Source organism: Jutongia hominis (genome assembly GCF_014384965.1).
In the GTDB taxonomy this organism is placed as follows: Bacteria; Bacillota; Clostridia; order Lachnospirales; family Lachnospiraceae; genus Butyribacter; species Butyribacter hominis.
Map to the genome: position 1 here is coordinate 1 of NZ_JACRSW010000011.1, position 57,671 is coordinate 57,671.

At 38.7% G+C, this 57,671-nt stretch carries 62 protein-coding genes and 4 pseudogenes (1 of these 66 running past the window's edge); 5 read left to right on the forward strand and 61 right to left on the reverse strand.

Annotation, left to right across the window (positions count from 1 at the left end; translation table 11 throughout):
- Positions 1 to 198 precede the first annotated feature (198 nt).
- The 15 genes and pseudogenes from H8700_RS03370 to xerA form a co-directional block, all read right to left on the reverse strand.
- Positions 199 to 339 carry a hypothetical protein gene (locus H8700_RS03370; protein ID WP_249303121.1) on the reverse strand — a complete coding sequence of 47 codons (141 nt, stop codon included), beginning with the start codon at positions 337 to 339 and terminating at the stop codon, positions 199 to 201.
- Between the two features lie 206 nt (positions 340 to 545).
- Positions 546 to 1,451, reverse strand: coding sequence for a DUF2971 domain-containing protein (locus H8700_RS03375; RefSeq protein WP_249303123.1), 906 nt, complete (start codon positions 1,449 to 1,451; stop codon positions 546 to 548).
- Between the two features lie 98 nt (positions 1,452 to 1,549).
- Positions 1,550 to 3,139 (reverse strand): hypothetical protein, encoded by a 1,590-nt coding sequence (locus tag H8700_RS03380; protein ID WP_249303125.1) that lies wholly within the window; start codon positions 3,137 to 3,139, stop codon positions 1,550 to 1,552.
- Positions 3,140 to 3,381: 242 nt separating this feature from the next.
- Positions 3,382 to 3,666: a helix-turn-helix domain-containing protein gene (locus tag H8700_RS03385; RefSeq protein ID WP_249303127.1), complete on the reverse strand. Its 285-nt coding sequence runs from the start codon at positions 3,664 to 3,666 to the stop codon at positions 3,382 to 3,384.
- 222 nt (positions 3,667 to 3,888) lie between these two features.
- Positions 3,889 to 4,095: a hypothetical protein gene (locus tag H8700_RS03390; RefSeq protein ID WP_118508065.1), complete on the reverse strand. Its 207-nt coding sequence runs from the start codon at positions 4,093 to 4,095 to the stop codon at positions 3,889 to 3,891.
- Positions 4,096 to 4,132: 37 nt separating this feature from the next.
- Positions 4,133 to 4,267 carry a hypothetical protein gene (locus tag H8700_RS12165; protein ID WP_283242182.1) on the reverse strand — a complete coding sequence of 45 codons (135 nt, stop codon included), beginning with the start codon at positions 4,265 to 4,267 and terminating at the stop codon, positions 4,133 to 4,135.
- Positions 4,268 to 4,279: 12 nt separating this feature from the next.
- The gene (locus tag H8700_RS03395) at positions 4,280 to 4,525 is read right to left on the reverse strand and encodes a hypothetical protein (RefSeq protein ID WP_330606282.1); all 246 of its coding nucleotides are present in this window, start codon (positions 4,523 to 4,525) and stop codon (positions 4,280 to 4,282) included.
- A 17-nt stretch (positions 4,526 to 4,542) separates the two neighbouring features.
- Positions 4,543 to 5,166, reverse strand: a complete 624-nt coding sequence (locus tag H8700_RS03400) for a DinB/UmuC family translesion DNA polymerase (protein WP_330606283.1) — start codon at positions 5,164 to 5,166, stop codon at positions 4,543 to 4,545.
- The gene (locus H8700_RS03405; protein ID WP_249303129.1) at positions 5,132 to 5,368 is read right to left on the reverse strand and encodes a hypothetical protein; all 237 of its coding nucleotides are present in this window, start codon (positions 5,366 to 5,368) and stop codon (positions 5,132 to 5,134) included. The genes H8700_RS03400 and H8700_RS03405 overlap by 35 nt, the downstream gene beginning before the upstream one ends.
- A 25-nt stretch (positions 5,369 to 5,393) precedes the next feature.
- A pseudogene (locus H8700_RS12390) lies at positions 5,394 to 5,679 on the reverse strand (septation protein SpoVG family protein); the annotation flags it as partial.
- A gap of 476 nt (positions 5,680 to 6,155) precedes the next feature.
- A complete protein-coding gene (locus tag H8700_RS03415) occupies positions 6,156 to 7,445 on the reverse strand; it encodes an ATP-binding protein (RefSeq protein WP_249303132.1) in 1,290 nt (429 codons plus the stop codon).
- A 381-nt stretch (positions 7,446 to 7,826) separates the two neighbouring features.
- Positions 7,827 to 8,102, reverse strand: a complete 276-nt coding sequence (locus tag H8700_RS03420; RefSeq protein WP_249303133.1) for a hypothetical protein — start codon at positions 8,100 to 8,102, stop codon at positions 7,827 to 7,829.
- Between the two features lie 174 nt (positions 8,103 to 8,276).
- Positions 8,277 to 9,395 carry a DUF3800 domain-containing protein gene (locus H8700_RS03425; RefSeq protein ID WP_249303134.1) on the reverse strand — a complete coding sequence of 373 codons (1,119 nt, stop codon included), beginning with the start codon at positions 9,393 to 9,395 and terminating at the stop codon, positions 8,277 to 8,279.
- Between the two features lie 41 nt (positions 9,396 to 9,436).
- On the reverse strand, positions 9,437 to 10,732 hold the full coding sequence (locus tag H8700_RS03430) for a restriction endonuclease subunit S (RefSeq protein WP_249303135.1): 1,296 nt from the start codon (positions 10,730 to 10,732) through the stop codon (positions 9,437 to 9,439).
- A gap of 9 nt (positions 10,733 to 10,741) precedes the next feature.
- Entirely contained in the window at positions 10,742 to 11,725 is a 984-nt protein-coding gene (gene xerA / locus H8700_RS03435; protein WP_249303140.1) for a site-specific tyrosine recombinase/integron integrase, read from the reverse strand.
- A gap of 113 nt (positions 11,726 to 11,838) precedes the next feature.
- Between xerA and H8700_RS03440 the strand changes: the two genes are divergently transcribed.
- Complete coding sequence (locus tag H8700_RS03440) at positions 11,839 to 12,402, forward strand: restriction endonuclease subunit S (protein ID WP_249303142.1); 564 nt, start codon at positions 11,839 to 11,841, stop codon at positions 12,400 to 12,402.
- Here the strand turns inward: H8700_RS03440 and H8700_RS03445 are convergent.
- The 23 genes and pseudogenes from H8700_RS03445 to dinB form a co-directional block, all read right to left on the reverse strand.
- Positions 12,381 to 12,953: a restriction endonuclease subunit S gene (locus H8700_RS03445; protein WP_249303144.1), complete on the reverse strand. Its 573-nt coding sequence runs from the start codon at positions 12,951 to 12,953 to the stop codon at positions 12,381 to 12,383. The two genes, H8700_RS03440 and H8700_RS03445, sit on opposite strands and share 22 nt — an antisense overlap.
- Positions 12,946 to 14,580 carry an HsdM family class I SAM-dependent methyltransferase gene (locus tag H8700_RS03450; protein WP_249303146.1) on the reverse strand — a complete coding sequence of 545 codons (1,635 nt, stop codon included), beginning with the start codon at positions 14,578 to 14,580 and terminating at the stop codon, positions 12,946 to 12,948. Before H8700_RS03450 ends, H8700_RS03445 begins: the two co-directional genes overlap by 8 nt.
- Positions 14,581 to 14,591: 11 nt before the next feature.
- Entirely contained in the window at positions 14,592 to 17,777 is a 3,186-nt protein-coding gene (locus tag H8700_RS03455) for a type I restriction endonuclease subunit R (RefSeq protein WP_249303148.1), read from the reverse strand.
- A gap of 323 nt (positions 17,778 to 18,100) precedes the next feature.
- Positions 18,101 to 18,574 (reverse strand): annotated as a pseudogene (locus tag H8700_RS03460) (transposase); the annotation flags it as partial.
- Positions 18,575 to 18,786: 212 nt separating this feature from the next.
- The gene (locus H8700_RS03465) at positions 18,787 to 19,974 is read right to left on the reverse strand and encodes an MBL fold metallo-hydrolase (RefSeq protein WP_249303152.1); all 1,188 of its coding nucleotides are present in this window, start codon (positions 19,972 to 19,974) and stop codon (positions 18,787 to 18,789) included.
- 20 nt (positions 19,975 to 19,994) lie between these two features.
- A complete protein-coding gene (locus H8700_RS12530; RefSeq protein ID WP_408610844.1) occupies positions 19,995 to 20,351 on the reverse strand; it encodes a transposase in 357 nt (118 codons plus the stop codon).
- A gap of 86 nt (positions 20,352 to 20,437) precedes the next feature.
- Positions 20,438 to 20,620 (reverse strand): hypothetical protein, encoded by a 183-nt coding sequence (locus tag H8700_RS03475; RefSeq protein WP_177306685.1) that lies wholly within the window; start codon positions 20,618 to 20,620, stop codon positions 20,438 to 20,440.
- 72 nt (positions 20,621 to 20,692) lie between these two features.
- A complete protein-coding gene (locus tag H8700_RS03480) occupies positions 20,693 to 21,001 on the reverse strand; it encodes a hypothetical protein (RefSeq protein ID WP_249303153.1) in 309 nt (102 codons plus the stop codon).
- A 97-nt stretch (positions 21,002 to 21,098) separates the two neighbouring features.
- Positions 21,099 to 21,380, reverse strand: coding sequence for a helix-turn-helix domain-containing protein (locus tag H8700_RS03485; protein WP_249303154.1), 282 nt, complete (start codon positions 21,378 to 21,380; stop codon positions 21,099 to 21,101).
- Positions 21,381 to 21,490: 110 nt separating this feature from the next.
- Entirely contained in the window at positions 21,491 to 21,970 is a 480-nt protein-coding gene (gene cptIN, locus H8700_RS03490; protein WP_249303156.1) for a type III toxin-antitoxin system CptIN family toxin, read from the reverse strand.
- 284 nt (positions 21,971 to 22,254) lie between these two features.
- Positions 22,255 to 22,731, reverse strand: coding sequence for a hypothetical protein (locus H8700_RS03495; protein WP_249303158.1), 477 nt, complete (start codon positions 22,729 to 22,731; stop codon positions 22,255 to 22,257).
- Positions 22,732 to 22,936: 205 nt separating this feature from the next.
- Positions 22,937 to 24,172: a site-specific integrase gene (locus H8700_RS03500; RefSeq protein WP_118257480.1), complete on the reverse strand. Its 1,236-nt coding sequence runs from the start codon at positions 24,170 to 24,172 to the stop codon at positions 22,937 to 22,939.
- 34 nt (positions 24,173 to 24,206) lie between these two features.
- Entirely contained in the window at positions 24,207 to 24,371 is a 165-nt protein-coding gene (locus H8700_RS03505) for a DUF6290 family protein (RefSeq protein WP_227081569.1), read from the reverse strand.
- 96 nt (positions 24,372 to 24,467) lie between these two features.
- Entirely contained in the window at positions 24,468 to 24,680 is a 213-nt protein-coding gene (locus tag H8700_RS03510) for a DUF6462 family protein (protein ID WP_249303160.1), read from the reverse strand.
- Positions 24,673 to 25,104: a type II toxin-antitoxin system PemK/MazF family toxin gene (locus H8700_RS03515; protein WP_055273001.1), complete on the reverse strand. Its 432-nt coding sequence runs from the start codon at positions 25,102 to 25,104 to the stop codon at positions 24,673 to 24,675. Before H8700_RS03515 ends, H8700_RS03510 begins: the two co-directional genes overlap by 8 nt.
- A 3-nt stretch (positions 25,105 to 25,107) precedes the next feature.
- Positions 25,108 to 25,476 (reverse strand): recombinase family protein, encoded by a 369-nt coding sequence (locus tag H8700_RS03520; RefSeq protein WP_117874805.1) that lies wholly within the window; start codon positions 25,474 to 25,476, stop codon positions 25,108 to 25,110.
- A gap of 11 nt (positions 25,477 to 25,487) precedes the next feature.
- On the reverse strand, positions 25,488 to 25,817 hold the full coding sequence (locus tag H8700_RS03525) for a helix-turn-helix domain-containing protein (protein ID WP_173860727.1): 330 nt from the start codon (positions 25,815 to 25,817) through the stop codon (positions 25,488 to 25,490).
- Entirely contained in the window at positions 25,807 to 26,028 is a 222-nt protein-coding gene (locus tag H8700_RS03530; RefSeq protein ID WP_249303162.1) for a terpene synthase, read from the reverse strand. Before H8700_RS03530 ends, H8700_RS03525 begins: the two co-directional genes overlap by 11 nt.
- Positions 26,022 to 26,429, reverse strand: coding sequence for a recombinase family protein (locus H8700_RS03535; protein ID WP_249303164.1), 408 nt, complete (start codon positions 26,427 to 26,429; stop codon positions 26,022 to 26,024). Before H8700_RS03535 ends, H8700_RS03530 begins: the two co-directional genes overlap by 7 nt.
- A gap of 150 nt (positions 26,430 to 26,579) precedes the next feature.
- Positions 26,580 to 26,927 (reverse strand): helix-turn-helix domain-containing protein, encoded by a 348-nt coding sequence (locus H8700_RS03540; protein ID WP_008395283.1) that lies wholly within the window; start codon positions 26,925 to 26,927, stop codon positions 26,580 to 26,582.
- A gap of 551 nt (positions 26,928 to 27,478) precedes the next feature.
- Positions 27,479 to 27,724, reverse strand: a complete 246-nt coding sequence (locus H8700_RS03545; RefSeq protein WP_154266625.1) for a hypothetical protein — start codon at positions 27,722 to 27,724, stop codon at positions 27,479 to 27,481.
- 14 nt (positions 27,725 to 27,738) lie between these two features.
- Positions 27,739 to 27,981 carry a LexA family protein gene (locus H8700_RS03550; protein WP_004611567.1) on the reverse strand — a complete coding sequence of 81 codons (243 nt, stop codon included), beginning with the start codon at positions 27,979 to 27,981 and terminating at the stop codon, positions 27,739 to 27,741.
- Positions 27,982 to 27,996: 15 nt separating this feature from the next.
- Complete coding sequence (dinB, locus tag H8700_RS03555; RefSeq protein ID WP_249303170.1) at positions 27,997 to 29,244, reverse strand: DNA polymerase IV; 1,248 nt, start codon at positions 29,242 to 29,244, stop codon at positions 27,997 to 27,999.
- Positions 29,245 to 29,479: 235 nt separating this feature from the next.
- Here dinB and H8700_RS03560 point away from each other — a divergent pair, with 235 nt between their 5' ends.
- The 3 genes from H8700_RS03560 to H8700_RS03570 all read left to right on the forward strand — a co-directional run bounded on the left by H8700_RS03560 (position 29,480) and on the right by H8700_RS03570 (position 31,503).
- Positions 29,480 to 30,214 carry a helix-turn-helix domain-containing protein gene (locus tag H8700_RS03560; protein ID WP_249303171.1) on the forward strand — a complete coding sequence of 245 codons (735 nt, stop codon included), beginning with the start codon at positions 29,480 to 29,482 and terminating at the stop codon, positions 30,212 to 30,214.
- Between the two features lie 92 nt (positions 30,215 to 30,306).
- Positions 30,307 to 30,507, forward strand: a complete 201-nt coding sequence (locus H8700_RS03565) for a helix-turn-helix transcriptional regulator (RefSeq protein WP_004611564.1) — start codon at positions 30,307 to 30,309, stop codon at positions 30,505 to 30,507.
- A 150-nt stretch (positions 30,508 to 30,657) separates the two neighbouring features.
- Complete coding sequence (locus tag H8700_RS03570; protein ID WP_249303173.1) at positions 30,658 to 31,503, forward strand: MerR family transcriptional regulator; 846 nt, start codon at positions 30,658 to 30,660, stop codon at positions 31,501 to 31,503.
- Positions 31,504 to 31,752: 249 nt separating this feature from the next.
- Here the strand turns inward: H8700_RS03570 and H8700_RS03575 are convergent.
- The 6 genes and pseudogenes from H8700_RS03575 to H8700_RS03600 all read right to left on the reverse strand — a co-directional run.
- Positions 31,753 to 32,013 (reverse strand): annotated as a pseudogene (locus H8700_RS03575) (methionyl-tRNA formyltransferase); the annotation flags it as partial.
- A 64-nt stretch (positions 32,014 to 32,077) separates the two neighbouring features.
- On the reverse strand, positions 32,078 to 32,785 hold the full coding sequence (locus tag H8700_RS03580; RefSeq protein ID WP_249303176.1) for an ABC transporter permease: 708 nt from the start codon (positions 32,783 to 32,785) through the stop codon (positions 32,078 to 32,080).
- Entirely contained in the window at positions 32,779 to 33,702 is a 924-nt protein-coding gene (locus tag H8700_RS03585) for an ABC transporter ATP-binding protein (RefSeq protein ID WP_249303178.1), read from the reverse strand. Before H8700_RS03585 ends, H8700_RS03580 begins: the two co-directional genes overlap by 7 nt.
- 86 nt (positions 33,703 to 33,788) lie before the next feature.
- Positions 33,789 to 34,730: a sensor histidine kinase gene (locus H8700_RS03590; RefSeq protein WP_249303180.1), complete on the reverse strand. Its 942-nt coding sequence runs from the start codon at positions 34,728 to 34,730 to the stop codon at positions 33,789 to 33,791.
- Positions 34,727 to 35,428: a response regulator transcription factor gene (locus H8700_RS03595; RefSeq protein ID WP_249303182.1), complete on the reverse strand. Its 702-nt coding sequence runs from the start codon at positions 35,426 to 35,428 to the stop codon at positions 34,727 to 34,729. Before H8700_RS03595 ends, H8700_RS03590 begins: the two co-directional genes overlap by 4 nt.
- A complete protein-coding gene (locus H8700_RS03600; protein WP_249303184.1) occupies positions 35,421 to 35,606 on the reverse strand; it encodes a helix-turn-helix domain-containing protein in 186 nt (61 codons plus the stop codon). Before H8700_RS03600 ends, H8700_RS03595 begins: the two co-directional genes overlap by 8 nt.
- Positions 35,607 to 35,764: 158 nt before the next feature.
- Here H8700_RS03600 and H8700_RS03605 point away from each other — a divergent pair, with 158 nt between their 5' ends.
- A complete protein-coding gene (locus tag H8700_RS03605) occupies positions 35,765 to 36,073 on the forward strand; it encodes a helix-turn-helix domain-containing protein (RefSeq protein WP_330606284.1) in 309 nt (102 codons plus the stop codon).
- Here the strand turns inward: H8700_RS03605 and H8700_RS03610 are convergent.
- From H8700_RS03610 to pnuC, 17 genes and pseudogenes are all read right to left on the reverse strand, one after another.
- Positions 36,005 to 36,682 (reverse strand): annotated as a pseudogene (locus tag H8700_RS03610) (VirD4-like conjugal transfer protein, CD1115 family); the annotation flags it as partial. The gene H8700_RS03605 and the pseudogene H8700_RS03610 overlap by 69 nt on opposite strands.
- A 128-nt stretch (positions 36,683 to 36,810) precedes the next feature.
- On the reverse strand, positions 36,811 to 39,225 hold the full coding sequence (locus H8700_RS03615; protein WP_249303187.1) for an ABC transporter permease: 2,415 nt from the start codon (positions 39,223 to 39,225) through the stop codon (positions 36,811 to 36,813).
- A gap of 14 nt (positions 39,226 to 39,239) precedes the next feature.
- Complete coding sequence (locus tag H8700_RS03620) at positions 39,240 to 39,905, reverse strand: ABC transporter ATP-binding protein (RefSeq protein ID WP_071431016.1); 666 nt, start codon at positions 39,903 to 39,905, stop codon at positions 39,240 to 39,242.
- A gap of 177 nt (positions 39,906 to 40,082) precedes the next feature.
- Positions 40,083 to 41,114, reverse strand: a complete 1,032-nt coding sequence (locus H8700_RS03625) for a sensor histidine kinase (RefSeq protein ID WP_249303188.1) — start codon at positions 41,112 to 41,114, stop codon at positions 40,083 to 40,085.
- Positions 41,111 to 41,803 carry a response regulator transcription factor gene (locus H8700_RS03630; RefSeq protein ID WP_249303189.1) on the reverse strand — a complete coding sequence of 231 codons (693 nt, stop codon included), beginning with the start codon at positions 41,801 to 41,803 and terminating at the stop codon, positions 41,111 to 41,113. Before H8700_RS03630 ends, H8700_RS03625 begins: the two co-directional genes overlap by 4 nt.
- A gap of 208 nt (positions 41,804 to 42,011) precedes the next feature.
- A complete protein-coding gene (locus H8700_RS03635; protein ID WP_249303190.1) occupies positions 42,012 to 42,149 on the reverse strand; it encodes a helix-turn-helix domain-containing protein in 138 nt (45 codons plus the stop codon).
- A gap of 146 nt (positions 42,150 to 42,295) precedes the next feature.
- On the reverse strand, positions 42,296 to 42,982 hold the full coding sequence (locus H8700_RS03640; protein ID WP_249303191.1) for a PAS domain-containing protein: 687 nt from the start codon (positions 42,980 to 42,982) through the stop codon (positions 42,296 to 42,298).
- A gap of 135 nt (positions 42,983 to 43,117) precedes the next feature.
- Entirely contained in the window at positions 43,118 to 44,038 is a 921-nt protein-coding gene (locus tag H8700_RS03645) for a DUF6674 family protein (protein ID WP_249303193.1), read from the reverse strand.
- A 59-nt stretch (positions 44,039 to 44,097) separates the two neighbouring features.
- The gene (locus H8700_RS03650) at positions 44,098 to 44,787 is read right to left on the reverse strand and encodes a SpoVG family protein (RefSeq protein ID WP_015516986.1); all 690 of its coding nucleotides are present in this window, start codon (positions 44,785 to 44,787) and stop codon (positions 44,098 to 44,100) included.
- Between the two features lie 3 nt (positions 44,788 to 44,790).
- Positions 44,791 to 45,189 carry a hypothetical protein gene (locus H8700_RS03655; RefSeq protein WP_249303195.1) on the reverse strand — a complete coding sequence of 133 codons (399 nt, stop codon included), beginning with the start codon at positions 45,187 to 45,189 and terminating at the stop codon, positions 44,791 to 44,793.
- Positions 45,182 to 45,799, reverse strand: coding sequence for a class D sortase (locus H8700_RS03660; RefSeq protein WP_249303198.1), 618 nt, complete (start codon positions 45,797 to 45,799; stop codon positions 45,182 to 45,184). Before H8700_RS03660 ends, H8700_RS03655 begins: the two co-directional genes overlap by 8 nt.
- Before the next feature lie 13 nt (positions 45,800 to 45,812).
- Positions 45,813 to 53,465, reverse strand: a complete 7,653-nt coding sequence (locus H8700_RS12280; RefSeq protein WP_330606285.1) for a helicase-like domain-containing protein — start codon at positions 53,463 to 53,465, stop codon at positions 45,813 to 45,815.
- Positions 53,466 to 53,479: 14 nt separating this feature from the next.
- On the reverse strand, positions 53,480 to 53,848 hold the full coding sequence (locus tag H8700_RS03675; RefSeq protein ID WP_055062784.1) for a hypothetical protein: 369 nt from the start codon (positions 53,846 to 53,848) through the stop codon (positions 53,480 to 53,482).
- Positions 53,845 to 54,063, reverse strand: a complete 219-nt coding sequence (locus H8700_RS03680; RefSeq protein WP_117477949.1) for a DpnD/PcfM family protein — start codon at positions 54,061 to 54,063, stop codon at positions 53,845 to 53,847. Before H8700_RS03680 ends, H8700_RS03675 begins: the two co-directional genes overlap by 4 nt.
- Positions 54,064 to 54,090: 27 nt before the next feature.
- Complete coding sequence (locus H8700_RS03685) at positions 54,091 to 54,987, reverse strand: hypothetical protein (protein WP_249303201.1); 897 nt, start codon at positions 54,985 to 54,987, stop codon at positions 54,091 to 54,093.
- Positions 54,988 to 55,037: 50 nt separating this feature from the next.
- Positions 55,038 to 56,933, reverse strand: coding sequence for a C40 family peptidase (locus H8700_RS03690; RefSeq protein WP_249303207.1), 1,896 nt, complete (start codon positions 56,931 to 56,933; stop codon positions 55,038 to 55,040).
- A 147-nt stretch (positions 56,934 to 57,080) separates the two neighbouring features.
- On the reverse strand, positions 57,081 to 57,671 hold the 3' portion of the coding sequence (gene pnuC, locus H8700_RS03695; RefSeq protein WP_199484358.1) for a nicotinamide riboside transporter PnuC. 117 nt of this gene lie beyond the right edge of the window; 591 of the gene's 708 nt are visible here — the last part of the coding sequence; its start codon lies off the right edge, out of view; the stop codon is at positions 57,081 to 57,083.

Here is a 57,671-nt window from a genome sequence, read left to right on the forward strand (position 1 = left end):
AATCTGACTTTTATTTACTTTCAATGTACCGTCCTCCAGAAAAGGTTTTAGTTTTGCTAAATCTTCAAGGGTATTAATCTGAAGATCTGTATGTATTTTCTGTGTATATATCATAATGCAATCCCTCCAACGGGATCCATTATATCTGGAACTTGTACATTTTTATATGAGCATTTATGTACATTTATATCTTAGCATTTATAGCAGGCAATCACCACTGATCTCGCCAAAGTCCACAAATACAATATCCATCCATTGATATGTTCTTTCCTGCATCGCCGCTGTAACAGCATCGTCATAGCCATAGGTAAATCCAAATCTTCTACTATCATTCGTCATTGTCTGTTTCCTCCTGATTCTATCTGCCGTCATGTAATATGGTTCCTGTATCACACGACTAAATCTTCTTGTATCACTTGCAAGTTGTTGTCCCTTACGGACAATTCAAGTATATCAATGCAGATGTTTAATAAAGAGAACCCAGAAGGTAAGTTACTGGTACTGATAGAAAAATTTGCGCAAAAAAATTGGTAGCCCGGTTCGGACTACCTACCCCTATAGACCAGATCTATCCCCTTTTCTTGACATATTGTAGTAACCTTATCAAGTAATGCTTGATACTCCTTATTTCTATTAAAATTCTCTCCTAAGTGTACAGCGCTTACCGATTTTGATAAATCAATATTATAACTACTGTCTAAATAATCTTCGGCTTTAATAATCCCATCTCTTGTGGTTCGATTTTTCAATAAAAACATCCTATATTCACGTTCGAACTGCCATACCTGCTTTTGTTTTATGAAGACTGGTATATAAGCGGTTTTCATTATTTTCTCATATATTGAGTGAAAACGTTCTAAAATCTCTTGCTCTGAATATTGTTTTGCATTTCTATAGCACTCAATAATAATAGAATTTGCCAAAGTTAATGATGAATCATACGGCTCATCACTATACAAAACTGGTAATGTAGACAAACTAAACAATTGATTTTTTTGCGTATCGTACTCGATACAATAGCCACTCTTTTGAAAAGCATATTTATTCCACATCTCATTATTGTCTGGATCATCAGTAAAACATCCAACTCGAATAAAATTTTGATAATTACTAATTATTTCAGTAAAATACTTTTCTGTAATCACATTATTAGTTTCGTTTAAATATAGGGTTATTTCTCTAGATTCTATACCCAAAGATTCAAAAAAATTATTTATATGTTCCATAATAGAGACTTTATCGAAAAAAGGCTTACAGTCATTTACATCTTCAAATTCACAGCCTAAACTCATGTGAAATTGACCTTTCATATTTGCATCCCAATACTGTTTTTCATTTCCATCTTTATCAAAGAAAGCTTGATACTTATATAATTTTGATGGAATGGATGTTGCCTGTGTCATTGAATCCCATGAAATATATGGTGATAATAATGCATCCTCATACGTCATACATACCCTCCTCATCTATTCCTATACTAGATGATCTATTAATCAACTTGTTACTTTTCGTTCAGCATTGATAGCTCTTAAATATATAAATACCATTATCATACTTGGTCAAATGTCTCTTTAAAACAAATCGCAGGAATTCTAAATTCAAAACCTGCATAAAACACACGCTGATATGTAATTGAAGCCCCCTCAGGAAGTGGAATTTCATATTGATGATTTCGGATCATGTGGAACACAGTGCTCAATGAATATTTAGACAGCAACTCCTCCATCCGTTTTAAATCAATAACTGGTACATATTTATTATGTGTTCTTATATTATGTTTAGCAACAACACAGACAAATATATCCACTGTTTCTCCATCTTCAACATTGAATACTTGCTTTACAAAATGCTTTCTATCCTGCATTGCATAAGCCATTATCTCCTCAATCTGTTTACAGCCATGAGTTATTTCATCTTCTTTTGCATACACCTCTTTTGTAGAATCCGCAGCTGCAAACCATTTAGTTTCACAAATAATAGCAGAATTTGTCATTCTATCAAATATAGCAAAATCAATATCAGGAAGATCTTCTCTGAGATGTTTATGTTTTATAATATCAGGAGACGAAACATAGGTCTCAAGTTCTGAGACCATTAACTTCTCCAAATCATTTACTTCTTTGAAATAATTACTATCACGCCTTGAGCTAACCACTGCAAGTAGATTTCGTTCAGGTCGCGATCCCATAAACAAAATCGGGGTAATAATCAATGTTCCATTTGAAAGTTTAACAATAGGTTGATACATTATATCCACATTTTTCTTTTTAGGTTCAAATGTAATATATTGAATAATTGTCTCTACTTTCTCTTTTTCCAAACCACTTGCAGAAATAATATAAGCAACAATATACTCACTATTCTGAATTATATTGCTGTTTTTTAGACGCACTAATGGATCGCCCACAGCAAAACAGCTACAAAAATGAACATAACAAAGTGTAGTAAGTGCCACCCAAAAAGCTTTATATTCTTCCATAGTAAAACTATCAAACACCCAATTTTCTGGAAGTGTCTTTGATAATTCCCACTGTTGCAATGCTACTTTTTTAAATGAATTAAGCATATCAGATGAAAGTTCATAGCATATCATTCCATTTTCAACTTTCACTTTATCTCGTAGTTCTCTTACACTGGTAATTAGGCGATACGGATCAATAATACTTGCCATATCATTCAAATCTACCTGAGAACTTTCTCGAAGAACATCACTCCACATAGATTTATTTTGCTCTTTACCCGGGGTAAATATAACCTTATTATCTTCTATATCCACAGCATATCGATTGCGAGAATAAGAAATATAGCCTGAGCAAATAACCGAATACGGGTAAGCATAGTCATTCAGCAATTCACAACATTGTTTATATCTTGTCTCTGTTAGGGCGACATCTAATGGTTGCATATCTTCTACACATATTTCATCCACCCATAGTAATGATATATTGAGCGCATCCATTTGATCTGTAATTTTTTTTAAGGCTAATGGGTTAAACATGCTACCCATTAATATTAGTCCACAAACATCTTCAAATGCTGCAAGCAAATCATAAAATGTCTGTTCTTTTCCAGCATCAAATACTGGACTTTTTTTATGTTCTATGTCAATAATTGTTTCAATTTCACGTATGTTAAGCAATAGTTTATATCCTCATTTTTTTGTGAAATGGTAAAAGACTTTTCTACCGTTACTCCAGTTACAATAAATTTTCTCTTCTATCCCCTCTAATTATTCCTTTGCTCTATATTTTTATACCATCTTCTTTCCCTCCGATTTGTAAGCAACTATATTTCAATTACATATAATATTATATCAAACATCAAATTCTTTTCAATCACATCCTCACATTATAAGTTGCCATCTTCAAATTTTCGCCCCATTTACATGCTCTTATATTTCTGCAACACTGCTTCCAAGTCTTTTAGCAAAGCATTTGATTCACTCTTTATTTCATTTCCTTTCAATATGTAATCCGTACTTACTCTATAAACATCGCTAAACAGCAATAATGTTTCTATAGATGGTCCTTTTATCCCTCTTTCTATCCTACTGATCGTTCCCGGCTCAAGTCCAACTGTTTCCGCTACCTGCTCCTGTGTTTTTTCTGCCTGTTTTCTTAATGCCTTTAATCTCTTACCGCTTGCTTCCATGTCGTAAATCATCATAATTCTTCATCCGTTCCAGCCATCTCGATAGCCAGAAGTAATATGGTGAAAAATTATTTTTGAATTTTCCTCTGCCTGATCCACGCAAAAAGACGCAAAGAAAAGCCAGTTATCTACTGGTTATCTTTCCCCTGCGTCTCTGGTGCTTCCATCATCTCTGATGTGCCCTTATCAGGTGGGCTGTTCATTTAATTGTCATTTTGTTTCTATGTAACAGATCTGTCAGATACGGAACACACCTTTGTCGGCACGCTTCCGTATCATACCTTCTGTATATTTCTTTAACATCATTACCCGTTTGCAACGGTTGCATTTGATCGTGATGCCCTGCAGGACGATCCGGTCATCGTCCTGACACAATGTGTAATCCATCATCCTCGCATTACATTCTCTGCAATGCAACTGCACTGTACTCCAATTCTTCTCCAATTCAGTTCAACTCCTCTACCATACAAAATTGCTATTACTAACACGCAACATTTGTACTTGCAAGGGAAAGGGAAATCAACCTTCGCAAGCCCATTACTTGAGCCGGAAGTTCCGATGCGCCCTGTCTTGACGCTCCGACATTGCTGATCTTAAAGTCTGTTGACCATGGCAAGCCATGATCTGCTTAAGCTGATTTCTCCATGAACCACATATTGTTGTCCTCATAGAACAGATATACTTCTTTTCCGTCTACGACACATGTATATCGCATCCCGGCACCGCCTGCCTTTAAGCTGGCTGCACGCCGGATGTCTTTTACTTTGCTGATCTCATACTCTACTCCATCCTCCCATACAAAACTTTTCGGAAGGAGCATTCCATCCTTGGTAAATATGGCATTCACATCTACATAAATTTTGTCTTCGTTCAAAGAACTGCCTCCTATTCTTAACTAAAATATCCTTGCGGATGTACCGTGTGGGAACCTTTTGCATCCAAAGAGGATAACAGCTTATCCTGATACATCAGTCCCCGTTGAATACTGAAATATCCAAACCTTTTCCGAATCTCATCCACCGCAGCATCTGCTTTCTCCTGCTTTTCCCGGCGGGTATAGTCACAGAATATGTCAAGCTGTTCGTATGCATGATCCAGTGTTAATTCTGCTCCTCTGACACCAAGACTTCGGATTGGTTTTTCCCATTGATATGTTGCTCTGAAAATGCGATAGGCTTCCTGTGCAATCTCCGATGTGATGTTCGTCGGTCTGTCTATCTTATGCTGTCTCGTAAAATGATGTAGTGCGTTGTCGCGGACGGATATTTCCACTACATGGCACTTAAAGCCATTCTCCCTCAGTCTGGCAGCGACACTTTCTGCCAGAACATACAGGATGATCTTCACATCTTCATCCGTCTCCAAGTCTCTCGGAGTCGTTGTGCTGTTTCCTATGGACTTAATCGGGGCATGGGTATGTTCCCTCTTAACCGGAGAATCATCCCAGCCATTCGCAAAAGAATGAAGTACCAGCCCTATCTTACCAAACCGGGATTTCAGATACTTTTCCTCCATCTGCGACAGCTTCAACAATCTGTTCATCTGCCCGTAAATCAGGTGCTTTATCATGCTCTGTTACATACTTTTTGTATTCCTCAAACACCCAGCCTGTAATCTTATCCTTTTGTTTCATCTTGAGATTACTAAATGTCTTATTCATCTGAAAAAGCTGACCATCTACCTTTTTATGTATTTTTGTCTTTTTACTTTTTGTCAAATTTCTCCCACCTTTATATAATTAATATAATCTCATTATAGAGTTTTTCCCTGAAATCCTTTGTGACCGGATAGCAGACATCCTGATAGATTGGCTTGCCCTGCTCATCCACCTGCTTTGTCTTATAAGAAGGTATTGATACAAAGAATTTCAAAGGAACCTTTGGTTCCTTGTGTTCTGTCCTGCTTCTGTGTCTCCTCTTTCTCCGGTTCCTTGATTCTTGCATAGGCATCAAGGATGTTGGTATAGAGTTCCTCACGAAACTCTGCCGTGATAGGATTGCACATATCCTTATAGATCACGCCGTTGTTTTTTTGTTTCGTTGTTTGAATTTTATCAACGATTATTTCAGAAGAATCTCGTCATTTTGCACTATTGTGAAATGGCATGATCCTTAAATCATTTCACACTTATAACTGTCAATATTAAAATATATTTTTTGATAATTTAAGAATATGAATATACATTTTAAGTTCTACAATCTAATTGCCAGAAGTTTTTCTTGAAGTTAAAGCTTGCCTGCTCTCACCTGCATAGCAGGTGGATTTATCTTTCGCTTGCTCATTCTTCTATTGAAGAAATCGCCTCACTCAAACACTAAAGTGAAACAAGAAAAGAGATGTCACAATTTGCTAACACCTCCGTATCTTTTTACTCAATTTATTTCTTTTTCATTCAACCAATGTTAAAAGCAAAGTTTTTGAGTTGTTTTGGCTTTTATTGAAAATTACAGTCCATAAAGGCTTTCTTACTCAATATGTCCATTTTCAAATATTCTATGCTCTTTTTATATAATCTCCTTATCCAAAAGAAAATCAATCACATTGATATTCAAAATGCCTTTATCATCATACCAACGCTTTCCAATATCTTTCCTTACAACAATTTTAGGGAAAGAATCTCCTGTAAGCGTAAATGGTCTGAGTTCTACCTCTGCTTTTTCATCAGCCGGCATCGCATATGCCGACTGGATATAGGTTCGTTTTCCTCCTGAATTCACGACAAAATCTATTTCCCTTGGAGTACGAATTGAATTACCTTTTTCATTGAGCGTCCTTGCATAAACAACACCAACATCAACGGAAAACTGCCTGATATTCAACTCATTATATATGATATTCTCCATTATATGCGTCATTTCCTGCTGACGGAAGCCTATTCTTGCATTTCTGAGTCCAATATCCTCGCAGTAATATTTATTTGGCGAGTCAAAATAGGATTTGCCTTTTACATCATATCGCTTACTTTCTGAAAAAAGGAACGCATCTTCCAAATGTCCGATATATGCCCGAATCGTATTGGCAGACACACCGCCCCCTTGTTTAGACTTCAAAGTGTTCGCAATTTTAGTCGGATTTGTTAATGAACCTACTGATGAACAGAGTAAATCTAAAATCTGCTCAAGAACATCTCGTCTTTCAATTCTCTTACGTTCAACAATATCTTTTATATACACTTCCGAGAAAAGCGATTTCAGATAATTCATCTTAGCCGTATCATTTGGTCTTGACAAAATAAGCGGCATACCACCATAAAATGCGTATTCATCAAATGCTTCATTTTTATCTCCACCAACGGAAGAGTAATATTCTGCAAAGCTAAGTGAGTGTACTCTTATTTCATCACTTCGTCCTCTAAACTCAGTAAGAATGTCGCTGGAAAGCATTTTTGAATTGCTTCCTGTTACATAAACATCTAAATTTGATAAACCTCTCAAATCATTAAGAGCATCGTAAAAAGTAATTTTCTTACCATCCGGATTATATGGATTAGCCACCTCATCAGACATTTGAATTTCATCAACGAAAAGATAATGCTCCTCTTTGCTCTTTTCCACTTTCTCTCTTACATACGATGAAAGAATAAGCGGATTACGATATTTAATATCTTTCGCGAGGTCAAGCTCAATCGTTATAATCAGTTCTTCTTTTACACCATTTTCAATTAAATAATCTCGGTATATATTTTTGAGAAGATAGGATTTACCACATCTCCTGATACCGGTAATTACTTTCACTAATCCATCAAAACGATATGAAATCAACTGCTCAAGGTAACTATCACGCTTAATCTCCATAAAGCCCACTCCATTTCATTAAAAATTTCCACCCATTTAGGCTTTTTCAATCAATATTATATATGTTTTCTATCAGGTATTCAAGTTCTCATTGAAAATTATAGCCCATAATGGCTAAAATATTCAGTAAAAACATTTTTCTTTCTCCATATAAATCAAAAAGGTGCTGCCCACTTGCTAACACCTCTTTAGTCATACGATATATCCATTGAAAATTTATGCCCATAAAGACATTTTTGTTCATCGAACTTGATCTGTTAAATTGTGCAGACCGTCTGCACAATTTCTATTCTGTTTCCTTATCTTCTTTATCCTACTGCCGAAGACAAAACATCAGATTGTCTACACACCGTGTCGATAATTTCAAGGAAGTCTTATAAACTACTTCTTGAATTTATATTTTCCTTTTCCGTAACCGAATACTGGTTCAATAATATCTGCCTGCATCAAATTGGAAAGAAGTTTTGAAGCACCTGAACCTTTCAGCTCAAGAAGTTCCTTAACTACACTTCTTCCAAACACCTCATCAAAGCCAAACTTTTCAAAGAGTCTATGGATATGAACCATCGTTTTTAATGAGAAATCGCTGCTTTTTTCGAAAAGTACACTTTCAATATCCACTTTTCGATCTTGAATGTCCACTTTTTCTTCATTCAAAAGTCCACTTATGTGAATCTTGAAATACTATCTATGTTGTAGAAAGAGAATTTTCTTCATCGGTTCTTTCCAGTAAACTCTTTGGTATGTACAAAATTCTTGGCTTTGTTTCCACAGACTGCTCTTTCTAATTTTTACAATATTTTTTATAAAATATAACTCTTTTCATTTTAATCAAAGTGGTAAATCTACTTTCATTTTTTCTATATCTACCATAATTTTTTCTCTATAAAAATAAAATAATTTCCAAAATTTCTCCTTATTTTTCCGAAATTGTCCATATCCATTTCCAAAAATGTCACGGATTACAAAAGGTAACACATAGTCAGAAATCTGGGTATCCATTTTTATATGATCCATTCCAATAATATTTATAATTCTTGAATAATTTTCGGTAAACCAGATATTATCTGTCCATTGTTTATTACATCTAAATGCTTCAAATGACTTTTCATAACACTTACGATAAATGCTACTTATATTATCTGCCAACTGAACCAATTCATCTTCTTTGCTATCAACAAAATTGATATGTATTTTATTATCTTCAAACGACTGATTATATTCTTCTTCGTATCCCTTCAAGCTATCGTGATATATTTCCGTCTTACCCATATCAACTCCATGTAGGTATTTTAAACCCAAAAGTGTTTCTCCTAACGCTGTCATATTCAAAAAATTTACCGTATTTTTGCATCTATACGCCTCGTAAATCAATGGAAATTCTCCATAATCCTTTTTTTCTACCATAAATTTAGCAAACGCTATATACAAGTTATAGTCATTTCTATCCAATTTTTCATATGGAAAGGAAATAAGATACTCCAAAAATTCTCTTTTAGAATTATCGGTGTTTTCACATACTGCGGAACAATAATGTAAAAATAGTTCTTCTTTTTCTCCTGCCAAAGCACTTGCCATTCTATAAAATTTCAACGTTTCTTGCTGTTGAAAAGTTGTTCCGAAAATATATAGTGAAATTAATGTTGACAGATAAAATATCTTATCATAGTTGCAAATAAAGAAATGCTTATTATCAAGTACATTTGTTATAAAATATTTTAAAGCTTCATTATTACGTTGAGTCATAAGATCAGAACCTTTTATTTCTCCTATAAATCCGAAATGATCCTTAAATCGTCTATACTTATTCAATACCTCGATTTCATCTTCTTTATCAGCAACAAAAACACTTCCCAACACAAAATGTCGTTGTCCATCATTAAACAATTGTCCATTCTTGTTTGGCATAATACAACCTGAATATCCAGATTCATCAAAAAATAATTTCAACACATTTCTCCTTATACTATACTAAACGATAATTTACCGCATCAATCGCTAATGGTAGCCTGACCATTCATCAGCATAGGCAACAGCCAATCACGAAGCTGAATGAGAGTGTGAGTTTCCCTATCTAATTCCTTTTGTAAAGCAAAAAAAGGTTTGATTTCTTTAGAAAACTCTTTTGTGACAGATAGCGGCGGAAGAATAATTTCACTATCCATCAGGGAATTGATACGAATACCTTTAAAAATGCTACCTGTTGAACACGCAGTTGCTCTTTTGACGAAAGCTTCACTTTGGAGATTCATATACAAATATTCTGCTGTAAGGACTGAGCTATTATAACGAATGGAAAAAACAGACTCGTTAATATCCCAGTTGGTCGGATTTTCTTGTATAAGATAGCATCTACCCAATGGGGCAATACTTGCAAACAAAATGTCATCTCTCTGAATATCAGAGCGACGATGAACGATTTGTCTTGCCTGTTCATCAATAGTATCACAACCAGAAAAGTCTAATGAACCATTAAGGCATAAATTTTTAACAGTAATATACTGTATATTACCATTGCCCAATTGAAAATTATTTCTGGGATTTAATCCGGTTCGGACAGCTTCAATAGCATTTTCCATTTTGGAACATATCCAAGAAAATGGGATTTCCATTTTTAACTGTTCATCCCAAACCATCTTACCGCCTGATGAACGGTATGGTTTCCCGTTCTCATCTGGAAAATCAAACTGAGTGAACCAATAATCGTAAAGAAGCTTAGCTTGCTGCTCTAAATTATCGTTTATTGCATTATTGATAAGTATCTTTCTATCTATTGAAGAAAGTATCAATACTATCATATCCTGATACTTTTTCTCTGGTATTTTAAAATCTAAAGACATCAAATATTCAAGATTGATGTTATCTTGAATACTACCTGTCGCAGCGTTTTGTATGGACTTTTTTATATACTCAAAAATATAGTACATAAATTCTTCTGATGATTTTTCGGGATATGCTGAAAAACCTACAATACTATCTGGAAAACACATTGGATAAGCCAAAATTGCTGTTTCCGCAATATTGGCGGCAATAGTAATACACAATGTTCCTGTATTCCACAATTTACTTTGTTTGAGCCCGAAATCTCCATATTCTTGTTCATGTTTACTCAAATAAAGCGTTGCTTCTTTAACATCTCCCGTTTGAACTAATGGATATTTCCCATTTTCAAACAGTTTTGGGTCGTTTCTCGGTCTATGTTTTGATACTCCTCTTGCAAATATTCCTAATTCAGCCAATTTGGAAATTTTCCAATTCTCATTATATGAACTTCCATTATAAATCATATTTTTCTCCTAACCTATATACTTTCTATGAGCCAATTTAACATTGCTCTGTTTAACCATTGCATACTGCAAAGTCGTATCTATTTTTCTATGTCCCAAAAGCTGCTGTAACTGTTCAATGGGCATTCCTTTATCTATTGCCATAGTCGCAAGAGTACGTCTAAATTTATGTGGATGCACCTTACTAAGACCTAATTGTTTTCCAAAATTTCGTAGTCGCACTTCAATACCACCAATTTTCAATCGTTCATAAGGAGCTTTTAATGATACAAACAGTGCCGGATTATTATCCCTTCTGCTCTGTAAATAATTCTGCAAATGTATTTTTGTTCTGGCGTCAAAATAAACGACTCTCTCCTTATTGCCCTTTCCAAAAACAACACATTCACGCTCATTAAAATCTATATCTTCTCGATTTAGCAGAACCATTTCGCCTACTCGCATACCTGTTGATGCCAACATATCAATCATTGCCAAATCCCTGAGTTCTGTACAATTATCTCTCATCAATTCAAGTGCTTCATCTGAATAAGTTTCCTTAATATTCGTTCCAGTTTTAACCTTATGTATTCTTCTGACCGGACTTTTCAAAATATAGTCCTCGTCCTCAAGCCAAGAAAAAAAGCTGGAAAGTATTCGTCTTATATTATCAATCGTAACTTTACTTGAATTTTTATTTGACTGATATTCAGTAAGGTAACAGCGTATATCATCGGTTACAATATATTTAATACCTTTACCTATACTATCAATCATTGCCTGTATAGTTGCTTTGTAATATTTCAAAGTTTTCTCGGAACAGCCCTCAATTCTCTTTGCCGATAGAAACAGTTCAACCAAGTTCTGCTCCGATAATCCTTTATCACTTTCCGTTTTTGCAACTTCATAATCAAAAAGCGTATGTTGCAGTACCTCCTGCAATCGCAGTGTTTGTGCGTTATTCAAATAAGGTAGCATACCCTGAACAATATCCATAATTAAATTCTGTTTCATAGTCAATTCTCCTTTTATTTAATTTAGAGAACAACTATGGAGCGGTAGTCCCCTGCTTCAACTCCTGCCACTCACAAGAGCTATGGGATATATTAAACGATAATTTATCAGCAATGGCTTATGACATTTATATGCATAATTTTTTCTCAAACAAGCCTAATGCTAAACTAAAAGATATTTTGACCGAAGCTGAAAAGTCAGCTATTCAGGTCGGAGAAGCAAAAACATCAAATGGCGAATATCCATTCTTTACAAGCGGTGCAACTATTTTGAAATGGAACGAACCATTTGTTGACGGTAGAAATTGCTTTTTAAATACCGGCGGTAACGCTGATGTTAAATTTTATGTTGGTAAAGCCGCCTATTCAACAGATACTTGGAGCATTTCTGCAAAATCAGAAATGTCGGATTATCTCTACCTAATGTTATTTTCAATCAAGCCTGAACTTGACCAAAAATTCTTCCAAGGAACGGGGTTGAAGCATTTGCAAAAGCCTTTACTTAAAGACAGACCTATCTTTGTTCCTGAAAAGCTGGAATTAGAAGCATTTAACCGTCAAGTAATGCCGATGTTTGATATTATTTCTGAGAACACAAGAGAAAATCAACAGCTAACATCTCTTAGAGATTGGCTTTTACCTATGTTGATGAACGGTCAGGCTACCATCAGTGATTGATGTGGTAAATTATCGTTTACCACACTATTTAAAGCAATTTTCTCATCAAGCCTATTTAAAACTTGAACAGTTTTTCTTTGTTCTTCAAGCAATGGATAAGCTATTGGAACATCAGATAAAATATCTGTATTCAAATTAGGCATATTCGTACCTACTGCGTGTGTAACAAGCCATTTTCTAGTTTCTTCTCTATTGAGAAAAAAAGATATAAATTCTGGTTCTACTTCTGATGTTGTTATACGCACTCGTAAACAACCTGTCCCACATAAAACACCATTATCCTTTTCCTTTATAAAAGCGTGTTTTTCTACATCTCCTCGGCGAGCATATAATATATCGTTAATTATGGTTTTATATCTTTCAAGTCTTATTGCATCTTCATTAGACACATAATTGATAGATGCATAATTTACTTTCCTATTGTCTATGTCTTGTGGCATAACTACTGGGATTCCTTGTTCCACATAATCCGATTGATGTAACTGACTTCCAAATGGTCCCGTAATAATCTCTGATATTTTCCCAAGTGTTGTATATGTCCATTTATTCATATTTTACCTTCTTTAATTGTTCCATAATTTCCGTTTTCAATTTGTCGCCCTCTGCAAAATATTCCTGTAACTTCTCTGCATAAGCACTCATACGAGCATTAAATTCGTCCTGTGATAATTCAACATATTCAATTTTCACATCAAAATACTGTCCTGCTGAAAGTGAATATTTCTTTTCTTTGATTTCATCATAGGTAACAGCAACTGAAAAATCATCAACAGCTTCTTTATTAAGGAATGTATCAACAATTTTATCAATCTCAAAATCACGAAGTCTGCGTTTCTGATTATTACCGTCCTTATATTCTTCTCCCAGTTTTGAAGCATCTATCAGTACAACCTTGTCTGTTTTTCTTGAATTATCAAAAAATAATACTGATACATTCGTGCCGGTATTAGCAAATACATTTGACGGCATACCAATACAGCCATAAACAATATGTTCTTCTACAATATGTTGTAATATCTTCTTTTCTACACCTGATTTTGCGGTTACAAATCCAGTAGGAACTACAATCGCACCTTTTCCGGTTGATTTCAATGAATTAAGAACATGTTGAATGAACAACGTATAAATTGCCATACTCTCTTTCTTCTTGGCAGGCACTTTCGGAACTCCCGCCCAAAAACGAACAGGCATTGCTGCTATACGCTCTCTTGTATCTGAGAAATCCATCTTGAAAGGCGGATTTGAAACTACATAATCAAAAGTTCTTAATTCCTGTCCATTATCACTCTTATGATATGGAGCAATCAGCGTATCTCCTTGAATTGCGTGGTCAAGAGAAGATACCAAGCTGTTTAGGATAAGATTAAGTTTTAACATTTTATTACTTCGCTGTGAAATATCCTGTGCAAAAATCGTACACTTATCTTCGCCAATTTTATGGGCAAGAGCCATCAAAAGTGTTCCTGTTCCGGCTGATGGATCATAACACTCAATGCTATGTAAATCAGTTGCATTTCCAACAAGCAATCTTGCCATAATCGTTGCAATAGCGTGAGGAGTATAATACTCTGCATACTTACCACCGCCTGCTGTATTGTAGTCCTTTATCAGATATTCAAATATATCTGCAAAGAAATCATAGTGCTTCTCAAATGCTTCTTCAAAAGAAAAGTTTACCAACTTATCAACCAAAGCACGGGCAAAAGGTGCTCTTGCTGTATCGTCCGTTACATACTGTGTCAGCTTTTCAAAAAGCGGTATTTTTGTATTCTGAGCAGTCTGAGTTGAAAATATATCAATATTCTTATCTGCTATATCTGTCATCGTGCTGTCAAAGATTAAATCAAAATCGCCCTTTGCCTGCTGATTCCATAAGTTGGCAATAAGATGTTCCGGATTAAGTAATGGAATATCTGACGGTAAACTATCAAAAATATCCAAGCGGTCATCTTCTGACATTTCTGCATAAGCAAGTTCCCATTTTTCAGCATTTTTAAGAACCGGACTTACTTTTTTTACTTCATATCCGAACTTATCATTAAGGAACTTATAAAGGAAAACCTGTGTGATAATTTTATATTCGTTACCATCGTTTCCCATACCATAGGTCTGACAAGTTGCTTTTAAGGCATCTATCAACTCTATGGTTTTTTCTTTTATCGTCTTTGTTTCTTCCATTGTGTTCTCCTTTATGCCACTGAATAAGTCTGGTTATACTGGTCAAGATACTGTTTTGTAATCTTGCTCTGTATAAATACTCTATCCTCACGAGCACTCGCTATTCCCAACTTATCAATGCCTGCTTTTATTTGTGTCATAACCGTTCTCTCAAAATATGCGTCTTTCTTCAATATATCATTTCTGTCATACACTTTTTGGTCAATATCAGACTTAATAGAAAGCAAAACATTCATAATAGACATATCATATTCTGAAACAATCGGCTGTTTATTTGCTGCTTTTCGAGCAAGATTTTCTTCCCTAATTCTTTTATGAACCCTTGCGAATTTCGCATCGCCATTATATTTTCTCAGCAGAACCGTGTTTTTCTTCTGCAATTCATCAAGCTTTTTCAGAATATCTTCCAATTCTTTTCCTTGCTCCTCAATCTCAGATACACTCTTAGGTTCAAAACCGTGTTGCTTGAAACGAAGCAAAAATGCTTCCTGCAAAGTAATAAACTCAGGGTCATCAGGGTCGATATTCTGTGTAAAAGCACGAACAGTCTTTTTATACTTTTCTGTTACTGCATCTTTACCACCGACGATTTTCAATTCTTCTTCACTGATTTTGCTGAAATTAAATGTAATATCCTCCATTGCTTCATTTACAAGCAATTTCGTGGTATCATCACTTGCAAAAAGTTCTTTCTGATTTATGTTATCAATATGATGTTGCACCTCTGAAATCAATGAAGGTAACTTTGTTAATTCCATTTTTGCAAATGTTTCCTTCAACTCATCATCGCCAAAGGTTCTTACCAAATTACAACAATCACGTGCAGCAATAAGAACTTTTTTAAGTTTAAGTAATTCCTGCTTATCCTCAATCGTGGATATTTCCGAACTAAATTCTTCTGCATTATTTGTGGTATAATTAAAAAGAACCTGCTGTACCTCCTGCATTTGTTTAATGAGTTCTGCCGGATCTTCTATAACCTGTTTGAAGGTATCTGTTTCATTTCCCTCACCCACTTCATTTGGGTCATTAAAGCGATTAAGTTCTTTGAGGTATGCTTCATTAGTTTCCTCAAAGTTCTTTTTTATATTTGCAAAATCAATAACATATCCATAATGATTTTCTTTATATGGTCTATTAACTCTTGTAATTGCCTGCAACAAATTGTGGTCTTTCAATTTTCTTCCAAAATACAAACGTTTCAGTCTTGGTGCATCAAATCCAGTAAGAAGCATATTAAAAACGATAAGAATGTCAACGGTCATATTATTTTTAAAATCATCAATAATTTTATCTCTTGTATCCTTGTCATCACTATCGTGAAGTATAAGCCCAGCTCGTAAATAACTTTTCATAGATGCATCTTTATTAAGTTCCTCTTGAATTTCGTCAAAATATGCAAACAGCTTTCTTGCCTGCTCACTTGTTTCACAAATAACCATACCACCAAGTGTATTGTCTCCCTGAATTTGTCTAAATCTCTTTAAATCTGAAATAATATATCTAAGTAACTCTTTAACATAGTTGTCATGTTCAACAATCTGACTTTTCTTTACGTCTTTCTTTTCTACCAAAGTTTCAAGTTTTTCATAAATTTCAGAAAGCCGCTCTTTATACTGAGTTTCTATATCCTCACGGATAATTTTCAGCGTATATCCATCTAAAATTGATTTATCATAATAATATGTATGAATATAATTGCCAAAAACTCTCCAAGATTCTCTTTCCTCTTTCAAAAGTGGTGTTCCTGTCAAAGCAATTTTTATCGCATTTTTATCCGCATCAAGAAGATTAGCCAGGAATGAACCTTCCGGTTTATATCCTCTATGTGCTTCATCAATAATAAACACCCTTTGCAAATTCGTTGCATAAGCAGGAAGGGCAACTTTTGACCTATCTTCAGCAAAACGCTGTATATTTACAACCGTAATTTCAGGTTTTCCCGTATTTCCCTCCTGTGCCTGATTATTACGAAACTGCTCCATAAGTTCAGTACGAGAACTTGCTGTTTTTACAACCAATCCGCGTGCTTCAAATTCTTCTGATGCCTGTTTGAGCAAATCAAGGCGATCAACAATAAAATAAAATTTTGCGACTTTATTTTGCCTGCTGAAATAGTCAGAAAGAACGTATGTAATATAATAAGATAAAGCTGTTTTTCCACTTCCCTGTGTATGCCATATAACACCTGAATTAACACCTTCTTCAATCTTACTTCTTACTGTTAAGGCTGCAAACATTTGTTGATAACGCATTATATGTTTTTGCTCAATAAACTCTATCTTTCCATTTATTTCTTTATGAAAGCGAACATAGGCAATCCCATATTTCAATATAAATAATAACCTTTTGGGATTACACATAGATGTCAATACACGATTTGTCGGTGTATATATATATAAATTTGTTTGATACTCTGGAGAAGTATGGATAACCTGGCAATTAAAATCCGTCAAAATTCTCTTTTCAACAATCGGATCAATATCTTTATATGGGAAATCCGCATTATAAGGTGCAATATCTAAATTAGTAGGATTTTCTTCTCTAAAACAGTTGAATGGTGCTGACTGCTTTGCCGTCGTACAATAGAATGCTCCCTGAACCGGAACAATACCGCCCATAGTATCATATTCCATATTATTAGAAAAAATCATCAACTGAGTAATATTTAAAAATCTCCTAAACTTCTTATTAGGAAATCTCTTATGATTCATTCTTTTACTTTCTGCAACCATTCCACCATGATTATTGGGCTTCTTTACTTCAACAAATACAAGTGGAAGTCCATTAACAAACAATGTAATATCCGGTCTAAACTCATCTTGGTCACGCTTGCAAGTAAACTCAGCAGTAAAATGATATGTATTATTCTTTGGCTCTTCAAAATCCACCAATCTAACAGGCGAAACAGACGATAAACGTTCATAAAAACTACGTCCAATATCATCATTATCTAATTCCTGTCTTATAGTTTTCAATGTTTGTTCCGCTTCTCCTGCATGAGCAGGATTAAGACGTGCAAATTGTTCCTTGAAAACGTTGATTAAAATATTTGTATCAGGATCATACACTGTACTTGCCATATCTTCAGTTATTTTTCCAAAATAATTATAGCCAAGTCGTGTCAAATGAACCATTGCAGGCATTTGAACACGAGTTGCTTCATTAAATATATTTTTCTTGCCGCTTGCCGCCATATTCAAGCCTCCCCATATCATTCACCTAATATAACTTTACATATATTGCAATAAAGTTCTTTATAATTTCTCATAAATATATCAAAAAATACTATCTCATGCTTATATTCACCCTCATTTCAGTAAATAATGGACTTTTTGATATTAATTTTTCTTTTTCATTTGATTATAGTCATCTATTTAATATCATATCATAAATATTCTAATTTTTTCAAGATATAGAGGGTCATTGATAGCGCAAATTATTCTTAGGAAAGTTTTAAGATTGAATTTTTTTACAAATATATCATATTTTCCAATCCTTTTCTTTCCAATTCTGTGATCTCCTGCTTGCCATAAATGCCAAACAGGGTTCTGTCTAAATCCAGGAGCACATGCTCCGGACGTTTTATGGAATAGATGATATCCCTGAGATTTTTGTCGATGTCATCAAACTGTATCAGGGTATCTTCATCCATACGATTGAAGAATCTTGATAATGTTGGCTGTGATGCCAGACTTTCCTTATCAAGAATAGTCTGAAAAACAGGATCAAAAGCCAGTTCATCCGCATGGTCATCCTGAAAATATGCAGATATGACCTGATAGATCATCTGTAACAGATTTTCATCATCTTTATGGAACCGGACAGACTTATCATTGGTCTTAAATTTCTTTTTAATCAGCTTTTTAAAGCCGATTTTTGCGGAGAATTCTTTTATCAAAAGGAGTCCTGCATCGGAGGAGAGATCACCTCCATCAAAATTTATTTTAATTTGCCTATTGCTTTGGAGTGAAAAGGTGTTTACAATATTCATAAAGGGCTCCTTTGCTTGGGATTGTTAAGACTTTGAACACCTTAATTTTACCACAAATGGATGCTCTTTTTTCATTCACTTGATAAGTGAAAAGCAATCTGCAATTAAAATACAGTAACTATGTGGCTTTCAGCCACTTTCACGGCAAAGCCGTGAATAATTTAGGTTTAATTATTTTTTATTCATATTCTTGAAAATTTCTACAATATATACTACTTTAGCACATTCCTTCCATTACACCATTCTATTCCTATATAATGTACCGCATCTTCCGTTTTTAAAATATTGTTAAAATCCGAAATAACTTTTTTACTAAATATCCCTTTATACGCATTATCTCTTCCCATCAACACTTGTATTTTTGTCAAACCTGCACAATCTGCAAGTGTCCCTATAACCATATACGGTATTACACAATCACTCCTAAGATGCCCAGTAATACTACCATGATGCGAGATACAATAATATGTAGAATGATTCAGATGTGAAATACACAACCTCACATGCTCCCAACCTTCAGTTTCTATATCTCCTGTGAATAACATACTCTTTTTTCCTAAACAAATCTGATACAAGACAGATGCATTATTTATGTTGTTCTTTGGTGCCACATTTTTCTTATTAAAACTAATATTAGGATATAGAATATTAATTTGTTGAGTTGAATTGCTTACAATCGGATCAATAAATTTAACTCCCAATGCCTTTAACTGCAAAAGTATTCTGGTATATGTAGGTTGTTTCCATGGATATTGTGTATTCATCCATACCTCTGTATCTTTGTCAATCCATCCATTTTTTATCAGATTTTCAATTCCATTAATATGATCATAGTGTAAGTGAGTGATCAATAGTTTTGATATCTTGCCCACTCCAAACTTCTCACTAATATCATCCATACATTTTTTTAAATTTGAACGAAAATCATGCTTATCTGTAAAATCAAACACCGAACAATCTACCATCCACATATTATATTGTCCGTCACAACAGAAAACAATAATACTGCAATTTCCGTGTCCAACATTAACATGATAAGAATGAACATCTGAGATTTGTTCTGAAATTTCTTCCGGCTGATTTCCATAGTTTTCATACCCAATTATATTAGCCAACTGCCTATTAAGTTCTGTATAGATAATTGAATTTGGATCATCTTCCGCTGTCTGAAGACTTTGACCATTATAATATACAAATTCTCCCTGTGGTATTTGGTTCTGTATATGCATTTCCCTTAAATTAACATCGTACGCTTCAATATTATATATATCATCTATACTATCTTTCATCAAAATCATCTGATCACGATTAAGTACATTTATATCCTCCTCTTTATTACCATTTATATAATATCCATGTACAAAATATAATCCCTTCTCTAAGTATCTTTCGTTTTTCATAACCATTCTCCTCTTATATGTCACAATTTATTACTGTTACCGGCGTTATCATTTGCGTTTATGCAAGCCTCTTTCCATTCTTTAACCTGCTCCGGATAAACACCTTTTTCACGGCAATACTCCGAGAACTCTATCTCTGTTAAATTTGCAGTTTCGAGAACAACCATGAACTTATCCTGACTGCTCCATTTATCTGCATTTTTATATTTTGTTGTTGCTGATAAGCCCTTTTGATGCTTAGCCTGATCTCTCCATCTGTACAGAGTATTGATCCCTACTCCTGTATCTCGCTGGATGTCTGTTACTGTTTCATCGCCTTCAAGCATTCTTGCTATTATGGCTTCCTTCATTTCCTTTGAATATTTGTTATAACTCATAGCAATCACCTGTCCTTCTGATACTTATCATATCAGCTTGGAAGGTGGGTGACAACTTCCCTACGCTAGAGGGTCCTAAGATGTTATTATTCATCAATCTCTATTGTCAGACCGCCTTTTTTTACTACAATTTTGCAATTACCTTCATTAAAAAACTTCATAAGTGCTTCAAGCACCATATTAGCCTTCATTCCATATTCATCACAGTTAGCTTGGAATTCTTTTAAAATATCTTCGTCATAGGTTGTACCCCATTGTTTTTTTGCCATAAAAAGCACCTCTTTCTTATATCTTGGTTTACATTGCTTTCAATTTAGCATGAAGTTCTGCTTTAAATCCAGTTAGATTAGGATTATTGACAGGCTCTTCTTCAATATTTTTTGAGCTGGTTGTGTATTCGTGTTATTCAAAGATTCGTTGCCATTATTTGTATTCTTGCCTTGCGAATTATTATATGAACAAGCCCAAACCACAAATAATGCTACTGCTATTACAACAATCAACAACCAAGGACAATATACAATTATTGCCATTATACCAAATACAAGTGCAGCTCCTCCTACCAATTTTAATATAGCAATCAATAAAGAAGAATCTCCATAAAATAGCATTCCTATGATTGCTATAAATACAAAAAATAAAAATGCCATATATTATTTTTAATTTCTGTTTAAACATTAAACAGCTACTCATTTTTCAAATTCAAACACAATATATCGAAATGTCATTTTTTTATATACTGCATCTTTACATTGTTTTTAGTTTTGCTTGCAATTCAGCAATTTGAGCCTCTATTGCCAATTTTTCTGCATTTATTTTCTCATATTCTACATCGGGTATCCATTCCATAATTTCAGATGGTTGGACGTGGAGATATTCACAGACTTTATTTAATGTGTCCGTTGACATGGTTCTGTTTTTTGTAAATTTAGCCGTCATAGACGGACTCAAATTTAGTGCCCTTTGCAAGTCAATATACTTCATGCCCTTTGCTGCTAAATAATCATCCAACTTGCTGTAAACTATCACTTCTTATACCTCCATTTTCTCATAGTTATATTTTAACATAGCTTTCTTGATATGTAAATTTTTTACTAACAAAAAGGACACCACTACCCAGCTAAGCAATGATGTCCTCTTTATTTTCCAAGTTCTTCTTCCATAATATCTCTAATCGCTTTTATATCCGTAAAAGTCAATTTTATTCCCCGATTATACATAGCCAATACTTCATTCAGATTTTCCGCAAGTACCTTGTCCAACTTTTTATGTATCGTTACAGGCTGTTCCTGAATCGTATGTATATGGTCAAAATATTTTTCAATAACAGGGAATGCATTCTGTATCAGAAAAGCATTTTCTTTTCCTGCAAATAAACCAATCACAATCGTATTGCATTTACCATACCTTTTCTTTTTCTTCTCGATGATTTCCTTATATTTTTCTGCTTGTGAACTAATCATAATCATCCAATATAATTTGGAATTCTTTTTATCCTGGATCGCATAGTAATGTGGGCGATAATTTCCCTGTTCCTTATTGCTCATCAAATATTTATCCTGAACCAAGTCAAAAAATTCATCCTTGATATGATAAGAATATCCCTGCCGTATCTCCATAAACAATCTTTCCTCTGTGATAAAATTCCCCATCAGCATTCACTGATGGGGAACATTTACAAACTATACTATTTTTATCCCACCTGTATAGCAAGTGGCATCATTTACGAACTGAATCATTTATATCCCGCACCATCAGCAAGCGGTAAACATTTACTTCTAACTTTAGTATATACAGTATCTTTAGAATAATCAACCTATTTTTTAAGGTTAGAAGTATCTTTTACTATATCATAGCTCACCATTTGTCGTAACTCTGTCGTAAAATACATGCATTTACTTTCTTAATACAGTTTAGCTCCAGCAGGAATATGGTCATCTACCATCAAAAGATGAAGTTCTTCATCCTCTGAATCCTTAAGATTATTTACTGCTGAAAGTAACATACCACAGGATTCAATTCCCATCATTGCTCTAGGTGGAAGGTTTGTAATAGCAATCAATGTCTTTCCAACTAACTCTTCTGGTTCATAATATGCATGAATACCAGAAAGGATTGTTCTATCAACACCTGTACCATCATCAAGAGTAAACTGTAAAAGTTTTTTGCTCTTTGGTACTGCTACACATTCCTTAACCTTAACAGCTCTAAAATCTGATTTTGAAAATGTATCAAAGTCAACTGTTTCCTCAAACAATGGCTCAATCTTTACATTTGAGAAATCAATCTTCTCTTCAACGGTCGCAATCTGGTCGCAATTCTCTGTCGAATTACTCTTAGATGCCTTATTTTCCTGCTTATCCGAGCCTAAACTCTTCATCGTCGGGAGCTTTTTCGCTCCTGCTGTAAAGAGCTGTAAGATGATTTACATTTCTTTAAATCATTACAATATTTTCTTTAGCAAGCTGTACTAAAATAACCAAATTTGCAGTCTTTTTTGGTCATATATTAGTCATATTAAATTTTTTTGGTCAATTGCCTAGTCCTCAAATCAGAGGACTCTTTTCTATATTATATCGTTGTTTCTAAAATACATCCATGTTCTTGGCAAGTTTCTCCAAAGCCTCTCTAGTAACCTCTGGATTTGCCTCCGCATAAATGTTCATGGTTGTGCTGACATCAGCATGTCCCATTACTTCTTGAATAACTTTTACATTGGTTTCGTTCTCACAAAACCTCGAAGCAAATGTGTGTCTAAAAATGTGACATGAAAACCTGGGCAACATTATAGGTTCTCTCTTCTTTTTCTTTGCCTCTACCTCTTCTTCGGCATTGTGAGTATCAACGATTCTCTTGATTGCACGATTTACTGCCTGCGGATTATGTGGATTTCCAAACCGATTAGTAAATATAAAGTTTGTCATTCCATCAACCTCTGCAACACAAAAACCTTCTTCCTGCTGACGCTGATATTCAGACTTGAGCACTTCATACACCGGTCCCATCATTGGAATTGTCCTTATTCCTGCTTCTGTTTTAGGTTCTGAAACCCGAAACTCACACTTAAATGAATTGTCAGATCTTGTGTAATAAGTAAGACTATGGTTAATATTGATTGTTCGTTTCTTCATATCAACATCGTCCCATCTGATGCCTATTGCCTCACCGATTCTGCATCCAGTTCCAAGCAGAAATACAAAAAACGGATACCAATGGAAGAAAAACGGATTCTTTGCAACATAATCAATAAATTCTCTCTGTTGCTCTACTGTCAGTGCTCTTCGACTCTTTCTAGCACCACCGTTTCTTTTTTTCACCTCGGCATAAGCTCCATTTACAGGATTTCTTCTTATAATATCATCTCGTACTGCCAGCTCAAATGTAGGTCGCAATACAGTATTGATACTCTCCAAAGTATTTACCTGCAATCCCTTGTTCGTAATCAAATCCGTATAGAAAAATAAGACATCAGAATACTTCACATCCTTAATCTTTTTCTTTCCGAACGTATCCCTGATAAAATGATCCCATGTATATAAGTAATTTGCTTTTGTAGTGCTTCGCAACTCCGTCTTGGTAGAAATATATCTATCAAACAAAAAATTTACATCTGCACTTCCAGCAACATATACATTTAACCCGTCCATCTGGTCACGAACAAGTTCGTCTTCTTTCTGCCTAAGTGTTACAAGAGATTTCGCATATATCGTCCTTTTTTTCCCTAATGGATCAGTATAAATATATGAATACCTGCCATCAGTTTTACGATAATGCTCTCCTTTTCGTAATACTCTTCCTTTACCATCTTTTCTACAAGCCATCTTTTCTCCTTTCTCAAAAAGAAAAGAGCCTGCATTACTTCTGGTCAGCCATTAGTTTCTCTAACACTGCCATTTTAACTACTTGCGTCATAGTCATGTTATGATTTTTGGTGTATTCAAGCAGCAATTCATGTTCTTCACCATTCAGTCTGATTGTAATCCTCTTATCAGCAGGATTTTCAGCTTTTGGTCGTCCCATCTTTGCCAATATATCACCTCCATCTGAACATAGTATACTTTATGTCAGACATAAAGTCAAGTATATTAGTGCAAACTCTTTTATATTCTTTTTAATTTATTTGTAGAATTCCTCGTCTTCTATATGAAATGTCTCCAGATATTCATCAAGGATATCAAGGTTCACCAGCACCAGTCTATTCATCTTATAACATGCCTTCGCATCCTTAGCCAACTGCTGGAACTTTGATAAACTCATTGAGTACATCTCTGCCCCCTCTGGATATCTGACAAATCTCTTATTATTTGTTTTCTTTGTTTTACTATCCATTTTGTTTCATCTCCAATTCCTCTAATACCATCTTGCGTGCTACAGGTAACAGATTAAGCTGCATTATCATCGCTCTATCCATGGCTTCCCTAATCTCCGATTCTCCCGGAATGTACCCCGACTTAAAACGGACACATCCCTTATTTAAAGTTTGAATATCCTCCGGCATAAAATCAGATCTGTTGCTCAATGCATACCCTCTTATTTCTGAAGGCTCAACAATCACATGCACAGGATTATCTTTCAGTTTTGATGATAGCGGAACAACTGAAATCTGTGGTGCACCACCATGATTACTTGCATCACACGATACCACGATTCCAGGTCTGATTCCGCCCTGTACTCCATGCGGATTACGACCAAAATCAGCATATACAACATCAAACTTCTTATATTTATCATAATGTTTCTTATTCTTTTTCATAATCTAAAACCCCCTTAACTGCATAGCCAGTCTGCCATCATCTACTGTAACAATAATTCCTCCGGCAGCCTGAACTTGCGCTACTTTTATAAATGCGTCAATAAGATTGTCTGTAATAACACTCATGTTTGCGACTATTACACCATCTACCTGCTTTTTTCTAATCTTATCCACAATCTGATGCCACTGTCTGTCCACATCATTCTGTGAAAATCCATGTCGGCGTTCAGTGCCAACAATCATGTATTCTTTATTTTTTACATACTCATGAATATATTTACTCTGCTTATCCTCTAAGCAATCCACTTTATCCAATGGTGCACTTACTGACAAATACTCTATACATTCAATCGTCTTTTTCTTTCTTCTCATAGCCAAACCTCCTATGAAACAAGCATCTCTGCGTTATCTAGCATTTCGTTAAATATCTTTTGAAAATATGCCTTCTTGCTGCAATCCATTAATTCCAGCCTGGAGTCTATTGAAGTTTCTTTCTTACTCTCTGCCACATTCAGGATTGTATTGGCATCTACCTTGAAATAATCAATTATCTTAAATAGATTTGTGATACTTAATGCACGTTCTCCATTCTCATACTTTTTGATAGTTGACTCACTAATGCCAAGCTCCGCTGCAAGACCTTCTTTTGTAAGTTTTCTTTGGATTCGTAACGATTTAATCACGATTCCAACTTGATAACCATCATATTTCATCGCTATATCCTCCATTGTCCTTTGCCATTTCTCTTAACATCTCTACAGCTGCATCTTCTGTTTCATACTGACCAAGCCACTTCCCACTTGAATCATGTACAACTGTTCCGAATGCAGTCTGTGTAAATCTGCAATCCTTCACAGCCGGGACTTGTTTGTCCCGACCGGAATGATTTTCTGTTATCGCTCTACCAAAGGACTCCGTTAGCATCCAAAGTCCTCTGCATGAGATACAGTAATTGGCATCGGACCAACTTCAAGAGAATAGAGCCATATGCCCATATCTGTGATGGTCTTCACAAATTCTTCCAGATCATAAATGTCATCGGTGATCTCATTCAGGCTTCTGACTACTACAACCTCAAAATATCCCTCTTTAAGTGTTGCAAAGAAAGCATTCAGTGCTTCTCTGTCATAGTCCCTTGTCATTGAGCGATCACAATACGCATCATTTATTATTACTCCATTAGGTATTGCCTGATCACGCATACTTTCAACCATCTGGACTACATTGAGTTCCGCTCTGCGTGACTTTACAAATGCAATACCCTTTGCAAGCTCCTGATTATCTGTACCTTCGTTTCCTACTAAGTTAAAATCTCTTTTTTTCATTTTGTTGTCTCCTTTACGATTTCGTATTGGAGAGTTTTGGCGCCTCCACTCTCGTGGTGTGCTGTATCTCAAGCACAAGTATATTGTAATCTGCCACACCTTAATTGCCGACCGTGTACAGGCGACAATTATGTCGTGTAAACACGACAATCACTTTTCAACTGACACGCTTTTCATTGCTTTCATCATTGCAAGACACTGTCTTATCTGCAATTCATCCATATCTGAAAGAACATCCATTGCCTCAGATAATAGTTCCGACTTTTCTTCATTCTTTCCATACATTATGAAATCAACAGATACACCAAGTACGATTGCTAGATTATCTAATGTTTGTGTCTTAAAATCTCCACCATTTTCAATCGCAGATAATGCTTGTCTGCCTATACCTACTCTATGAGCTAACTCATCCTGTGATAATCCTATCTCCTTTCTTCTGTCAGCAATTCGTATTCCTCTCTCATAATCCTTTTCTCTTGTCTGTGCTTTACTGCTCATAAATCCTCCTTGCCGCCCTTGGAAACGAACAAGTCGGATTACCTTAACAGCACACAAAAAAGACGCACGAGGAAACCAGTATCATAAATACTGTTCGTTTCCCCTGCGTCTCTGGTGCTTCCATCTTTCGATGTGCCCTTATCAGGTGGGCTGTAATTTAATTTTCAATCGTTATATTCTGAAAGTCCCATTCTCAGAATGTTCCTTCATCATTCCCTCGGAATACTTCTTGAGTATCATCACTCGCTTGCATCTGTCACACTTAATTCCAATATTCTGAAGTGCTACAGCGGAATCATCACCGCATACAAAGTATTCCATCATTAACTTGTTGCATTTTTTACATCTAATTTCTATAACATTTTCTTTGTTCAATTCAGTTCGCTCCTTATTCATACAAAATCATCAATTTACAATTCTGTACTCGTAAAGGAAAGGGAAATCACCTTTGCAAGCCTTTTGCCGGGAGTTCCGATGAATGTCTGCACATTCCCCGGCTTTGCTGATCTAAAGCCAACTGATATGAATTGTGCTGTCAGCACACAATCACATCAGGCTCCGGCTCTTTCCATAAACCACATATTGTTATCTTCATAGAAAAGGAATATTTCCTTTCCATCTACCACGCAGGTATAACGCTCTCCAACTCCACCAGCCCTTGTACTGGCAGCTCTGCGCTTGTCTTTTACTCGTGTAATCTCATACTTTCTGCCATCTTCCCATGTTATCTCTTTGGGAATGAGCAGTCCGTCCTTTGAAAACTCTGCAAGTACATCAACATATACCTTATTGCTCAATGTAATCACCTTCCTTACAAGATCGCTATTGCTCTGGAAGCATCCATCTTCCTTGCTATATAGCCTTTTTCTTCTAATATTTTCAGATGTGCATAAACACTTGAAGTCGATGCCACCCCTACCATCTTGCATATCTCCCTGATAGTAGGAGCATAACCATTCACACGCTGATATTGCATAATACTTTCATACACATTCTGCTGCTTCTCCGTCAATGGTGCTCTGTCTACCAGATCAATTCTTGCTGCTTCGCTCATGTTCCGCCTCCCTCTTTATCCAAAATACCCATGTGGATGTACTGTGTGTTCTTCTTTTGCATTGACTACCGATAGAATCCTGTCCCGGTACATGAGTCCCCTCTGGATACTGTAAAATCCAAATCTTCTGCGTATCTCATCAACCGCTGAATCCATCTTCATCTGCTTTTCACGCTTCTCCACACTTGAGAACAAATCAATCTGTTCCCAATAATTATCTGTTACTAAGTCTGCACCTCGGACACCAACACTGCGGATTGGTTTGCTCCAGTTATAGTTTTCCTTAAATATCTGATAAGCGTATGCAGCTATCTCTCCGGTGATATTCGTTGCGTGGTCAATCTTTTTCTGACGGGTAAAAGAGAATAACTCATTATCCCTGACACTTATCTCAATCACTCTGCACCGGAATCCATTCTCACGAAGTCTTGCTGCAACACTCTCAGCCAGAATATAAAGAACAATCTTTACATCCTCATCGCATACTAAATCCTTTGGTGTCGTTGTGCTGTTTCCCACCGATTTGATTGGAGCGTAAGTATTCTCCAGCTTGACAGGTGAATCATCATAGCCATTAGCAAACGACCATAAGATACTGCCCATCTTTCCAAGGTGACTGTTAAGCACTTCTTCATCTGCTCTTGCAAGATCACCTATGGTTTTGATACCAAATAATGCAAGCTTTCTGTTCGTACTTTTGCCAACGTATAGAAGATCTGCCACCGGAAGTGACCATGCCTTCTGCTTAAACTCACTCTTATACATAGTTGTGATTGCATCAGGCTTCTTATAATCAGAACCAATCTTTGCAAATATCTTATTGAAAGAAACACCAACACTTACTGTGATGCCAAGCTCTGACTTCATTCTCCCGCTGATTTCCTGTGCAATGAGCAATCCATCTCCTTTAAGGGAACTGCTCCCTGTCACATCAAGCCAGCACTCATCAATTCCATATGGCTCCTGTCTGTCCGTATATTCTGCATATATCTCATGTGCCATTCTTGAGAACCGAAGATATAAGTCCATTCTTGGTGAAACAAATGTTATGTCAGGACAGACCTGCTTTGCCTGCCAGAGTGCCATTCCTGTTTTCACACCGTACTTCTTGGCTGTGTAGTCGGCTGTTAAGACAATCCCATGTCTTGCCTCCGGGTCACCGCCTACTGCCAGTGGCTTTCCTGCAAGCTCCGGATGATGCAGATGCTCAATCGAAGCATAGCAACAGTTGATATCTGAATGAAGTATTACCCTGTCTCCCATCTGCATCACCTCCTGCATTTAATCTGTCACTACCATAACCTTTAGTCCAAGTATATGAGTAATGTTTCTTACAGGGCATAGTATAACCCCAAGAATAATCGACTGTCAACGGACACATGTGTCCTTTTTCTCATTATATTGGATTTTTAACTTGAATAATTGGCACTATTGCTATATACTATGGAGTGAAAAGAGACATTTGAAATCAACAAAATGAAAGAAAAGAGGCGTATGTATGTACTCAATCGGAGAAATCATTTCAACATATAGAAAAAAGAAAGGCTTGCTCCAGCAGGATCTCGCTGATGAACTGGCAAAGGAAGGCATTACCATTTCCTATAAAGCCATATCCAACTGGGAGAGAAATCTTGCTGAACCAAGCGTTACCATATTTTACAAAGTGTGTAGAATCCTTGGTATTACTAACATGTATGAAGCATATTTTGGAGTAAATCCTGCTGATCCTTTTTCATCACTTACTGATGAAGGCAGGGAAAAAGCTATGGACTATATTAATCTGCTCCATGCATCGGGAATGTATGAAAAGCAGACTGCTAAGATAATTCCATTCCGAAGCATTGATATTTTTGAAAATGCAGTATCAGCCGGAACCGGTAACTTCCTTGTAGACGGACCGAAAGAGACTGTATGTATAGATGAATCTATCTTACCGGAAGATACTACTTTCGGTGTCCGTATTAGTGGTGACAGTATGGAACCTGAATTCCACGATGGTCAGATTGCATGGGTATTACAGCAGGAATCTGTTGCTAATGGAGAAATCGGCATCTTCGCTCTAAACGGAGAAGCCTATATTAAGAAATTACAAAACGATAAAGACGGAATTTTCCTTATCTCACTCAATGAAAAGTATGCACCTATCAAGGTTAGTGAAAATGACCGCTTAGACATATTTGGAAAAGTTCTTGGAAAATCTGATGTTTTTGCTATTACAGGACATTGCCGATAAAATTACAAGTCCTTTTTATCGGACACATTATTATGCATAATTGACAATAAAACAATAAGAAAATATCTATAGAACTGAAAGAAGGGATCTTTATGGCGGTTACCAATAATATCAGAGAAATCCGTGAACAGCGAGGCATTTACCAGGATGACCTTGCCGCTGCTATTGGATACAGCACCAAAACTGTCGGCAGGATAGAGCGTGGGGACAGTACCCCATCAGCCGAATTTATGCTGCGGATATCAAAATACTTTAATATGCTGGTGGAAGATGTATTCCACGTGGAAGATTGAGTCGGAGCGGCAATCCGGTTCACCTTCTATTTTGGACAGCTTTTCATGTCCTTATCAACAACTATAGTTTTTTTGATAAATGCTTGACTGTAAACCTTGTTTATAGCTTATTATTAAGTAAAATAGAGTTGCTCGAAAGGAGGGCATAATATGACTATAAAAGACGTAGAAGAGCGAACCGGTTTATCCCGTTCTAATATCCGTTTTTATGAAAAGGAAAAACTTATTGAGCCTTCGAGAAATGAAAGTAATGGTTATAGAGATTATTCTGAAAATGATGTGGAAAATATAAAGAAGATTGCATATCTACGTACATTGGGAATTTCTATTGAAGATATACGAAATATTATATCCGAAAAAGTAACATTGCAGGAAATGCTTGAGAAGCAAAAGGAAGTATTAAAAAATCAGATTACTGATTTGAATAAGGCAATACTCATGTGCGAAAAAATGCTGGATGAAGAAAGTATTAGTTATGAAAAATTACAGGTAGAACAGTATGTAACAGATTTTCATGACTATTGGAAAGATAATCGAACTGTTTTCAAACTGGATTCAGTCAGCTTTTTGTATATATGGGGAAGTATGCTTACCTGGACTATGATTACCGCACTATGCTTGATTATTGGGGCTTTGTCTTATTCTAAGTTGCCGACAGAAATTCCAGTACAATGGAGTAAAGGAGTGGCAACATCCCTAGTTAATAAAAACTGGATTTTTATTTGTCCTGTTATATGTATCATAATCCGTTATTTATTAAAACCTTTTATCTATGCGAAATTGCAGATGAACAATTATTATGGAGAAATTATAACAGAGTATTTGACAAATTATATGTGTTTTATTGTGTTGTCAGTGGAAATCTTCTCCATACTTTTTACTTTCGGAGTGGTAAAAAGTGTTGTTGTACTGTTATTTGTGGACACGGCAATTTTTATTGGATTGTTAGTAGTTGGTTTGGTAAAAATGGATTTGAGAGGGAAAGAAGTTTTATGATTCAAATTTTATATTTCAGAAATAACAATAAGATACTATTTTTCCCACGCCTACTATGAAAGCGGCGGCTATGAGATAGAAATTGCATATACTGGCGAATAAAAGAACCGCTGTTGCATGGTTTATTGGCTTCCATGTAGCGATTGAGCTGGGCACATGATACCCAGCTCTTTTACTATCTACTTTCAACATAAATTTAAAAATCACATATAATTATCCATTAAGTTATATGTAATAACTGTGTAAATCCTAATACAATTTTGCACCTGCTGGGATTGCGTCATCTAACATTACCAGATTCAGTTTTTCTTCTCCATTTACATTGTGAATTGCAGAAAGAAGCATACCACATGAATCTATTCCCATCATAGAACGTGGTGGAAGATTTACGATTGCAAGTAAAGTTTTACCTACAAGTTCCTCCGGCTCGTAAAATGCATGTACTCCTGAAAGAATAGTCCTTTCATTCTCTGTACCATCATCAAGTGTAAATCTAAGAAGTTTCTTACTCTACAGACTGATAAAGCAATCATACATGAAAGCGCTATTACCTTTTTTTTCGTCATAGCCCCTCCTACATTAAATCTTTGTTTTCAACACCCTGTATGGAGAGAACAGCAAAAATTAGTGATATAATCGTTAATATGACAGGAAATATAGCATTGTTTGCCAAAGTAAGGTCGCCTATGTTTGCCTGTGTCAGTATAATAAGCAAAAATGAAGATATGATAGTTGCTTTTGACGATTTCATAGCCAAGCCGATAAACAAGGCAATAAAGCTCATGGTCACTATAACGACTGATTTCAAGATTAGCTGCACATAAAAGCCCAAACTTGCCATGTTAAAATCAAGAGGGAAAGCAGATACCATAAATTGTGAACCAAGCAAAATGCACCCGTAAAGTAATAGTTTCGTAAGAACCAAAGCGGAAAAATTAAAAATCCACACCGCAAGCATTTGTGAAATAAGTATTTTCTGTCGCTTTATCGGATAAGAAAACATTAAATTCATTGTCTTATTCTTGTATGCGCTTACAATAAATGATGAAAGCATGACACTGGTAAATACAAGGAAAGACATACTTGTAAACAACTCAATAGGCGAAGATATAGTATTATTGCCGGGAGCTGCGTCTGGTACGCCTGTATCCGGGTCGTTTGCGATACCAAGATAGGCAAGCGCGAACATGAACAGGCAGAGAACCGCCGCCAATATTACAGCGTTACGGATATATTTACTGATGTTATTTTTCTTCCATTCCAGTTTAATCAGTTTTAACATGATTTCTCCACCTCCCCAGTCATTTTTAGGAAGTAATCTTCCAAAGTTTCCGCTTTTTTGCCAAGAGATATTACCTCAACATCATTCAAAGCAAGCGTTTTCGATAATTCTTGAGTGGATACATGGCTGTCATAAATGCGGATTTTTTCGTCCTCGATAATCTTAAAATTATCAACTCCAAGTTTTTCACTTAACACATAAGCCGCCTTTTTCGTATTGAGTACAGACAATTCAATATAGGCTAAACTCATTTGCTCGATTTCTTTCATGCTGATTTCTTTCATCATCACACCATGATTGATTACACCAACAGTATCAGCAATACTTTCAATCTCTGAAAGAATATGACTGGAAATCATAATTGTTATGCCATATTCGGTGCAGAGTGTTTTCAACAGGTCGCGGATTTGTTTCATTCCCGCCGGGTCAAGTCCGTTTGTCGGCTCATCAAGGATAAGTAACTCCGGCTTACAAAGAATAGCGCGTGCAATTCCAAGACGTTCTTTCATGCCAAGAGAATAATTTTTAACGGCTTTTCCGGCTGTGTCGGATAACCCCAACATATCAAGCGCATTTTCTATGCTGCCATGATTGTAGTACCCCATATATTCACAATGGAGTTTCAAATTTTCATATCCTGTCATGTGGTCGTAAAAGGTGGGAAATTCAATGATACTTCCCATTCGTTTTAAGACTTCATAGGATTGTGGCGAAAGTGTTTCTCCAAAAATCTCAATGGCTCCACTGGTAGGTTTCCAAAGGTTTGTAATCATCTTCATAACTGTTGTTTTACCTGCTCCGTTCGGTCCCAAGAAGCCATAGATTTCTCCTTTTTTTATGTGGAGATTAACGTCATTTACAAGATTTCTTCCGCCAATGGTTTTCGTAATGTGATTAGTTTGTAAAATGTACTGCATATTTCTTATCTCCTTTCTACATACCATTGTAGCGGTTTCGATTTTCAAAACTCTTGAATAATCCTTACAAATTTCTTTCGCAGTATTTAGTAAGACATTTTTTTTAGTTTGACGCTAAATACCGTCTTTACATTCGGAGTGCTATCTAAAATAATATCCCCACCAAGCTGTAATGCTAAGTTTTTAGAAATTGTCAGCCCCAAACCATTTCCTTGTATATTACGATTTCGGGAGTCCTCCATAGTAAAAAGGCGGTCAAATACACTGGCTGCAAAATTTTTTTCAATTCCTTTACCCTTATCAATCACATCAATAAATACTGCATTTTTATCAGTTCTTAAATTTATTCCTAAATATTTCCCGTCTGCTCCATACCGAATAACATTAGAAATAAGATTAAATAAAATACGCTGTATAGCTTCTTTATTCCCATGTACATAGACAGATGTTTCCGGTATATCAATATCAACTTGAAAATTTTTGCTTGTCAGTATTTCGTAAAAATCTAATGTACTTTCACGACAAACCTCACATACATCAATTCTCGACAGTTCTATATCCATATCGCCGGACTCTAACTTTGCCAAAGTGAAAAACTGGTTAATCAGTTCCATGACGTTTTCTGCTTTCTGTTCGATTTTCCCTAACATTTCGTCTGTACTTGTCCCATTGATACGCATAATTTCCAAATATCCCAAAATGACAGTCATAGGTGTCTTTATATCATGTGAAATATTAGAAAGCATTTTTTTAGAAGCAATTTCCGAACGACAATAATCTGCTTTTACTTTTAGATGATTTTCCAACAAATGGTTTATTTGTGCAGCAAGTTCCATAAGCTCTTTGTTCTCGGTAAAAACCATTACGCGCTCGGAGCTGTTTGTATCAGTTATTTCTTTTAGCTTTCCGCTGATTTTTTGTATTTTTTTCTGTATTCCAGTGCGAAAAATAAATTGCTGATACAAAACTGTTATGAGTAAAATCACAATACAAATAAAAAGGAAAAAAATAATCGTCGGCTCACTCATAGCGTATCTCCTAATTTATATCCAATCCCCCAAACTGTTAGAATATAACGGGGATTTCGGTTATCGTCCTCAATCTTATTCCTCAATCTGCTGATATGCACATTAACAGCATTTTCATCTCCCAAATAAGCGTCATTCCAAACAAGAGAATATATTTGTTCTTTGGTATATACCTTTTTAGGATTTTGTAATAGTAGTTTCAAAATATCAAATTCCTTTGCGGTCAATTCAATATTTTTCCCCTTTTTAGTAATTGTATAATCGGATAAGTTCATTGCCAAATCTCCGGCAGCCAGTATAGCTGGAGCAGTAACAGACGTATTATCATACTGAGTTGTTCTTCTTATATTTGCTTTTATCCGGGCTAAGACTTCTGCAACAGAAAAGGGCTTTGTAATATAATCATCAGCACCTAATCCTAAACCTAAAGTTTTATCTGCTTCGGTATCTTTTGCCGATACAATAATAACAGGAACTACACTATTTTTTCTGATGTACTGCATAACGTCCATACCGCTGATTTTAGGTATCATAAGGTCTAATAGAACTAAACTGAATGCAGAAGTGTCAAATTGATTACAGGCTTCCTGTCCGTCAACTGCACAAGTAACTTCATAATTTTCAGTCGTCAAATAATTAGTCAACATTTCGCTGATTTCTGTATCATCTTCAATTAGCAAAATCTTGTGTTTATTCATAATTTGCTTTTTTCTCCTTTCTTCTGCCGTCAACAGGTTTTTCTGCGTCCTTTGGTATCAACCACATATAACCGATTTTTGAAACTCCCGGTATTCTGTTTTCTTTGCAAAGTATCTGTACCCGTCGTTCAGAAATTCCCCATTTTGCCGCTGCTTCGGGGCAAGACATATATTCCATAGTCAACCGTCCTTTCCACAAAATCTATATTATAATTATAATCGGATAACCGAATAATATCAAGTGCGTGATATGCTCTATTTCTATCCATACTATGATGTGTGTAATCATATCTCGAAAAGAAGATGAAATATACAATGTAGTTGGGTGAAATGACTATGAAGCAGAACAAAGAAAAATTCGATTTTAAGGCTTTCGGGCAAGCCATTAAAGCAGCAAGAAAAGCAAAGGGAATATCACGCAATCAGTTAGCCGACACGCTGAATATTGCACCCCGATATATTGCGTCCATTGAGAACAGTGGGCAGCACCCAAGTTTACAGATTTTATATGAACTTGTAACTCTGCTTGATGTATCAGTAGACCAGTTCTTTTTCCCGGAACGGGAACAGGAGAAGTCCACACGCCGCCGTCAACTCGAAGTTGCCGACTATGGTATCAGCGTTATCTTTGTATATCGCTTTTAGCTGTGACTGGCTCTGCAAAATAATTGAAGCAGAGATTTCCCGGCTTCGTATGGTGGCTATGAGCTTTTCAAACTTCGGTATCTGCCCGATATTTGCAAACTCGTCTAACAGGCAGCGCACATGGACGGGCAGCCTGCCGCCGTATTCATCATCTGCCTTGTCGCAAAGGAGATTGAAAAGCTGCGTGTAAAGAATACTCACAACAAAGTTAAAGGTGTCATCGGTGTCGCTGATAATGACAAACAGGGCGGTCTTGCGGTCGCCTATGGTGTCAAGCTCCATTTCGTCAGTTTCCATAAGGTCGCGCAGCTCTTTAATGTCAAAGGGTGCAAGCCGCGCACCGCAGGAAATGAGGATAGAGCTTCTTGTCTTTCCCGCAGATAACAGGAATTTCTTATACTGCCGGACGGCAAAGTGCTCCGGGTCTTTTTCCTCCAACCGTTCAAACATGAGGTCAACGGGGGACTGAAATTCCGGGTCGTCCTCGCGGGCTTCACTGGCATTTATCATTTCAAGCAGCGTCGTGAAGTTTTTTTCTTCCTCCGGGGCTTCGTACCAAATGTAGCCGATAAGGGCGCAGTAAAAGAGCCGTTCCGATTTTACCCAAAAATAACACCAGAGAAAAAAGGCTGTAAAAACAGGAACAGCCAGCCCGAAAGGATTTACGGACTGGCTGTATCAGCAGAGTGATATTATTTTGAAATTAACTACCTTTTAAGTGATATCTATACAAAAGATCATTCCTCCCTAATGGCAGACAAGATGCTTGTTTTCTTCAACTCGGATTTTGCGTATACAGTGAAAATCAAATATATAATTGCTAAAACAACGACTAACGCCAGTAGAAACAGCCACGGCAATACCAACGTAATGCAATGGTTCACCGCATCCAATCGTCTACAAACAATTGCACTTAAAATGCTTCCAAATACAAGAGCTATTACCAACGAACCTCCGAGGTAAATTCCTATCTCCCTATCCAGCATTGCTTTCAACTGTTGCCGTGTTGTTCCAACAGCTTCAAGCAAACCGAATTCACGCTTTCTATTCTGAAAATCAACCATAAGCATATTCACAAGACTGATACTTCCAAAGACGAACAGAATAGCAGAAGTCATATATAGAGCATTTATAGATGCACTGTATCGATGCTGAATATTTTTAATCGTTTGTTCAATCGTATTTACTTCTATTTTTTCATTTTTATCCGCAATCTTCTGAACTGCGGTCAAAACTTCATCAAAACGTCCCTCTGAATTTTTAACCGCCAGAATCCCCGTCTGTTCCGTTATCCCTGTCAGTTTCTTTGCTGTGTCATAAGTCATAATGAAGTAGGGGCTTCCGGGAACAACCGGGCTATCCTCCATTAAATCAGACCTATTGTATGTGCCTACAACAACGGCTTCCACATCAAAGGTTCTACCATCAAAAGCTCTGCCCTCAATCTTCAAAGCATCGCCAACTTGTGCTATGTCTTCTGCAACCAATATTCCATTTTTCTCAACCATATCGTCGTAATCTGCTGTTCCAGAGGATAACACCGCCTGCTTTTCTTCTGTCTGTTCCCGATTTAAGGTTGGAAAGAAGTCTGAAATGCTCGTGATAGAACCACTTTCGCCCGAAAAAGTAGCTGTCATATAAACGCTGTCAAATGCGGTAATTTTTTCTATCCCATCTACCTTTTCTAATTCCTGCATCAATGCCTGATCTTCAAGTGGATTTTCTTCCAGTTGCAATTTTGCGCTTCCGTATGGCTCCGCTTCGTTATCGAAAGAGCTGCCAACTGTATTTCTTATTTGTATAAGAATGTTACCGGCAGGATAATATTTGAAACTTGCCTGTTTTGCCGGATCAATAGAACCAGCAACCGTAGAAGTAACCAGTAAAAGAGCTCCGCTTACTCCAAGCATTAAAAGCGTCAGAACTGCTTTTTGTTTGTTTCTTTGTATATTTATTTTCGCCAGATTAAACGGCGTAAGTTTCCGATGCAGTTTTGAGCTGCTTTTTGCCTTTCCAGCATACGCAAGGTATTTAGCACCCTCTACCGGGGAAGTATTCATTGCTACTCGGACAGGCTTAAAAATGGCAATATTCACTGTTACAAAGGCTACTGCGGCAATCAGTACAGCATAAATAACTGTTGTTTTTAGCCGGAATCCATCAGGACAGCCAATAAATCCAATCAGTACACCAATGACAAGCCCCAAAGGAATACCAGCTAAGGCATATAAACGTCCCTCTTTACTTGCCATCCGTTTAATCTGTCTTTTTGTCATGCCAACTGTCCGCAGTTGCCCAAACATCTGAACATTTTTTACAATCTTTGTGTAAAAAACACCATAGACAATCGTTGCCGCCAAAATAGCCGTCAACGCCGCCAGTAGTGGTACTGGAATCGGAATACCCGATGTTATCACACCCGACATAACAGCAGAATACTCTGTAAGCATTACCTGTTCCTCGACAATGCCTGTATTTTGTATTGCTTTGCCGGCAAAATTAAGAATAGCCGTGGAACTTATGGCGTCTGTATTCAACCGCGTATATGCTGTAACCTGAAAAGAATCTTTTGCCAAATCTTGGGCAAGCTCTTTACTAACATAAATAAAATATCCGTTGCTTTCTTTCGTATTATTCAAAACACCTGAAAGTGTATATTCTGCTTTCTGTCCTGTTCCAGTCAGGTCAATAGAAATTGTATCGCCAGTCTGATAGGATTTTCCTAAAAAATCAAGGTAGTTCTGGGGGAGCATAATCTCATCCGCTTTCTGCGGCACACTTCCCTGAAAAGTTTTTTCTTCCTGATGTAAAAAATAATCTTCATTTCCATAAGCAACAGTAATTGTTTTATTTTCAACATAAAACACACCTATAGCGGAATATTCGCCAACCCATGTAATATTTTCGTTTTGATGCAGCTGAGCCGTTTGTTCGTCTGTAACTCCCAAAATGCCAATCTGCGCTTTATTCCTCTGTGTGTTCTTGAATTTCTCTTGTGTACCTGTTGATATTAGGAGAATCGAAAAAACCATACAGACAGAGATGGCGATTGTCAAAAGCAGAAATGCCTTGTTTCTCTTATCCGCTTGCATACTCCTACCTGCCAATTTTTTTACAATGGCACTTGTATCATTCTCAAAAGGCCATGTCATAGTCTGCCACCTCCTTATTCCACAATCTTGCCATCCTCAATGCGGACAATCCGATCTGCAAGACGGGCTATGTCGTTATTGTGGGTAATCATCACAACAGTCTGCCGGAACTCCGCACTTGTGCGCTTGATAAGCCCCAACACCTCGGCGCTGGTCTTGCTGTCAAGGTTGCCGGTCGGCTCGTCAGCCAGCACGATAGCCGGTTTGGTAATCAGGGCGCGGGCGATAGCCACACGCTGCTGCTGGCCGCCGGAAAGATTATTCGGCATATTTTTCAGTTTATCTTCCAGCCCCAGCAGGTGAACGATCTCGTCCAAAAACTTCTGATCCACCGTGTCCCCGTCCAACTCCACCGGCAGGACAATGTTCTCATACACATTCAGGATGGGAACAAGGTTATAGTTCTGGAAGATAAAGCCGATGTTGCGGCGGCGAAAGATGGTAAGCTGCTCGTCGTTCTTCTTTGCCAGTTCTTCGCCCCGGACGATCACGGTTCCGCTGGTGGGAGTGTCCAGCCCGCCCATCATGTGAAGCAGGGTGGACTTGCCGCTGCCGGAGGTTCCCACAACAGCCACAAACTCGCCGTCCTCCACGGAGAAATTTACGCCGTCAAGGGCGCGGGTAATGTTCGGTTCTGTACCGTAATACTTTTTCAGGTCAATAGTCTGTAAAATGCTCATACTCAAAACTCCTTTCAAGGCTTTCTGCCTGTTGATAAGGCTATTGTAAAACCCAAATGTCCGCGAAATGTTACAGTGGCCAAAAAATTTCATTGAAAATCGGGGTGAAATGTTACAATGCTCGGACATTTCAAAAAAATTTACGGCGGGCAGCCGGAAATGGCCGTCCGCCGCATTCTATTTTGTCGGCAGCATAATGGAAAATTCCGAACCCTTGCCAGGCTCCGAAACCACTTTGATATAGCCGCCCTGCCGCGTTACGATCTCGCGGGCCAGATACAGGCCAATGCCCACGCCCTGTTGTTCGTGTACTTCTTCCTCACGATAGAAGCGCCGGAAGATGGCGGCCTGATTGCTTTCGGAAATGCCCTTGCCGGTGTCGGTCACTTTGATCTCCACATACATTTCCCACAGCACCACCGACACAGCGATTTTCCCGCCTGCCGGGGTGTACTTCACTGCATTGTCCAGCAGGTTAAAGAGGGCTTCGGATGTCCACTTGCTGTCATGGAAAACGGTCAAATCCTCCGGACAGTCCACGGACACGGCAATTTCCTTTTTCTCCGCTGCATACACGATCCCACTCATGGCCTGCGCCACGGTATCAAAGAGGCGGCCCGGTTTCTTGTCCAACTGGATCACGCCCGTTTCCAGCCGGGAGGTTTTCACAAGGGCTTGAAAGAGAAAGTCCAGCTTATCCGTCTGGCTGCGGATTCCCCGGATAAAGTCGGTGCGCTCCGCCTCGGTCATAGGCTTTTCCAGCAGCGTGTCCGTCGCCATTTTCAGATTGCTTACCGGCGTTTTCACCTGATGGGAAATATCCGATACAAGGGTCTGTAACTCCTGCCGTTCCTCGTCCACCCGGCGGTGGTTCTCCTGCATGATCTGGTAAAGCCTTGCCAGCCGGTGTCCAATTCTGGCAAGCTGGGTTTCGCTGTCCTCTGGCCGCCGGGGTGCTTCATTTCCGGCGATCATGTGGTCTAAGGTCTGGCACAGGTCAGCGGTAAACTGCGACAACCGCTTTCCAAACGCCTGCGTCAGTACAAAAATCCCCACAAGGGCGCACAACAGCAGCGCCCCGCCCGTCAGCAGCACCGCCGTCTGTTTTGTCACAAAAAACAGGGCTATGGTGATCCCGGACATGGAGAGGACAAGCCCTATTGCCACCCGGCCAAATAGCCGCTTTACCGAGAGGTTCTGAAACTTCATTTTACCTCGCCTCCCGTCCATTGATAGCCCATGCCGTAAACGGTCTTGATGTATGGCACACCTCCGTCGGCTTCAATCTTGCTGCGAATCCGGCTGATGGAGGTTGTCAGGGTGTGTTCGTCCACAAACCTCTCGTCTATATCCCACAGCTTTTCCAAAAGCTGCCCACGGGTCAGCACTTGCCGGGGATTTTTGCGGAACAGGTTCAGCATTTTGTACTCCATCGGGGATAGGGTCAGGGGCTTGCCGTTTAGGGAAGCCGTCTGCTCCGAGAAGTCCAGAAACAGCCTCCCGTCGTCGTAAATGTCCTTGGCCGGTTTGTGGTGTTCCAGCATGGCGAACATGGCTTTGATTTTCCGCTGCAAGGCCCCGATCACAAAGGGCTTTGTGATATAGTCTACCGCGCCCACCTCATAGCCCCGTATCTGGTCGCTCTCCTGATCGTTGGCGGTCAGGAAAATTACAATGGTGTCCGGGTGCTGGGGCTTTATCAGCTTGCACAGCTCAAAACCATTCCCGTCCGGCAGGTTAATGTCCAGCAGCACTAAATCAAATTCGCGCTGGCGGATGGCGTCGGCTGCGGTTCTGGCATTTAGGGCAGAAGTCACGCCGTAGCCGTCTGCGGTCAGGTTATAGTCTAACATCTTATTCAAAAAACTGTCGTCCTCGACAATTAAAATCTGCTTCATATCCTCACTTCCTTTGCTTTTTTCAGATAGTATAACAGGCAAATGTCCGCGAATTGTTACAAGGACAAATATATTTATCATTTTACAGCTTTTTTCTGTGTACTGCAATTTTATAAAAGAAAGGACAGCAGTATCAAATTGCTGTCCTTGCGGTTTATTATAGCTGGTAGTGTATAAGCGTGGGTTCATCATATTTTGTGTGGTATCTTTAACTATGGGAAACTCCACACTCCCATTTCGATATTGTTTTATCACTGATTCCCAACACTTCAGATAATTGTTTCTGTGTATACCCTTTTGCCTTTCTTTCATCAGAAATAAACTTTCCAATTTTTACCTGATCCATTGTTTTCCTCCTTTCTGCTCCAAGTGTAGTATAAAAAATTGCTTCTTCACACCCACGTAGCGTAGAGAATGGTGAATATATGCGGATTCTACGCTTCGTAGAGTATATAATATCTACTGATTTCCTGTTTAATCTATATCATAATATTACCATAAATCATATTGTTTCATAGTTTCTGCATTTCGATATTCATGCTTCTCATAATATCCTATCAGCTTACCTTCATCTCTAAGTGCCACCATGTAAACATCTTTATTCTGTTTCTCATTGTGAAAAGTATAGACGAAATTATGACTTTCATCTGCTGCAAACCAGTCCACTACCTGCTGTATTTTATCCCTGGATTCCGTATTATGACAATCTGATAAACTTTTTCCGATAAGTTTATCTCCACCTCGCTTTGCATAGCTGATAACAGCTGCCGGATTCATGTAGATAATCTCATGTTTAAGATTGCATATAACAACAGATGCCCTGTCCTGATCAACAATACTCTTATAAAAGCTGACATAGGATTTAAACTTAGTTACCTTTTCATTATCCAGCCTCTTTTGAAGTTGTGGTTTCTTTCTTCGATAATAATCGTATATCTCTCCATCAGGTATCCAGATTTGTGCCTCATTTATCTTATCAAGTACAGCTTCAACAATCTGTTCATCTGCCAGTAAATCAGGTACTTTATCATGCTCTGTAACATATTTTTTGTATTCCTCAAACACCCAGCCTGTAATCTTATCCTTCTGTTTCATCTTGAAATTACTAAATGTCTTATTCATCTGTAAATGCTGACCATCTATCTTTTTATGTATTTTTGTCTTTTTACTTTTTGTCAAATTTCTCCCACCTTTATATAATTAGCAACTTTTGCAAGTATAGCGCATATTTCGCATTTATCTTTTCACATTATAACATCTATCATATTTATCCGTATTAAAAAAGGACGCAGAATCTCTCCCACGTCCTCACATCTATCTGGCTTTATCTTCTCTTACCTTCGATACTTCCTTATGTGCCGCTTCCTGCTTCACCTCATCCACACCTCTAGCCTCAAATGCATCTGCATTATACTGATACTCCTGTGGTTCAGCAACCATTGACGAGTATACAATCTCCGCTTCCACTCGCTCAGTTTCTGTCCTCTCCGGTTCTGTCTGTTCCTGCTTATTCGCATTCTCCATATGCTTTTCCTTATCAAGCTGCACATTCATAGCGAGATTATCCAGCTTAACAATCGAAGCATCCAGATGTAGTTCCATTGACACAAGCATCTTTTTCACTGCTTTCATAGGTGCAAGCACCGCCTTTGTAATGGGATGGTTCTGCTCTTTCTGTGAGTAATCCACCTCCGGTTTGTCAGCAAAAGTGCGGAATGCATTGGCTGCTGTCTGCCCTGCTTCTCGAAATCCTTTTGCAAGAAGTGCTGTCTTTGCTATATCCTTATCCGTGGTCTTGATTGCGCCTCTTACATTTTCCCGGATATTAATAAGTCTTTTCTTAATTCCTAAGAACTCAGACACCCTGTATAATGCAGCTCTTCCCTTTGCCTTTGCTTCATCGACTATGCCCTTAGCAGTAGATTTGACCTGTTCTTTCACTTCTAATACCTGTGACTTTATCTGCTCACATCTGGTATTAAGTCGCTCCTGTGCTTCTGACAATGCCTTTTTTGCATTATTGACAAGTGTATCTTCCTGCATTTCTTTAATCTGGTTCTGCATATGAGTAAGTTCTTCCGTCATGGAATCAATCTTTTTCTCCAGTCCATCCACATAGCTGCATATCTCAAATACATCGTTTGCCTGCTCTTTCATGGCATTCTTCTTTAATAATTCGAGAAGTTCTCTTATGACCTCCTCATTGGTAAGTGTTTTTCCTGCTTCCATATCCATTCTGTTTCCTCCATTCTGAAACGGGGCAGCCTTGACCGCCCCTATAACCTGATTACTAATTATCGAAAGGGTGTTGCCTCTTTGTCCTTCTCTTTATCGGGATTGCCATGATGTTTCTCGGCACTCTCCCTCGCCTTTTCATTGCTCTTATCCTTTGCTTTCTCATATTCCGAGATAATCTCATTATAGAGTTTTTCCCTGAAATCCTTTGTGACCGGATAGCAGACATCCTGGTAGATTGGCTTTCCCTGCTCATCCACCTGCTTTGTCTTATAAGATGGCATTGATACAAAGATTTTCTCTTTTCCCTGCACGATATTGATGTTATTTACGATGAAACTATTTTCAAAATAAATGCGGGCAAGTCCCTTGATGTTACTGCCTTCCCTCTCATAAGGTGTCACAGTTACGGAAAACTCAGGCATTTCCTGTGTTCTGTCCTGCTTCTGTGTCTCCTCTTTCTCCGGTTCTTTGATTCTTGCATAGGCATCAAGGATATTGGTATAGAGTTCCTCTCGAAACTCTGCTGTGATAGGATTGCACACATCCTTATAGATCACGCCATTGCTTTCATCACGCTCATTGGAGCGGTATCTAGGCATTGATACGAAAAGCTCTCCCTTGTCCTTATTCTCAAGGATTGCTATATTGGTAATCTTAAATGAATCACCAAATACTACTGTTGCAAATCCTTTGATGTTGCTGCCCTCTTTCGCTCTTACTTCGTTTACCTTAATTGAATACTTCATATGCTATTCCTCGCTTTCTTTTTGTTCTTTGTTTTTCTCCGGTATGATAAGCTCACACCAAAGCTGCTCTATCTGTTCACAAGACAATCTGCCATTAAGCCAGTTGCCAAGTGTAACAACCATTCCATCCTGCTCATAATAGAGCCACTCCTGTGTTTCAATGTTCCCCTCATACACGATGGTCACATCAAAATCAGGCATGAATAATCCTTCCTCTGCATCCCATACACAGGCTATTCCCTGTCTGAGTGTCAGATTCAGGCTTTCGACATACACAGACCAGCCGCTTACGACTATCTGAAAGTCATCATCAATCTCTGCAATATCATCCTCGATGTCGATTAGCTCTTCCATCTCTGATACAGCTTCTTCCACATCACACAGTCTGTATCTTTTATTCATCCACAACTGCCTCCTTATATCTGCATCTGACCACAAAACGCATAGTACCCTTCTGCGAACAGGTAAAAAGAGTTAATTCTTTTTCCTCTCCCTGAGTCTTGATGCTGTTGTCATAAGGATTTACCACCTCTGTACCTGTTACCTCATAGATATGAGTCTGTCCGTTTTTGTCGATAATTGTCACATTATCTCCTATGGAAATCTGATTTAGTGGTGTGAAAAATGTGCCATATCTGCTACCATTATGACCGCACAGCACACAGTTACCACTTTCTCCGATTCCTGCTGTCTCAGGTATGTGACCAATCCCGACATTAAGGACATCCACACTCGTTCCTTCCATTACCGGATATCTGATATCTATGCTCGGTATCTCAATGATGCCGATAACACCGCCTTCTTTAAGAATGGCTTCATCCTCTTCACTAATGGAGGTTTGCTCTTCCTCCACATCTGTTTCTTCATCGTAATCATCCTCCAATGTCTGCTCAAATTCACTTATGAGCTGTTCTGTCTGTTTTTCTCCGGTTGCCCGCCAGAAAAAAGGGACTGCCATAATGGCAATCCCTGCTGTAATCAGTAGTCCTGCGACCACTTTTCTTATGCTCATATTATTCACTCTCCTATCGTGTTCTGCCCTCTCTGTCGGCTGGATAAGCACCTTTATCCTCTGCTACAATTGCTGCAGCTTCCATTCTGTCATCAGCTTCTCTTTCTTCCTCCGGTCCGCTCAGGTCTGCATCCACAGCCTTTGCGTTCTCAAGATCAAGCTGGGCATTCAGTTCACATTGTCTTGCCAGCTTTTCTTCCAGTTCCTTGCTGTATGCAAATGGCTTGTCATACTCAGTCTTTGATGCTTCAAGGTCATTCTGGTACTGCTCAATCTTCTTTTCTAAGAAATCAATGTTCTCATGAAGTCCATTAAACAGGTTTTCAAGCTTCACCATGCTGCCGACAGGACTTGTAGAAAGCTCTGCCTTGTACTCAGTCTTTCCACGAAGCACCATATAATTGATGCCAAGGAAGTTCTTTTCCGCAAGCAGCTCAAATCCGTGGAATTTACCGATTGCAGTTGTCTCTCCGGTCTTGCATTTGCTGATTGCTTCAAGCATCATGGTTCCACCATCCACACGCTCTGTGTAGGTTGCTTTGCCTATGGTAATGGCAAATTCCGGATTTTCTATCAGTTCCTTATCCCTTGCTTTTACATCCTCACGGACATTGGCAAGCTTTTCTGTTGCTGTCTTAATGAGCTTCGGGTACTTAATCATAAAGTTGTCCTGAAGTCCATATCTCTGATTGTCATAGGATGCCTTCAAAAGCTTTAATCTCTGGACATCATTGTCAATCTCCATCTTTTCCTTGATCAGAGGATTGCCTGTAGCAACCGCCTTAATCTCTGCATAGGAAAGTGTTGCCTCGTCGATATCCTCGCAGCTTCGGCTTACTGCCTTGCTTGTCATAACCTGACTGATAAAACGCTGCTTATTCTCGACGAGTGACCAGTTGTATGCATCAAAGGTTCCTTTGGTGACATATCTGTAGATTGCCACCTCTTCATTTTCGTTGCCTTGTCGTATGCCTCGTCCTTCCCTCTGTTCAATAGAAGAAGGCTTCCACGGACAATCGACATGGTGCATTGCAACAAGGTGTGTCTGCACATTGACACCTGTACCACATTTATCCGTAGAACCGATAAGCACTTTCTTTTTACCTGTCCTCATTTCCTTAAAAAGTGCATCCCTCTGTGCATCTGTCTTGGCATCATGGATAAATGCTATCTCCTCTGCCGGAATACCATACTGGATAAGTGTTTCCTTCAGATAATCATAGATGGTAAAGTCCTTATCCGGTCCCGGTGTGCCGATGTCCGAAAAAATAAGCTGGCAGCCTATATGACCATTGGCATTTCCTTTCTCATATTCCTTCCAGACATTCTCCGCTACCTTATTGAGCTTTCCATCCGGATTATTTGGTGCGTCCTTATCAATCAGCCTTGCATCTGTTCCGAGTAATCTTGCCTCATGGGTAATCTTTAGGAAGTTGTCCACACTTGGATCAACTCCACCGCCTCTGATACGCTCTGCCCTCACAACAAAGTCTTCCATGACCTGTTTTACATACCAGTCAGGCTCTGACTCCACTATAATAGGCTTGCCGCCACGGAGAGCCGGCACATCAAGGTCCAGCATATCGGCAGTCTGCACATCTGCTACCTCACGGAAGATATTCATAAGCTCCGGCAGATTCGTAAACTTATTGAATCTGCTCTTAAAACGGAATCCACTTCCCTCTACAGTAAGCTCCAGTGCTGTTGTCACTTCACCAAAGTTCGCTGCCCATGAATCAAAGTGATAAATCCCCATCTCTTCAAGTGCCGCTTTCTGCAAGTAAAGCTGCATGACATACATCTCACACATGGTATTGGATATCGGTGTACCAGTTGCAAACACAATGCCTCTGCCATCATTTATCTCAGACAAATACTGGCATTTAAGCTGCATATCCGTTGACTTTTTCGCTCCACTGCTGCTGATACCGGACACATTATTCATCTTGGAAAAAATCGCAAGGTTCTTAAAATTATGTGCTTCGTCTACCATAATTGAATCCACACCAAGTTCCTCAAAGGTAATAAGGTCATCCTTCCTGCTCTCATCAGATAGAGATTTCAGCTGTTCCTCCAGCTTTTTCTTCTGACTCTCCATCTGCTTTACGGTCCATCGTTCTCCGTTACGCTCCTTCATCTCATCAATCGCATAGCTGATTTCTTCAATCTGCTCATTAAGCATCCTCTCCTTTCTCTCTGCCGAGATAGGAATTTTCTCAAACTGCGAATGCGACATGATAATACAGTCATAATCTCCAGTCGCAATCCTTGATACAAACTGCTTTCTGCGACTCTTTTCAAAGTCACGCTCTGTGGCAACTAAGATATTGGCTGATGGATAAAGCCTTAAAAACTCTGATGCAGTCTGACCGATAAGCGGCTTTGGAACAACCATGATGGTCTTATTGGCAAGTCCTAGTCTTTTCTGTTCCATGCAGGCAGCCATCATCTCAAAGGACTTTCCGGCACCGACACAGTGTGCCAGCAGGGTATTTCCTCCAAGAAGAATTCTTGCCACCGCATTCTTCTGGTGTGGCTTTAGCTCAATCGCCGGATTCATTCCCGGAAACTGTAAGTGGCTTCCGTCATACTCACGCAGACGGATGTTATTAAATGTCTCGTTGTAATACTCCACATACTTCTGTCTGCGCTCCGGCTCTGAAAACAGCCACTCCTTGAACTTCTCTTTAATCATGTTCTGCTTTTCCCTTGCAAGCATTGTCTCATTCTTATTGACTTCGTAATGATATTGGCCATCTCCGTCATCAATCCTGTCCCTTACTGTTACAGTTTTAAGATTCAGCGTATCCTCAAAAATAGAATAAGCATCCATGCGGCTTGTACCATAGGTCTTAGTAGCTGCCACTGAATGCTTATCCATGCTTTTATTCTCGATGAACCATTCCATGCTCATCTTATTTAAGTGTACCTGAATGCCTGTATTGTAATACTGGCTTCTGACTGCCCTTGCTCTTCTTGGTGTATTGAGAAGCTCATAGATAAACTGCTCATAATCAAGCGGCTCAATCCATGTCGTGCCAATCTTTACATCAATATCCGAGGCTTCAATCCACTCCGGCTGCACCTTTTCAAGTGCTGCCACATTGCCTGCAAATCTTTCTGCCTGTGGATTGTCTGTATCCGCTGCCATAGCCTTTGCTACACGAAGCTTGTCTCTCACATTTCCGGAAAGATACTCGTCTGCTGTCTCCCAGCCGATATCGGGATTGTTCTCGTTGTAGCGGTCGGGATTTAAGAAAATCAGTCCATCCAGTTCTTCCACAAGAACTGCCCTTCTAAGCTCTGCCAAAGCATCGTCACTTAGAGTTATCTCATCCACTGTCTGTCCAGACTTTTCTGCAAGTTCTTCCTTTGCATTTGTAATATCCGGCTCATAGATAGAAAGCATATAGGCAAGATTTACATATCCAAATTCATTGACGGATACATTTAATGCTTCCACAGCAGTCTCCACTCTGTCTATGACAGTCTTTGCCTTAATCGTCTGCTTATAAAACATATCCGCTTTTTTCACCTCCCCATCTTCGTTTACTTCCTCAAGGCTGCAAAGAAGTGGGTAATCGCTGTCATCCCTGAATGCTATTCTGTTTGCTTTTGAAGTAATGGCTCCATACTGCTTTACGAAGGCATCATATTTTACATTAAGAAGTCTCTGCTTATCAGAAAGCTCCTCCTCGCTGCAGCCATCCATCTGGATATCAATCAGCTCTCTTGTTATCTGTCTGATTTCATCAAGGCTTCGGATTCGCTCCTCGGCAGTCTGTGATACTTCTTTTTTTACCATCTCGGAATTTTCCCTGTAATAGAGTTTTCCTTCAAAAAATGTGTAAGTGTAGTTTCTCACATCCGGATCAGCTGGGATAACTTCCTCTGTCTGCTCCGCCTCATCTGCCACTCTCTCAAAATCTGTCATCTGGGCTTTGATATTTCCGATTGCCTTATTGAGAGCCTCGTACATATTGAAGTTCTCATCATTATTCACACAGACTGTATATCTGCTGTCCTGTCCGTAAATCCTTGTGTCATATTCCATAGATCCAAGCATCATCTCCGGATGCTCTGCAAAATAAGAGTTGACTGCAATGCCATTCTCAGTTACACCAAGGTGTACCCAGTCAGGTTCAATATCAATCTTTCTCTCCCTCTTCTGCAAAAACAGGATATCTGCTGTCACTTCGGTTCCTGCATTATCTTTAAATGCAGTATTCGGAAGTCTTACTGCTCCCACAAGCTCTGCTCTTTCAGCCAGATACTTTCGGATAGTAGGATTTGCCTTATCAAGTGTTCCCTTTGTGGTGATTACTGAAACCATGCCTCCCGGTCTTACCTGATCAAGTGCTTTTGCCAGAAAATAATCGTGGATACGGAAGTTATACTTGTTGTACTTTGGATCAAATACCTTATAATCACCAAATGGCACATTTCCGACAACCACATCAAAGAAGTTATCCGGATATGTGGTATTCTCAAATCCTGTGATACTGATATTGGCATTCTGATAAAGCTGCTTTGCAATTCTTCCTGAAATGCTGTCAAGCTCCACCCCATACAGCTTGCTTCTCTGCATTGGTGCCGGCATACTTCCAAAGAAGTTACCGATACCCATAGATGGCTCTAATACATTGCCGCCTCTGAAACCAAACTGGACAAGTGCCGAATTTATGCACATGGCAATCTCCGGTGAAGTATAAAAGGCGTTATTTACTGTTGCCCTTGCAGCACTGTATTCCTCATCAGATAAAAGGTCTTTCAGCTCTGCATATTCTTTGCTCCAGCCTGCGTTATTCTCATCAAATGCCTGTGACAGTCCGCCCCATCCGACAAACTTCGACAGAGTTTTCTGTTCCTCCGGTGTGGCAAGCCTGTTCTCTGATTCAATCTGCTTTAAAGTGCGGATTGCATCCATATTCCACTGGTATCTGGTCTTGGGACCGCCTTTTTCCATTTTCCAGAGGTTATAGTGGAAATTGTGTTTCGTCTGCCCGGCAACATTCTTCTCATTTTCAAGACTTTCTACTTGCTGTACTGGTTCCTGCTTTGGTGTAAAATCTACAGTTTCCTGTGATTCTGTATCAGCCTGAATATCATCCACAGATACTGATACTGCATCATCTGAAACCACATGTCCATTCTCATCAATCTTGGTTTCCCAGCCATTCGCTATTGCTCTTTCCCTGGTTTCAAGACGATTGGCTTTTACACTATCCTCGATATCAAAGAATCTCTTATAGACCGGATTCATCTTATCCCTGTCAGCCTTCTGCTTTGTCTCCTGATAATACTTCTTCTGGTCTTCTCCGCAGTAAAATGGCTGTTTTACCATATAAGATAAGATTTCATATAACTCACGCCAGTCGAGAGCACCTTCTTTACGCACACCATTCCTGTTCTTATAGCTGATCTTCACATATCCGCTTCTGATTGAGTACTCCACAAGACCATACTTATTGTTGGAATATGCCTTTCTTTCTGCATTATCTGTCCCTAATGCAATATCCCTGATAAGGTCAAGTTTATTGGGCATAAATGCAAAATCAGACTGCACCACATCCATAAGGAATGCCCTAAACGGAGTGTAGCAGCTGCAATCTGTTACAAGAATCTCCGCCGCATCACGCAGGTCTTCATCAAGCTCTGCAATACGCTTGGCATAATCAATCGGTGTAATATACTGAAGCTCTGATGGATCTTTTTCAGTTGTTTCAGCTTCTATCTCTGCACCATATTCTGCCTGTGTTACCATGCGGTCTTCATTGGCAGTTTCCTGTGGTGTCATGCCTTTTGCACTTACATAATCTCTGTTAGAAGCATAGCTCTCCGGCTCATCCGGTATTGCATAATCATCAATCTCTGATTCTGCCTCTTCCGGTTCCACTTCCTGATATTCGGCATCAATGACCTCATCATCCTCACGGAGTCCGTCCATCGCAAGCTCATCAATACGAGGTGTCTCAGACTGGTATTCCCCTGTAAGAATAAGGACACCAAGCTCTTTTTCGATATCTTTCCACGAAACATATCCTTCAACCTCTCCATCCTCATCTCGCCACTGAAAACGCAGTCCATTCCCATGAAATGTGTCATATCCGTGCAGTCCCAGTCCATCAACCGGCCAGCCTGCACCTCCCTGACCATACTCTGCTTTGATACGCTTTGCTCTGGTTCCTGCATCAATCTCTGTTTCAAAAATCTTGCATACCCTGCCCTTACCACCGATAAAACCTGTACCTCTCATAAGCACCTGTTTGATATACTCACTTGGTACTGTTGCAGACTTTTTGGGATTCAGGTAATTGTATTTACCTGCTAATGCAGCTTTTCTGTCCTGCTCGAACTGACGCATAAACTGATTATTGTTTTCGTCCTCAGTATGAATGGTGCCAATGCTTGCCTGCCCATTCTGGTCGAAAAAAAAGGAAGCCTGTGTATATTCGGCTTCCTTACTGACACCCAATGAATTGATTTCATCAAGTTCCCTATTCAGTTCTGTATCATCTGATTCTAGTGGAATCGCATCACTATCTGATTCAGTACCACTTCCTCTGCCTGCATCTTCGCCTGCTCTCTTATCTTCCACATCTCCATTGTCGATGACGGATCCTGTGGCTTGTGCTTCGCCAGATACTGCATCTCTAACTGGTCGTACAGCTGATTCGCTTCCTCCTCTACCGCTGACATCTTCTCGTACATCTTCCCGAATCTCATCAGCGTCTTGTATCTTGCCGGCTCGTTCTCTTTGAGATAGTTCATCGCCATCCTTCCGTATTTGCCCAGCTTCGTGAGATTCTCCGTCTCGTCCGGCATCTCTATCTGCGGATAAAGCAGTCCGTCCACTTCCTTGTAAGTCATTTCTTCTAACATATCCAATTCTCCTTTCGCTCTCGATTGCCTTTAAGTTACGACTAAATTCTCTAAGAACACTACAGGAGACATCGCATACAATGGAACCAAGACGGTAAATGATCTCTTCGTCTTTGATATTTACGATCTGACTAAAATCCTGTTCTTGCACAGATAAGTCAAATCCGCATCTCGTCCCTACAGCATACATGACACTTGCATATACAAGCTGCTCCATGTCCATTTCCTGCTGTAAGCCATTGCGTTTCTTACTTTCTTCCTTTATCACACTACCTGATAGCTGCATAAGTTCGGTCATTCGGTCTCCGAACTCTTCTTTTATTATAAGCCAAACATCTGTTCCTGTAAACTGTTTTAATATATTTTTTAGAGACTCCCTGTCGCTGTTATCGTACTGCTCAATCTGACCTTCTGACACAAGAAAATCCACATAATCCTTAAGATTTTCTCCCTCAAGGTCCCATGTCAGCTTAACATTCTTCCCTCCGGTATCACTGATATCAAAGATATACCTCATGCGTGGATTCAGTGCCCTTGACGGGAAGATCGCGCAGCCTTTCGCACCACGCTTTACATATCTTCCCACCTTTTTCCAGGTATCATAATCTGCCATGAGTGTGCTTTTTTCCGGAGGTCTCTGAGCTGTTACCATAACGATATTGTCAAATTCATAGCGGTATAACTGACCTGCGACCTTTAACACATCCTTCCAGTTCTTTTCTGATCTGGTGATGTTACCAATCTCAGAATCGTATATCGCTTTGACCTTCATATCAACGCCCATACCTTTGTCCTCCTCTACTTAAACATCTCTGCAAACAATCCTTTAAATAGCTTTAACTCATCCTTATCCAGCTCGATTGCAAATTCATTGTCGATTGCCTGTTTTTCGCATTTATCCTTTTTCTTTGCAATCTTACGCACCACACGAAGAAGCACATAGCACTCCTTGGACTTTGCAATGCTCTGTTTAAAGGTCAGCTCATCCTCATCGACTGACTTCTGTGTCTGATAGATAATCTCTTTTAACTTATCATTGATACCATCTACTTCCTCAAGGGAAATAATAACGGATGCCTTAGAAGCACCCGATCTGTCCCACTCCTTATGAAGTTCCTTTACTAAAAACTCCATGTTCTTAATTACTGTTGTTGAATCACTTTTCATCTTGCTTTTCCTCCGTTTTTTTTTAATGAAGAAGGGAGCTGACCTTCGCTGATAGGTGCAAAATCAACTCCCTTCATGTCCTCTGCTCCAAGGACTATCTGCTCTGCATAATACATATCCATTGCCTTATTGATGGCATCGTCAAGCGACTCTGCCTTTACTTTCTGTACTCGTGAAAGCACTTCTTTTATCTCAACATCAAATTCCTGTTCCATATGATATCGCCTCCTGTAAAAATCTCATCACCGGCTCTTTTCTTCCTTTACCTGTCTTTCCTTAAAGCCTTCATCGTACTTTCCATCTTCCAGCCTGTCGTAAAAACAATCCTCTTCAATCGTTCCAAAATCCTCATACATTTGGTGAAGGAAGTCATTCTGTAGCTTCTTTGGTACATCATCATCCTTTGACATATCCTGATAAAAATAGAACTTCTGCTTTAGCTTTGCCCTGTAATCATAGATATCCTCTATCTTTTCCGGTGTGCCATACTCCCTCTTGTATGCCTTGAAATTTGTAGTTGAAAGTGTGGAACCTAGATAAATGCCGTGCTCCCACGATACCCCGATTGTGGTATTGTCCTTTGTAGGCTTCTCATCCTTCGGATAACGCTTATACTCTGTCGCACCAAGGGCGATTGTAAGGGAACCTGACTTCATATCCATCACCACAAGATTCCTTGGTGATAATGCTTCAAGCACCATGTAATCATGGTCATTGAAGTTATGGAATGTCTGTCCCCTTTCAAATGATCTGTCCACACTTTCATAATGCAGGTTAAAATCATCCACCCAGCCCTTATCGGTCATTCCAATCTCCTTAAGCTTTGCAACACATTCAGAAGAACTGGCTTCTTTATCAAACCGAAATTCTTTGGAATCGTTATAAAGTCCCTGAAGAAAGTGCCCCAGCTGAATATCATCCAGACAGAATCTCGCAGATACAGTTACATTTGCTGCCCTGTAATACTCTGCGAAGTTATCTGCTTCACCAAGTGTTCTTCCAAGCTGCAACAAATTGTCTGCAAGCCCTGACATGTCATCAACTGCTATAAAACTCTTATAATCATCCAGAGTCATCAGCATATTTGTCTCTGTTCCCCTGTCGTTTTCTGTTACCAGTATCATATCTTTTAAATCCATTCTTACCTCCTGTCTCAGAGATGGACTATGCCCTCTCTGCAAATTTCCTGTTATGGTCTTCCTATCACAACAATCTTTCCTGTGCTTGCCACATCCCTGTAGACCACACCAAGACTTTCATTAAGTGCCTCTACCACCTTGCCATTTCCGACATATACTGCCACATGGCTGATGTTCTTATATCTTCCGTTGCTTGTAAAACTATAAAAGATAAGGTCTCCCGGCTGTAACTCATCAAAGGAGACTGTCTTTCCGGCTTCATCCAGTCCCTGTGCCTCCGCTGCCGCTGTGGTTGCACCGCCGTAACTAATATCCACGCCTGCATCTTTCCATGAATAATAGGCTAAGGAACTGCAGTCATAATAGTTACCGCTGTCTCTTAAATCCTGACTATAAGGAAAACCAACTCTGTGTAGTGCATAGGAGCAGACTGTTTTCTGCCTGCTGTCTGTAATTTCGTTTAGGATGGCATTGATTTCATCCTCAGTCATGGAGCTTACTCCCGGACTGCCGCCTCCACCTCCACTTCCGCTTCCGGCATATCCAAGCTGTCCCATAAACTCAGGACTCATGATCTGCTCAAGCATTTCCACCTGATCAGAATTAAATCCATAGACCGAAATCATATCCCTGTACGATTTTAGTGTGACATTCACATACAGAACCGACTTCGTGACAGTAGTTACATTACCGTCTGCATCTGTTTCTTCCACATCCTTTGTTCCGGTGCTTGTGGTGTATGAACACATATCATTTACAACTGCCTGCAGCCAGCCTTTAGAAGTATCATTCATGACTGTTGCAGTATCTCCGACACCATGCTTGACCATATAGACTGCCATGATGTCATAGTAATTGCTTGGATTTTCTTCCATACCTTCATAATCCACATAGACAAGCTCTCCAAGGTCATATCCGGTATGCTCATTCACTTTCGTGTTCACATCCCGGTTAAACTCCTGCACATAGGCACTCGTTACTGTCTGCACGGTATCTCCTGATTCAAGTGGTGGCAGGAATAAAGCAAATGGAGAATTGTAAAGGATTGCTATCACCGCTATAACCGGAACCGCAATCATGGCAACTACAAGAACAAGTAATAAAAGCACCAATCCGATAATCGGTGCAGCTGCCTTTACCCAGGTAATCGCTTTTCGCACAATCAGATCCTTTACCAGCTTTGCCACACTATCCGTCTGATTCTCCTGTGCTTTCATCTTATCCAGAAAGAACTTTATCTTCCTGCTCCGGTTTGTCATCTTTTCATCCTTGACCTCTATGGACACACCTGCCGCATATCCGGCTGCCATGCCGATTGCCGTGCCTACTCCCGGTGCAACCGCTGTTCCTGCCGCCGTAGCAGCTGCCTTTGTAGCAGTTTTCGTTGCAACCTTGGCAGTAGTCTTTGCTGTTTCTTTTGCCGTCTCTTTAGCTACCGTCTTGGCTGTATCTTTGGCAGCTTTCTTTGCTGTCTTTTTTGCCAGCTTCTTTCCTGCCTCTACCTTCTTGATACGCTTCTTTGCCTCGGCTGCCGCCTTTTTCCTGAAAAGTGCAGCCCCCTTGGATGCTGTTCCGGTAACAGGTCGGCTTGATTCATATGCAAGATATGCCGCCTGCGATACCTCCTGACCGCCTTCCACCTGATCTGTTACTGCCCCGGCTACAAGTGCTCCAGTTCTTCCTGCAATGTGAAGATTCGTGTTCTTGGTCTTGATGGAAGTGTTTGATTCCTTAAGGTTTTGCTTGAATCTTGATAATCCCTTATTCTTCGGCTCCGACTGATGAATGGTACTCTTGCGATAGGACTTCTTTCTATCCGTATCAGTTACCTTTGCACCAGCTGTCTTAGGACCTCTCTCTACTGTATAGATGTTACTCCCCTTAATCTTGGCTCCCTTCGGTTCGTGGGCATGAATCTTGGCTTTCTCCTTGGTGTGAATGACCATCGGTTTGTCATCAACCTTTCTAATTTTCAATTTTCTCACCTCCTACTTTGAAAAATAAAATAAGCCGCTAGGGAGCAAAAATTACTCCTTAACGGCTATGTAAAATCATTCAATATTCAATTATTAAAAGCAACATGAAACTGGAATTTACATTATGCTCACAACATTAGTTATTTCTTGCTGTCTGGTTTTCATTTTTCTCCAACTTACAAATCCGTATATATCATTAGCAAAGAACGCAATAAAACATACTACCACCGAAACATATCTAATATCATACAGACTTGCCAATATCCATAATATAATCAAAACAATATCATTGGCAGCGTATGCCAATGCAAAATACGGACTTCTCCTAAAGGTAAGGTATACTGCAAGAAAACTTGTTGTTACCGATATAGTGCTCGGGATGATGTTAGCTGTATTAAAACACTTCAAAATCAAATAGAATAGAAATGTAACAACAAATGTCACAATCCACATACAGACATTTTCTCTTTTTCCAATGCTATTAACTTTAACCTCCGCTTTGTTTCCGTTATACGGATTCTTCAGCCATGATATTAAGGCAAAAATTGCCATCGGCATTGTCATTCCAAGATATGTAATCATCTCCCCATAATACGAAAAGGTATATGAAATAATCCCATACAGCAAACTGAATACAACCATAAGTAATTGTCCAAACGGATTTCCCTTTGCGTTAAATATCAAAGATGTTACTCCTATTAGCGATGC

Coding starts and splice junctions, on each gene's coding strand:
- H8700_RS03370 (WP_249303121.1), bottom strand. CDS start 339: ATGACGAATGATAGTAGAAGATTTGGATTTACCTATGGCTATGACGAT.
- H8700_RS03375 (WP_249303123.1), bottom strand. CDS start 1,451: ATGACGTATGAGGATGCATTATTATCACCATATATTTCATGGGATTCA.
- H8700_RS03385 (WP_249303127.1), bottom strand. CDS start 3,666: ATGATGATTTACGACATGGAAGCAAGCGGTAAGAGATTAAAGGCATTA.
- H8700_RS03400 (WP_330606283.1), bottom strand. CDS start 5,166: ATGGAGGAAAAGTATCTGAAATCCCGGTTTGGTAAGATAGGGCTGGTA.
- H8700_RS03415 (WP_249303132.1), bottom strand. CDS start 7,445: ATGGAGATTAAGCGTGATAGTTACCTTGAGCAGTTGATTTCATATCGT.
- H8700_RS03430 (WP_249303135.1), bottom strand. CDS start 10,732: ATGATTTATAATGGAAGTTCATATAATGAGAATTGGAAAATTTCCAAA.
- xerA (WP_249303140.1), bottom strand. CDS start 11,725: ATGAAACAGAATTTAATTATGGATATTGTTCAGGGTATGCTACCTTAT.
- H8700_RS03440 (WP_249303142.1), top strand. CDS start 11,839: ATGGCTTATGACATTTATATGCATAATTTTTTCTCAAACAAGCCTAAT.
- H8700_RS03445 (WP_249303144.1), bottom strand. CDS start 12,953: ATGAATAAATGGACATATACAACACTTGGGAAAATATCAGAGATTATT.
- H8700_RS03450 (WP_249303146.1), bottom strand. CDS start 14,580: ATGGAAGAAACAAAGACGATAAAAGAAAAAACCATAGAGTTGATAGAT.
- H8700_RS03455 (WP_249303148.1), bottom strand. CDS start 17,777: ATGGCGGCAAGCGGCAAGAAAAATATATTTAATGAAGCAACTCGTGTT.
- H8700_RS03465 (WP_249303152.1), bottom strand. CDS start 19,974: ATGAAAAACGAAAGATACTTAGAGAAGGGATTATATTTTGTACATGGA.
- H8700_RS12530 (WP_408610844.1), bottom strand. CDS start 20,351: ATGAGTTATAACAAATATTCAAAGGAAATGAAGGAAGCCATAATAGCA.
- H8700_RS03475 (WP_177306685.1), bottom strand. CDS start 20,620: ATGGCAAAAAAACAATGGGGTACAACCTATGACGAAGATATTTTAAAA.
- H8700_RS03480 (WP_249303153.1), bottom strand. CDS start 21,001: ATGGCATTTTTATTTTTTGTATTTATAGCAATCATAGGAATGCTATTT.
- cptIN (WP_249303156.1), bottom strand. CDS start 21,970: ATGGAGATACGGCAGGGATATTCTTATCATATCAAGGATGAATTTTTT.
- H8700_RS03495 (WP_249303158.1), bottom strand. CDS start 22,731: ATGAAGAGTTTAGGCTCGGATAAGCAGGAAAATAAGGCATCTAAGAGT.
- H8700_RS03500 (WP_118257480.1), bottom strand. CDS start 24,172: ATGGCTTGTAGAAAAGATGGTAAAGGAAGAGTATTACGAAAAGGAGAG.
- H8700_RS03505 (WP_227081569.1), bottom strand. CDS start 24,371: ATGGGACGACCAAAAGCTGAAAATCCTGCTGATAAGAGGATTACAATC.
- H8700_RS03510 (WP_249303160.1), bottom strand. CDS start 24,680: ATGGATAGTAAAACAAAGAAAACAAATAATAAGAGATTTGTCAGATAT.
- H8700_RS03515 (WP_055273001.1), bottom strand. CDS start 25,104: ATGAAAAAGAATAAGAAACATTATGATAAATATAAGAAGTTTGATGTT.
- H8700_RS03520 (WP_117874805.1), bottom strand. CDS start 25,476: ATGAGAAGAAAGAAAAAGACGATTGAATGTATAGAGTATTTGTCAGTA.
- H8700_RS03525 (WP_173860727.1), bottom strand. CDS start 25,817: ATGAAATATGATGGTTATCAAGTTGGAATCGTGATTAAATCGTTACGA.
- H8700_RS03530 (WP_249303162.1), bottom strand. CDS start 26,028: ATGCTAACGGAGTCCTTTGGTAGAGCGATAACAGAAAATCATTCCGGT.
- H8700_RS03535 (WP_249303164.1), bottom strand. CDS start 26,429: ATGAAAAAAAGAGATTTTAACTTAGTAGGAAACGAAGGTACAGATAAT.
- H8700_RS03540 (WP_008395283.1), bottom strand. CDS start 26,927: ATGAGCAGTAAAGCACAGACAAGAGAAAAGGATTATGAGAGAGGAATA.
- H8700_RS03550 (WP_004611567.1), bottom strand. CDS start 27,981: ATGAGCGAAGCAGCAAGAATTGATCTGGTAGACAGAGCACCATTGACG.
- dinB (WP_249303170.1), bottom strand. CDS start 29,244: ATGGGAGACAGGGTAATACTTCATTCAGATATCAACTGTTGCTATGCT.
- H8700_RS03560 (WP_249303171.1), top strand. CDS start 29,480: ATGTACTCAATCGGAGAAATCATTTCAACATATAGAAAAAAGAAAGGC.
- H8700_RS03565 (WP_004611564.1), top strand. CDS start 30,307: ATGGCGGTTACCAATAATATCAGAGAAATCCGTGAACAGCGAGGCATT.
- H8700_RS03570 (WP_249303173.1), top strand. CDS start 30,658: ATGACTATAAAAGACGTAGAAGAGCGAACCGGTTTATCCCGTTCTAAT.
- H8700_RS03580 (WP_249303176.1), bottom strand. CDS start 32,785: ATGTTAAAACTGATTAAACTGGAATGGAAGAAAAATAACATCAGTAAA.
- H8700_RS03585 (WP_249303178.1), bottom strand. CDS start 33,702: ATGCAGTACATTTTACAAACTAATCACATTACGAAAACCATTGGCGGA.
- H8700_RS03590 (WP_249303180.1), bottom strand. CDS start 34,730: ATGAGTGAGCCGACGATTATTTTTTTCCTTTTTATTTGTATTGTGATT.
- H8700_RS03595 (WP_249303182.1), bottom strand. CDS start 35,428: ATGAATAAACACAAGATTTTGCTAATTGAAGATGATACAGAAATCAGC.
- H8700_RS03600 (WP_249303184.1), bottom strand. CDS start 35,606: ATGGAATATATGTCTTGCCCCGAAGCAGCGGCAAAATGGGGAATTTCT.
- H8700_RS03605 (WP_330606284.1), top strand. CDS start 35,765: ATGAAGCAGAACAAAGAAAAATTCGATTTTAAGGCTTTCGGGCAAGCC.
- H8700_RS03615 (WP_249303187.1), bottom strand. CDS start 39,225: ATGACATGGCCTTTTGAGAATGATACAAGTGCCATTGTAAAAAAATTG.
- H8700_RS03620 (WP_071431016.1), bottom strand. CDS start 39,905: ATGAGCATTTTACAGACTATTGACCTGAAAAAGTATTACGGTACAGAA.
- H8700_RS03625 (WP_249303188.1), bottom strand. CDS start 41,114: ATGAAGTTTCAGAACCTCTCGGTAAAGCGGCTATTTGGCCGGGTGGCA.
- H8700_RS03630 (WP_249303189.1), bottom strand. CDS start 41,803: ATGAAGCAGATTTTAATTGTCGAGGACGACAGTTTTTTGAATAAGATG.
- H8700_RS03635 (WP_249303190.1), bottom strand. CDS start 42,149: ATGGATCAGGTAAAAATTGGAAAGTTTATTTCTGATGAAAGAAAGGCA.
- H8700_RS03645 (WP_249303193.1), bottom strand. CDS start 44,038: ATGGATATGGAAGCAGGAAAAACACTTACCAATGAGGAGGTCATAAGA.
- H8700_RS03650 (WP_015516986.1), bottom strand. CDS start 44,787: ATGAAGTATTCAATTAAGGTAAACGAAGTAAGAGCGAAAGAGGGCAGC.
- H8700_RS03655 (WP_249303195.1), bottom strand. CDS start 45,189: ATGAATAAAAGATACAGACTGTGTGATGTGGAAGAAGCTGTATCAGAG.
- H8700_RS03660 (WP_249303198.1), bottom strand. CDS start 45,799: ATGAGCATAAGAAAAGTGGTCGCAGGACTACTGATTACAGCAGGGATT.
- H8700_RS12280 (WP_330606285.1), bottom strand. CDS start 53,465: ATGGGCGTTGATATGAAGGTCAAAGCGATATACGATTCTGAGATTGGT.
- H8700_RS03675 (WP_055062784.1), bottom strand. CDS start 53,848: ATGAAAAGTGATTCAACAACAGTAATTAAGAACATGGAGTTTTTAGTA.
- H8700_RS03680 (WP_117477949.1), bottom strand. CDS start 54,063: ATGGAACAGGAATTTGATGTTGAGATAAAAGAAGTGCTTTCACGAGTA.
- H8700_RS03685 (WP_249303201.1), bottom strand. CDS start 54,987: ATGGATTTAAAAGATATGATACTGGTAACAGAAAACGACAGGGGAACA.
- H8700_RS03690 (WP_249303207.1), bottom strand. CDS start 56,933: ATGGTCATTCACACCAAGGAGAAAGCCAAGATTCATGCCCACGAACCG.